Annotated in this window: 57 protein-coding genes and 2 pseudogenes (2 of these 59 cut by a window edge); 30 read left to right on the top strand and 29 right to left on the bottom strand. The window is 68.9% G+C overall.

From position 1 onward, the window contains the following. Positions 1–359 carry the 3' end of a UbiH/UbiF/VisC/COQ6 family ubiquinone biosynthesis hydroxylase gene (locus C9F13_RS10205; protein WP_108446161.1) on the top strand. It extends 931 nt beyond the left edge of the window, so 359 of the gene's 1,290 nt are visible here — the last part of the coding sequence; its start codon lies beyond the left edge, outside the window; it ends in the stop codon at positions 357–359. Here C9F13_RS10205 and C9F13_RS10200 read toward each other — a convergent pair. The 3 genes from C9F13_RS10200 to gpmI form a co-directional block, all read right to left on the bottom strand. After that, positions 337–1,638 (bottom strand): S41 family peptidase, encoded by a 1,302-nt coding sequence (locus tag C9F13_RS10200; RefSeq protein ID WP_108446160.1) that lies wholly within the window; start codon positions 1,636–1,638, stop codon positions 337–339. The two genes, C9F13_RS10205 and C9F13_RS10200, sit on opposite strands and share 23 nt — an antisense overlap. A gap of 85 nt (positions 1,639–1,723) precedes the next feature. Then, on the bottom strand, positions 1,724–2,848 hold the full coding sequence (locus tag C9F13_RS10195; protein WP_108446430.1) for a murein hydrolase activator EnvC family protein: 1,125 nt from the start codon (positions 2,846–2,848) through the stop codon (positions 1,724–1,726). Positions 2,849–2,904: 56 nt separating this feature from the next. Then, a complete protein-coding gene (gene gpmI / locus C9F13_RS10190) occupies positions 2,905–4,473 on the bottom strand; it encodes a 2,3-bisphosphoglycerate-independent phosphoglycerate mutase (RefSeq protein ID WP_108446159.1) in 1,569 nt (522 codons plus the stop codon). A 217-nt stretch (positions 4,474–4,690) separates the two neighbouring features. On the opposite strand from gpmI, the gene C9F13_RS10185 reads away from it, so the two are divergent. The 8 genes from C9F13_RS10185 to ruvX all read left to right on the top strand — a co-directional run bounded on the left by C9F13_RS10185 (position 4,691) and on the right by ruvX (position 10,526). Then, on the top strand, positions 4,691–5,113 hold the full coding sequence (locus tag C9F13_RS10185; RefSeq protein ID WP_108446158.1) for a rhodanese-like domain-containing protein: 423 nt from the start codon (positions 4,691–4,693) through the stop codon (positions 5,111–5,113). Positions 5,114–5,171: 58 nt separating this feature from the next. Further along, positions 5,172–5,684, top strand: coding sequence for a protein-export chaperone SecB (gene secB, locus C9F13_RS10180; RefSeq protein ID WP_108446157.1), 513 nt, complete (start codon positions 5,172–5,174; stop codon positions 5,682–5,684). A 33-nt stretch (positions 5,685–5,717) separates the two neighbouring features. Then, positions 5,718–6,443, top strand: coding sequence for a 16S rRNA (uracil(1498)-N(3))-methyltransferase (locus tag C9F13_RS10175; protein ID WP_108446156.1), 726 nt, complete (start codon positions 5,718–5,720; stop codon positions 6,441–6,443). Between the two features lie 69 nt (positions 6,444–6,512). Continuing rightward, positions 6,513–7,232 (top strand): CvfB family protein, encoded by a 720-nt coding sequence (locus C9F13_RS10170; protein WP_108446155.1) that lies wholly within the window; start codon positions 6,513–6,515, stop codon positions 7,230–7,232. Positions 7,233–7,557: 325 nt separating this feature from the next. Continuing rightward, positions 7,558–8,523, top strand: a complete 966-nt coding sequence (gshB, locus tag C9F13_RS10165) for a glutathione synthase (protein ID WP_108446154.1) — start codon at positions 7,558–7,560, stop codon at positions 8,521–8,523. Positions 8,524–8,541: 18 nt separating this feature from the next. Beyond that, on the top strand, positions 8,542–9,459 hold the full coding sequence (locus tag C9F13_RS10160) for an energy transducer TonB (protein WP_108446153.1): 918 nt from the start codon (positions 8,542–8,544) through the stop codon (positions 9,457–9,459). 17 nt (positions 9,460–9,476) lie between these two features. After that, positions 9,477–10,049, top strand: a complete 573-nt coding sequence (locus tag C9F13_RS10155) for a YqgE/AlgH family protein (RefSeq protein WP_089847763.1) — start codon at positions 9,477–9,479, stop codon at positions 10,047–10,049. A 33-nt stretch (positions 10,050–10,082) separates the two neighbouring features. After that, positions 10,083–10,526 (top strand): Holliday junction resolvase RuvX, encoded by a 444-nt coding sequence (gene ruvX, locus C9F13_RS10150; RefSeq protein ID WP_108446152.1) that lies wholly within the window; start codon positions 10,083–10,085, stop codon positions 10,524–10,526. A 79-nt stretch (positions 10,527–10,605) separates the two neighbouring features. Here the strand turns inward: ruvX and pyrB are convergent, their stop codons facing one another. From pyrB to serA, 7 genes are all read right to left on the bottom strand, one after another. Continuing rightward, a complete protein-coding gene (pyrB, locus tag C9F13_RS10145; protein ID WP_108446151.1) occupies positions 10,606–11,634 on the bottom strand; it encodes an aspartate carbamoyltransferase in 1,029 nt (342 codons plus the stop codon). A gap of 124 nt (positions 11,635–11,758) precedes the next feature. Beyond that, on the bottom strand, positions 11,759–12,586 hold the full coding sequence (locus C9F13_RS10140) for an IclR family transcriptional regulator (RefSeq protein WP_108446150.1): 828 nt from the start codon (positions 12,584–12,586) through the stop codon (positions 11,759–11,761). A gap of 101 nt (positions 12,587–12,687) precedes the next feature. Next, positions 12,688–13,476, bottom strand: coding sequence for an enoyl-CoA hydratase (locus C9F13_RS10135; protein WP_108446149.1), 789 nt, complete (start codon positions 13,474–13,476; stop codon positions 12,688–12,690). A gap of 122 nt (positions 13,477–13,598) precedes the next feature. Beyond that, positions 13,599–14,945: a uracil-xanthine permease family protein gene (locus C9F13_RS10130; RefSeq protein ID WP_108446148.1), complete on the bottom strand. Its 1,347-nt coding sequence runs from the start codon at positions 14,943–14,945 to the stop codon at positions 13,599–13,601. Between the two features lie 42 nt (positions 14,946–14,987). Then, complete coding sequence (locus C9F13_RS10125) at positions 14,988–16,343, bottom strand: 8-oxoguanine deaminase (RefSeq protein WP_108446147.1); 1,356 nt, start codon at positions 16,341–16,343, stop codon at positions 14,988–14,990. 182 nt (positions 16,344–16,525) lie between these two features. Further along, a complete protein-coding gene (locus tag C9F13_RS10120; RefSeq protein WP_108446146.1) occupies positions 16,526–17,452 on the bottom strand; it encodes a DMT family transporter in 927 nt (308 codons plus the stop codon). Between the two features lie 125 nt (positions 17,453–17,577). Beyond that, positions 17,578–18,828 (bottom strand): phosphoglycerate dehydrogenase, encoded by a 1,251-nt coding sequence (gene serA, locus C9F13_RS10115; RefSeq protein ID WP_108446145.1) that lies wholly within the window; start codon positions 18,826–18,828, stop codon positions 17,578–17,580. Positions 18,829–19,100: 272 nt separating this feature from the next. Here serA and C9F13_RS10110 point away from each other — a divergent pair, with 272 nt between their 5' ends. Genes C9F13_RS10110 through djlA form a run of 4 tightly spaced genes read left to right on the top strand, consistent with a single transcriptional unit; the run spans position 19,101 to position 23,010 of the window. After that, positions 19,101–19,394 (top strand): exodeoxyribonuclease VII small subunit, encoded by a 294-nt coding sequence (locus C9F13_RS10110; RefSeq protein ID WP_108446144.1) that lies wholly within the window; start codon positions 19,101–19,103, stop codon positions 19,392–19,394. Beyond that, positions 19,381–20,268 (top strand): farnesyl diphosphate synthase, encoded by an 888-nt coding sequence (locus C9F13_RS10105; RefSeq protein ID WP_108446143.1) that lies wholly within the window; start codon positions 19,381–19,383, stop codon positions 20,266–20,268. The genes C9F13_RS10110 and C9F13_RS10105 overlap by 14 nt, the downstream gene beginning before the upstream one ends. Positions 20,269–20,283: 15 nt before the next feature. Continuing rightward, positions 20,284–22,221 carry a 1-deoxy-D-xylulose-5-phosphate synthase gene (dxs, locus tag C9F13_RS10100; protein ID WP_108446142.1) on the top strand — a complete coding sequence of 646 codons (1,938 nt, stop codon included), beginning with the start codon at positions 20,284–20,286 and terminating at the stop codon, positions 22,219–22,221. Positions 22,222–22,248: 27 nt separating this feature from the next. Continuing rightward, positions 22,249–23,010 (top strand): co-chaperone DjlA, encoded by a 762-nt coding sequence (djlA, locus tag C9F13_RS10095; RefSeq protein WP_108446141.1) that lies wholly within the window; start codon positions 22,249–22,251, stop codon positions 23,008–23,010. A 114-nt stretch (positions 23,011–23,124) separates the two neighbouring features. On the opposite strand, the gene C9F13_RS10090 is transcribed toward djlA, so the two are convergent. Continuing rightward, positions 23,125–23,406, bottom strand: a complete 282-nt coding sequence (locus C9F13_RS10090; RefSeq protein WP_108446140.1) for a hypothetical protein — start codon at positions 23,404–23,406, stop codon at positions 23,125–23,127. A 230-nt stretch (positions 23,407–23,636) separates the two neighbouring features. Here C9F13_RS10090 and C9F13_RS10085 point away from each other — a divergent pair, with 230 nt between their 5' ends. Further along, positions 23,637–24,266, top strand: a complete 630-nt coding sequence (locus C9F13_RS10085) for a glutathione S-transferase family protein (RefSeq protein ID WP_108446139.1) — start codon at positions 23,637–23,639, stop codon at positions 24,264–24,266. A 4-nt stretch (positions 24,267–24,270) separates the two neighbouring features. Here C9F13_RS10085 and trhA read toward each other — a convergent pair whose 3' ends face one another. Both trhA and ribA read right to left on the bottom strand, forming a co-directional pair. Next, positions 24,271–24,942: a PAQR family membrane homeostasis protein TrhA gene (gene trhA, locus C9F13_RS10080; protein ID WP_108446138.1), complete on the bottom strand. Its 672-nt coding sequence runs from the start codon at positions 24,940–24,942 to the stop codon at positions 24,271–24,273. Positions 24,943–24,997: 55 nt separating this feature from the next. Next, positions 24,998–25,633, bottom strand: coding sequence for a GTP cyclohydrolase II (ribA, locus tag C9F13_RS10075; protein WP_108446137.1), 636 nt, complete (start codon positions 25,631–25,633; stop codon positions 24,998–25,000). Between the two features lie 155 nt (positions 25,634–25,788). On the opposite strand from ribA, the gene hemE reads away from it, so the two are divergent. Together hemE and C9F13_RS10065 are read left to right on the top strand one after the other, a co-directional pair. Then, entirely contained in the window at positions 25,789–26,865 is a 1,077-nt protein-coding gene (gene hemE / locus C9F13_RS10070; protein WP_108446136.1) for a uroporphyrinogen decarboxylase, read from the top strand. A 7-nt stretch (positions 26,866–26,872) separates the two neighbouring features. After that, positions 26,873–27,247, top strand: a complete 375-nt coding sequence (locus C9F13_RS10065; RefSeq protein ID WP_108446135.1) for a VanZ family protein — start codon at positions 26,873–26,875, stop codon at positions 27,245–27,247. Between the two features lie 28 nt (positions 27,248–27,275). Here the strand turns inward: C9F13_RS10065 and C9F13_RS10060 are convergent, their stop codons facing one another. Beyond that, on the bottom strand, positions 27,276–27,752 hold the full coding sequence (locus C9F13_RS10060; protein WP_108446134.1) for a hypothetical protein: 477 nt from the start codon (positions 27,750–27,752) through the stop codon (positions 27,276–27,278). A 221-nt stretch (positions 27,753–27,973) separates the two neighbouring features. Between C9F13_RS10060 and C9F13_RS10055 the strand changes: the two genes are divergently transcribed. Next, the gene (locus C9F13_RS10055) at positions 27,974–28,402 is read left to right on the top strand and encodes a host attachment protein (protein WP_108446133.1); all 429 of its coding nucleotides are present in this window, start codon (positions 27,974–27,976) and stop codon (positions 28,400–28,402) included. Positions 28,403–28,479: 77 nt separating this feature from the next. Here C9F13_RS10055 and C9F13_RS10050 read toward each other — a convergent pair whose 3' ends face one another. Next, positions 28,480–29,406, bottom strand: a complete 927-nt coding sequence (locus C9F13_RS10050) for a LysR family transcriptional regulator (protein WP_108446132.1) — start codon at positions 29,404–29,406, stop codon at positions 28,480–28,482. A gap of 158 nt (positions 29,407–29,564) precedes the next feature. Between C9F13_RS10050 and C9F13_RS10045 the strand changes: the two genes are divergently transcribed. Beyond that, positions 29,565–30,341 (top strand): ferredoxin--NADP reductase, encoded by a 777-nt coding sequence (locus C9F13_RS10045; RefSeq protein WP_108446131.1) that lies wholly within the window; start codon positions 29,565–29,567, stop codon positions 30,339–30,341. 114 nt (positions 30,342–30,455) lie between these two features. Here C9F13_RS10045 and glnK read toward each other — a convergent pair whose 3' ends face one another. The 3 genes from glnK to C9F13_RS10030 all read right to left on the bottom strand — a co-directional run bounded on the left by glnK (position 30,456) and on the right by C9F13_RS10030 (position 32,574). After that, the gene (glnK, locus tag C9F13_RS10040) at positions 30,456–30,794 is read right to left on the bottom strand and encodes a P-II family nitrogen regulator (protein WP_089847718.1); all 339 of its coding nucleotides are present in this window, start codon (positions 30,792–30,794) and stop codon (positions 30,456–30,458) included. A gap of 151 nt (positions 30,795–30,945) precedes the next feature. Continuing rightward, positions 30,946–32,196: an ammonium transporter gene (locus C9F13_RS10035; protein WP_108446130.1), complete on the bottom strand. Its 1,251-nt coding sequence runs from the start codon at positions 32,194–32,196 to the stop codon at positions 30,946–30,948. Positions 32,197–32,235: 39 nt separating this feature from the next. After that, positions 32,236–32,574, bottom strand: coding sequence for a P-II family nitrogen regulator (locus tag C9F13_RS10030; RefSeq protein WP_089847715.1), 339 nt, complete (start codon positions 32,572–32,574; stop codon positions 32,236–32,238). Between the two features lie 293 nt (positions 32,575–32,867). On the opposite strand from C9F13_RS10030, the gene C9F13_RS10025 reads away from it, so the two are divergent. The 4 genes and pseudogenes from C9F13_RS10025 (at position 32,868) to C9F13_RS10010 (ending at position 35,247) form a co-directional block, all read left to right on the top strand. Continuing rightward, a complete protein-coding gene (locus tag C9F13_RS10025) occupies positions 32,868–33,248 on the top strand; it encodes an accessory factor UbiK family protein (RefSeq protein WP_108446129.1) in 381 nt (126 codons plus the stop codon). Positions 33,249–33,335: 87 nt separating this feature from the next. Further along, positions 33,336–33,986, top strand: a pseudogene (locus tag C9F13_RS10020) (magnesium chelatase domain-containing protein); the annotation flags it as partial. Positions 33,987–34,039: 53 nt separating this feature from the next. Continuing rightward, positions 34,040–34,468, top strand: a complete 429-nt coding sequence (locus tag C9F13_RS10015; RefSeq protein ID WP_108446128.1) for a very short patch repair endonuclease — start codon at positions 34,040–34,042, stop codon at positions 34,466–34,468. 11 nt (positions 34,469–34,479) lie between these two features. Further along, positions 34,480–35,247, top strand: coding sequence for a GIY-YIG nuclease family protein (locus C9F13_RS10010; RefSeq protein WP_157955187.1), 768 nt, complete (start codon positions 34,480–34,482; stop codon positions 35,245–35,247). On the opposite strand, the gene C9F13_RS10005 is transcribed toward C9F13_RS10010, so the two are convergent. Together C9F13_RS10005 and C9F13_RS17690 are read right to left on the bottom strand one after the other, a co-directional pair. Next, a complete protein-coding gene (locus tag C9F13_RS10005; protein WP_108446126.1) occupies positions 35,227–36,399 on the bottom strand; it encodes a DNA cytosine methyltransferase in 1,173 nt (390 codons plus the stop codon). The genes C9F13_RS10010 and C9F13_RS10005 overlap by 21 nt on opposite strands. Next, positions 36,392–36,706: a helix-turn-helix domain-containing protein gene (locus tag C9F13_RS17690; RefSeq protein WP_245888753.1), complete on the bottom strand. Its 315-nt coding sequence runs from the start codon at positions 36,704–36,706 to the stop codon at positions 36,392–36,394. The genes C9F13_RS10005 and C9F13_RS17690 overlap by 8 nt, the downstream gene beginning before the upstream one ends. A 693-nt stretch (positions 36,707–37,399) precedes the next feature. On the opposite strand from C9F13_RS17690, the gene C9F13_RS09995 reads away from it, so the two are divergent. Beyond that, positions 37,400–38,167 carry a hypothetical protein gene (locus C9F13_RS09995; protein ID WP_157955186.1) on the top strand — a complete coding sequence of 256 codons (768 nt, stop codon included), beginning with the start codon at positions 37,400–37,402 and terminating at the stop codon, positions 38,165–38,167. A gap of 1,698 nt (positions 38,168–39,865) precedes the next feature. Continuing rightward, positions 39,866–40,447, top strand: coding sequence for a recombinase family protein (locus C9F13_RS09985; RefSeq protein ID WP_108446124.1), 582 nt, complete (start codon positions 39,866–39,868; stop codon positions 40,445–40,447). A 257-nt stretch (positions 40,448–40,704) separates the two neighbouring features. On the opposite strand, the gene C9F13_RS09980 is transcribed toward C9F13_RS09985, so the two are convergent. Beyond that, entirely contained in the window at positions 40,705–42,258 is a 1,554-nt protein-coding gene (locus C9F13_RS09980; protein ID WP_108446123.1) for a recombinase family protein, read from the bottom strand. 58 nt (positions 42,259–42,316) lie between these two features. On the opposite strand from C9F13_RS09980, the pseudogene C9F13_RS09975 reads away from it, so the two are divergent. Beyond that, positions 42,317–43,186 (top strand): annotated as a pseudogene (locus C9F13_RS09975) (YifB family Mg chelatase-like AAA ATPase); the annotation flags it as partial. Between the two features lie 22 nt (positions 43,187–43,208). On the opposite strand, the gene C9F13_RS09970 reads toward C9F13_RS09975, so the two are convergent. Together C9F13_RS09970 and C9F13_RS09965 are read right to left on the bottom strand one after the other, a co-directional pair. Beyond that, a complete protein-coding gene (locus C9F13_RS09970; protein ID WP_108446122.1) occupies positions 43,209–43,691 on the bottom strand; it encodes a hypothetical protein in 483 nt (160 codons plus the stop codon). Beyond that, entirely contained in the window at positions 43,688–44,662 is a 975-nt protein-coding gene (locus C9F13_RS09965) for an alpha/beta hydrolase (protein ID WP_108446121.1), read from the bottom strand. Before C9F13_RS09965 ends, C9F13_RS09970 begins: the two co-directional genes overlap by 4 nt. A gap of 245 nt (positions 44,663–44,907) precedes the next feature. Between C9F13_RS09965 and C9F13_RS09960 the strand changes: the two genes are divergently transcribed. Then, entirely contained in the window at positions 44,908–47,082 is a 2,175-nt protein-coding gene (locus tag C9F13_RS09960; RefSeq protein WP_108446120.1) for a malate synthase G, read from the top strand. Between the two features lie 162 nt (positions 47,083–47,244). Next, entirely contained in the window at positions 47,245–47,658 is a 414-nt protein-coding gene (locus C9F13_RS09955) for a PaaI family thioesterase (protein WP_108446119.1), read from the top strand. Here C9F13_RS09955 and C9F13_RS09950 read toward each other — a convergent pair whose 3' ends face one another. Next, entirely contained in the window at positions 47,659–48,039 is a 381-nt protein-coding gene (locus C9F13_RS09950; RefSeq protein ID WP_108446118.1) for a DUF423 domain-containing protein, read from the bottom strand. 117 nt (positions 48,040–48,156) lie between these two features. Here C9F13_RS09950 and trmB point away from each other — a divergent pair, with 117 nt between their 5' ends. Then, complete coding sequence (gene trmB, locus C9F13_RS09945; protein ID WP_108446117.1) at positions 48,157–48,897, top strand: tRNA (guanosine(46)-N7)-methyltransferase TrmB; 741 nt, start codon at positions 48,157–48,159, stop codon at positions 48,895–48,897. A gap of 287 nt (positions 48,898–49,184) precedes the next feature. Here trmB and C9F13_RS09940 read toward each other — a convergent pair whose 3' ends face one another. Continuing rightward, entirely contained in the window at positions 49,185–50,099 is a 915-nt protein-coding gene (locus tag C9F13_RS09940; RefSeq protein WP_108446116.1) for an AEC family transporter, read from the bottom strand. 108 nt (positions 50,100–50,207) lie between these two features. Here C9F13_RS09940 and C9F13_RS09935 point away from each other — a divergent pair, with 108 nt between their 5' ends. Together C9F13_RS09935 and C9F13_RS09930 are read left to right on the top strand one after the other, a co-directional pair. Continuing rightward, complete coding sequence (locus C9F13_RS09935; RefSeq protein WP_108446429.1) at positions 50,208–50,717, top strand: hypothetical protein; 510 nt, start codon at positions 50,208–50,210, stop codon at positions 50,715–50,717. A 2-nt stretch (positions 50,718–50,719) separates the two neighbouring features. Next, positions 50,720–51,316, top strand: a complete 597-nt coding sequence (locus C9F13_RS09930; RefSeq protein WP_108446115.1) for an SCO family protein — start codon at positions 50,720–50,722, stop codon at positions 51,314–51,316. 34 nt (positions 51,317–51,350) lie between these two features. Here the strand turns inward: C9F13_RS09930 and C9F13_RS09925 are convergent, their stop codons facing one another. The 4 genes from C9F13_RS09925 to C9F13_RS09910 all read right to left on the bottom strand — a co-directional run. Beyond that, positions 51,351–52,424 (bottom strand): alpha/beta hydrolase family protein, encoded by a 1,074-nt coding sequence (locus C9F13_RS09925; RefSeq protein WP_245888752.1) that lies wholly within the window; start codon positions 52,422–52,424, stop codon positions 51,351–51,353. Further along, positions 52,417–53,103 carry a BamJ family beta-barrel-assembly machinery protein gene (bamJ, locus tag C9F13_RS09920; protein WP_108446113.1) on the bottom strand — a complete coding sequence of 229 codons (687 nt, stop codon included), beginning with the start codon at positions 53,101–53,103 and terminating at the stop codon, positions 52,417–52,419. Before bamJ ends, C9F13_RS09925 begins: the two co-directional genes overlap by 8 nt. 141 nt (positions 53,104–53,244) lie before the next feature. Beyond that, entirely contained in the window at positions 53,245–53,688 is a 444-nt protein-coding gene (locus tag C9F13_RS09915) for a universal stress protein (RefSeq protein ID WP_108446112.1), read from the bottom strand. A gap of 33 nt (positions 53,689–53,721) precedes the next feature. Then, positions 53,722–54,700: the 3' portion of a TRAP transporter large permease gene (locus tag C9F13_RS09910; RefSeq protein WP_108446111.1), read on the bottom strand. Its footprint extends 305 nt past the window's final position; only the last 979 of its 1,284 coding nucleotides appear in the window; the start codon falls outside the window, past its right edge — the gene reads right to left on this strand; it ends in the stop codon at positions 53,722–53,724.

Here is a 54,700-nt window from a genome sequence, read left to right as displayed (position 1 = left end):
CGCACAGCATCCACCCGCTGGCGGGCCAGGGGGTGAACCTGGGGCTGATGGATGCCGCGGTGCTGGCCGAGGAGGTAATCGAGGGGCGTCGGCGGGGGCTCGCGCCCGGCGACGGACACGTGCTGGCCCGCTATGCCCGGCGACGCCGCGGCGACAACGCCGCCATGCTGGCGCTGATGGACGGCTTCCGGCTGCTGTTCGGGGCGCGCCATCCGGCCCTGACCCTGGCCCGCAACCTGGGGCTTTCCGGGGTGGATCGGTTCGGGCCGCTCAAGCGGCTGCTGATGCAGCAGGCGACCGGCCATCGCGGCCGGCTGCCCGCCGCCTGTCGTCCCCTCAGCCGGCGCGACGCCGGCTGAGTACGTCGAGGGCCTTGAGCAGGTTCAGGGCCTCGCCGAGCTGGTAGTCCTCGCGCAGCCGCTGGCTCATCTCGCTGCGTTCCTGCGGATCGTCCGAGGCGCCCAGATGGCCCTGGAGATCCGCCTCGCGCACGTCCAGGCCGTTGCCCTCGGCGACCTCCAGGCGGCCGCGGATCACCTCCACGTCGGGCTCGATGCCCTGGGCCTGGATCGAGCGGCCGTCGGGGGTGAAGTAGAGCGCCGTGGTCAGCTTGAGCCCCTCGTCGTTGCCCAGCGACATGATCTGCTGCACCGAGCCCTTGCCGAAGCTCTGGGTACCCATCACCACGCCGCGGCGCTGGTCCTGCAGGGCGCCGGCGACGATCTCCGCCGCCGAGGCGCTGCCGCCATTGATCAGCACCACCAGCGGCACCTCGGGCGCCGCGGTCTCGCGGCCCGCGGAGAAGCGCATCGCGCTGTCGGCCAGGCGCCCCTCGGTGTAGACGATCAGCCCGCTGTCGAGGAAGGCGTCGGCCACGTCCACCGCCGCCTGCAGCACCCCGCCGGGGTTGTTGCGCAGGTCGAGCACCAGGCCCTGGAGGGGGCCGTCGTCCTGCAGGCTCGCCAGGGCCTCGTCGACCTGCTGGCCGGTGCGGCTCTGGAACTGGCTGACGCGCAGGTAGCCGTAGCCCTCCTCCAGGAGCTCGTGCTTGACGCTCTGGGTGCGGATGATCTCGCGGGTCAGGGTGACCTCCAGCGGCGCGTTGGCGTCCTGGTGGAGGATGGTCAGCCGCAGCTGGGTGCCCGGCTCGCCGCGCATCAGGTTGACCGCCTCCTGCAGCGAGAGCCGGTCGGTGGGGGTGTCGTCGATGCGCAGGATCCGGTCCCGGGAGCGCAGGCCGGCCCGGGAGGCCGGGGTGTCGTCGATGGGCGTGATCACCGTCAGCTGGCCCTCCTCCATGCCCACCTCGATGCCCACGCCGCCGAACTCGCCCTGGGTGGACTCGCGCAGGCTGGCGAACTCCTCGCTGTCCAGGTAGGCGGAGTGGGGGTCGAGCTCGCTGAGCATGCCGCGCATGGCGTTGCGCAGCAGGTCCTCGTCCTCGACCTCCTCCACGTAGGCGCGCTTGATGCGCTCGAACACCTCGGCGAAGGCCTGGATCTCGGCCACCGGGAGGTCATCGTCCGCGGCGCTCTGGGCGGCGGCGGGCAGCGGGGCGATGGCCAGCAGGGCGATCGGCAGCAGCACCGCCACCAGGCGGCGCGTCACGGAAGGCAGGGCGGCGGGACGTAGGAGCATGCAGACTCTCGCGGTTGCGGGGCGGGCGGCCCAGCATAGCCCGCGCCCCGGCGTCGATGGAATAGTCGCGGCGCACGGCGGCGATTCAGGGTCGGCTGGCGATCCAGCCCCGGGGGTCGATGGGCTGGCCGTCGCGGCGCACCTCGAAGTAGAGCCCCGGCTGGCCCTGGCCGCCGCTGGCGCCCACGGCGCCCAGGGTATCGCCGCGGTCGACCGCGCTGCCCACCCCGGCGGAGAAGTGCTGCAGGTGGGCGTGCAGGGTCATCACCCGGTCGCCGTGATCGACGATCAGCAGGTTGCCGAAGCCGCGCATCCAGTCGGCGAAGACCACCCGGCCGGGGTGCACGGCGCGCACGGGGGTGCCCTCGGCGGCGCGGATCACCAGGCCGTTGAGGTGCACCCCCTCGCCGTGGCGGAAGGAAGAGGCGATGCTGCCCTGCACCGGCCAGGGCAGCGCGCCCCGGGTCTCCTCGATGGCGGTGGAGGGCGGCGGGCGCTCGAGCCGTGCCAGGCGCTCCTGCACCTCGCGCAGGGTGCGCTCGGCATGGGCGCGGTCCTGGGCGAGGGTCGCCAGCCGGGCCTGCTCGCTGGCGAAGCGCTCGTCCAGCTTCGCCACCAGCGCGGCGCGCTCGGCGCTCTGCTCGGCCAGCGCGGCGCTGCGCTCGTCGAGGCGTGCCGTCACGGCCGCCAGCCGCTCGCCGCGCTCGGCCAGGGCCTGGCGCGTCTCGGCGAGCTCGCGCTCCAGGCGCTCGAGGGCATCGAGGCGCTCGTGGCGGGCCCGGGCCAGGCGGTTGAGGTAGTGCTGCAGGCGGTCGAGCCGGGCCGGGTCGTCCTGGTTGAGCAGCAGCTTGAGCTGGGGGGTGAGGCCGAGCCGGTAGAAGGCCTCGAGCTGGACCTCGAGGGCGTCGCGCTGCCCGCGCCGCTCGTCGGCCAGGCGCTCGCGCCGCGCCTCGAGGTCGGCGATCTCGTCGTTCAGGGCGCGCCGCTCGGCCTGCAGGGCGTCGAGGCGGCGATGGGTCTCGGCGAGCGCCGTCTCCACCTCGCGCAGCGCCTCGCTCGCCTCGTCGCGGGCCTCCCGGGTGGTGGAGAGCCGGCCGGAGGCGGCCAGGATCTCCTCGCCCAGGGCGTCGAGGCGCGCCTGGGCCTCGCGCTCGGAGGGGGCGGCGGCAAGCGGGCCGGCCAGGGCGAGGCCCAGCACCAGGCTCGCCATCAGGCCGGCCGACGCGGCACGCCGCCCCGTCACGCCCTGGCGCTCCGGGCCCCGGCTCACTCGGCCTCGATGAGTACGCGTCCGGTCATCTCCTCGGGCACCGGCTGGTCCATCATGGTCAGCAGGGTCGGGGCGATGTCGCACAGCCGGCCGTCGTCGAGCAGGCGCACCGGGCGCGGCCCGACGTAGATCAGCGGCACGTCGAAGGTGGTGTGGGCGGTCTGGGGGGCGCCGGTCTCGGGGTGGATCATCTGCTCGGCGTTGCCGTGGTCGGCGGTCACCAGGCAGGCGCCGCCGGCGCGCTGGATCGCCTCCACCACCCGGCCGACGCAGGCGTCCACGGCCTCGATGGCCTTCACCGCGGCGTCGAACTGGCCGGTGTGGCCGACCATGTCGCCGTTGGCGTAGTTGCAGACGATCAGGTCGTACTGGCCGCCCTCGATCGCCTCCACCAGGCGGTCGGTGACCTCCACGGCGCTCATCTCGGGCTTCTCGTCGTAGGTCTTCACCTCCTGGGGGGAGGGCACCAGCACCCGGGTCTCGCCCCGGTACTCCTGCTCGCGCCCGCCGGAGAAGAAGAAGGTGACGTGGGCGTACTTCTCGGTCTCGGCGATGCGCAGCTGGGTGAGACCGCGCGTCTCCATCACCTCGCCCAGGGTGTTGACGAGCTCCGCCGGCGGGAAGGCGGCCGGGGCCGGGATGTCGGCGGCGTACTGGGTCAGCATCACCAGGCCCTCGGCGGCCAGCCGGGGCCGCGCCTGGCGCGCGAAGCCCGTGAAGCCGTCCTCGACGAAGGCGCGGGTCAGTTCCCGGGCGCGGTCGGCACGGAAGTTCATGAAGATGGCCGCATCGCCGTCGGCCAGGGCCACCGCGGCGCCGGCGGGGCGGATGCTGGTGGCGGCGACGAACTCGTCGGTCTCGCCGCGGGCGTAGGCCTGCTCGAGGCCCTGCTCGGCGGACTCCGCGGTGAACTCGCCCGCCCCCTCGGTGATCAGGCGATAGGCCTTCTCGACGCGGTCCCAGCGGTTGTCGCGGTCCATGGCGAAGTAGCGGCCGATGATCGAGGCCACGAAGCCCTGCTCGGCGCCCACCAGCTCGGCGAGACGGGCGTTGGCGCGCTCGATCGAGGCCATCGCGCTCTTCGGCGCCGTGTCGCGGCCGTCGAGGAAGGCGTGGAGGTAGATCCGCCGGGCGCCGCGGCGGGCGGCCAGCTCGGCCATGGCCAGGATGTGGTCCTCGTGGCTGTGCACGCCGCCCGGCGAGAGCAGGCCCAGCAGGTGCACGGCCCGGCCGGCGGCCACGGCGGCGTCGATCGGCGCGGTCAGGGCGTCGATGGCGTCGAGCTCGCCCTCCTCGACGGCCTTGGTGATGCGGGTGAAGTCCTGGTAGACGACGCGCCCGGCCCCCAGGTTCATGTGACCGACCTCGGAGTTGCCCATCTGGCCATCCGGCAGGCCCACGTAGCGGCCGTCGGTGTGGATCAGGCTGTGGGGCTGCTCCTGCCACAGGCGATCCATCACCGGGGTGCGGGCGGCGAGGACGGCGTTGTCGGTGGGCGACTCGTTGTGGCCGTAGCCGTCGAGGATGATCAGGGCTACCGGACGCGGGGTACGGGGGTCGGTCATGGGGGAGGGCCTCGTGGTCGGGGTCGCGCCCGGCCGGCCTCTGGGGCGGCCAGGGTCGCGACTTGCATCTGCTTGCGGCATCATATCGCACGGCACCGTCGGACGTCATTTTGGCCGGCGCCCGGGCCGCGGCGCGCCGCGGCTTTGTGTATACTGGGCGCCGCCGCGACTGGCCGGCCCCGTTCACCGTGTACCCGATAAAGAGTTAGCCGAACCCATGATCGATCAGCTGTTCGAATTCGTGCAGAATCATCCCCTGCTGGTGGGGGCCTTCCTGGTGGTGTTGATCGCCTGGCTCGCCTACGAGGTCCGCAGCAGCAGCGCCGGAGGCGTGACCTCCAGCGAGGCCACCCAGCTGGTCAACCGCGAGGACGCCGTGGTGGTCGACCTGCGCGAGGCCAACGACTTCAAGTCGGGCCACATCGCCGGGGCGCGCAACATCCCGCAGAGCAAGCTCGACGAGCGCCTGCGCGAGCTCGAGAAGTTCAAGGGCAAGCCGATCATCGTGGCCTGCAAGCACGGCCAGAGCGCCGGCGTCGCCCAGGCCAAGCTCGCCAAGGCGGGCTTCGAGCGCGTCCTGAAGCTCAAGGGCGGCATGGCCCAGTGGCAGGCGGACGGCCTGCCGGTCGTCAGGAAGTAGGCGACGCCGCTCCCGGACCCGTTTCCCCGATATTTTCACCGGACAAAGGACCTTTCCCATGGCGGAAGAGAACAACCAGAACGCCGGCGCCAACGGCCAGCAGGACAAGCCGCAGCTGCAGTTCGCCCTGCAGCGCATCTACGTCAAGGACCTCTCCTTCGAGGCGCCCAACTCGCCGGCGATCTTCCAGCAGCCGTTCAAGCCCAAGGTCGGCCTGGACCTGAACACCACCCACCAGCAGGTCGGGGAAGACCTCTATGAGGTGGTGATCAAGGTCACCGCCCAGGTCACCCACAGCGAGGAGGGCACCACCTCCTTCCTGGCCGAGATCGAGCAGGCCGGCCTGTTTCGCATCGGCGGCCTCGAGGGTCAGCAGCTCGACCACACCCTGGGTGCCTTCTGCCCCAACGTGCTGTTCCCCTATGCCCGCGAGTGCATCGACAGCCTGGTCAACCGCGGCGGCTTCCCGCCGCTGATGCTGGCGCCGGTCAACTTCGAGGCGATCTACGCCCAGAAGAAGAAGCGCGAGGCCGAGCAGGCCCAGGCCGCCGGCGAGCAGGCGACCCAGTAAGCCGATGCCGACCCTCATGAGCGAGAGCCGCCCGTGAAGGCGCCGCGCATCCACGTCGCCGCCGACTTCCACGTCGGCGGCGACGTCGTTCTGCCCGAGGGGCCGGCGCGCCACGTGGCGCGGGTGCTGCGCCTGGGCGAGGGGGCCGAGCTGCGCCTCTTCGACGGCGCTGGCCTGGAGGCCCGGGCGGTGCTCGTCGAGGCCTCCCGCAAGCGGGTGGTGGCGCGCCTCGAGGCCGTCGAGCAGGGGCGCGGCGAGTCGCCGCTGGCGGTGCATCTCGGCCAGGCGATCTCCAAGGGGGATCGCATGGACTACGCCATCCAGAAGGCGGTCGAGCTCGGCGTGGCGGCCATCACCCCGCTCTACACCGAGCACGGCGACGTGCGGCTCAAGGGCGAGCGGGCGGCCAAGAAGCTCGCCCACTGGCAGGCCGTGGCGGCCAGCGCCTGTGAGCAGTGCGGCCGCGCGACCCTGCCGCCCGTCCACCCCCCGGTGGGCCTGGCCGAGTGGCTCGCCGCCCGCGACGAGGCGCTGCGCCTGGTGCTGCACCCCGGCACCGCCGGCGCCCTGGAAGCGGCCGAGGCGCCCGCCAGTGCCGCCGTGCTGATCGGCCCGGAGGGCGGGCTCGCCGAGGCCGAGGTCGAGGCCGCCCGGGCCCAAGGCTTCGCCCCGCTCTCCCTCGGCCCGCGCGTGCTGCGCACCGAGACCGCGCCGGTGGTGGCGCTGTCGCTGCTGCAGGCCCGCTTCGGCGACCTCTGAGCCCCGCGCTCGGCTATCCTCCTTTCCAGCCCCACGCCCTTCAGCCCCACTCTCTACCGGACGCCCGCCATGCCCGATTCCCGAGACCGCCGCTCGCCGCGCCCCTCCGCCCCGCACGCCGCCGCGCCGCGGCGCCATCGCGCGCCCCGGGCCGCGGTCGGCGAGGTGGTCTACCTCGAGGTGGTCACCGTCAACGAGACCGGCGCCTTCCTCGACTGGGGGCACCCCCGCGACCTGCTGCTGCCCTTCGGCGAGCAGCGCTTTCGCCCGAGCGTCGGCCGGCGGGTGCTGGTGATGATCTACGAGGACCAGCAGGGCCGGCCGGTCGCCTCCCAGCGCCTCGACCGCTTCCTGGCCGACGAGGCCGAGGGCCTGGCGGCGGGCGACGAGGTGGCGCTGGTGATCGCCGACCAGACCGACCTGGGCTACAAGGTGGTGGTCGATCAGCGCTTCTGGGGCCTGCTCTACCGCGACGACGTGAACCGGCCGCTACGCCGCGGCCAGCGGCTCACCGGCTACGTGAAGCGGGTGCGCGACGACGGGCGCCTGGACCTCTCGCTGCTGCCGCCGGGGCCGGCGCGCCTCGACGTGGTCGGCGAGCGGGTGCTCAAGGCGCTGCGCGAGAGCGGCGGCTACCTGCCGCTGGGCGACAAGAGCGACGCGGGAGAGATCAAGGCGCGCCTGGGGGTGAGCAAGAACGCCTTCAAGCAGGCCATCGGGCGGCTCTACAAGCAGCGGCGCATCCTCCTGGAGCCCGGCGGCATCCGGTTGGCGCCGAGCGGGGACTGAACCCACCGCGCCTGGCATGCGGCTTCCCGGAAGCGGAGTGTCGAGGGGCGCTGTGACCCCGCCCCTGGGCGCTACCTATGCCCTGCTTCGCTCTCGCGTCCCGCTCCGCTCGCCTGTCCGGTGCAGGCCATCCATGACCGGCCCGTTCGGAGCCGGGCTCCTCACCCCTGCATAGGCCCCTCTCTTTGCTCTACCTCCGGCGCCTCTGGCCGTGTGCCGTCGCCGGATTAGCCCCAAGCCGCCAACACCCGACCGTCTGCTTGGTGGACGCGATACCGCTGCGGCATACTGAGCGCATTCACTCTCCGACCGGAAACACGACGCCATGAGCGAACGCGCGCTGAAGATCGGCGTGGTGATGGACCCCATCGCCGACCTCACCTACAAGAAGGACACCAGCCTGGCCATGCTGTGGGCGGCCCAGGATCGTGGCTGGTCGCTTTACTACCTCGAGCAGGAGGATCTGTTCCTGCGCGAGGGGCGCGCCTTCGGTCGGCTGCGCGATCTCCGGGTGCACCGCGATCCCGCGCACTGGTACGACCTGGGCGAGCCCGAGGTGGGGCCCCTGGCCGAGCTCGACGTCATCCTGATGCGCAAGGACCCGCCGGTCGACGGCCACTTCCTCAACGCCGTCTACCTGCTGGGCTTCGCCGAGCGCGAGGGCGTGCTGGTGGTCAATCCCACCCAGGCGCTCCTGGAGTGCAACGAGAAGCTCTTCGCCCAGCAGTTCCCCCAGTGCTGCACCCCGACCGTGGTCTCCTGCGACGAGGCCGTGCTGCGCGCCTTCCACGCCGAGCACGGCGACGTGATCTTCAAGCCGCTGGACGGCATGGGCGGCACCGGGATCTTCCACGTGCGCCCCGAGGGGCGCAATCTCGGCGCCATCATCGAGATGCTGAGCGAGCGCGGCCAGCGCCAGATCATGGCCCAGCGCTACATCCCCGAGATCAAGGACGGCGACACCCGCATCCTGCTGGTGGACGGCGAGCCGGTGCCCTACGGCCTCGCCCGGGTGCCCATGGCCGGCGAGACCCGCGGCAACCTCGCCGCCGGCGGCACCGGGGTCAGCCGCGAGCTCACCGCCCGCGACCGCTGGCTGATCGAGCAGGTGCAGCCGGTGATCCGCGAGAAGGGGCTGATGTTCGTCGGCCTCGACGTGATCGGCGACTACATCACCGAGATCAACGTCACGAGCCCCACCTGCGTGCGCGAGATCGACGACCAGCGCGGCACCGACATCGCCGGTCTGCTGATGGATGCCATCGCGCGGCGCCTCGACGCGCGGGGCTGATCCGGGAGGTCGGCGGCCATGTCCAGCACCCTCAGCGATCCGATCCAGTACGCCCCGGTGACCCGGCCGCACCGGCACTGGCTGGCCTGGTCGCTGGCGCTGCTGCTGCACCTGGTGGTGATCGGGGTGGTGGCGAGCCGCCAGTTCGCGCCGGCCCCGCCCGTGGAGCGCACCAGCATCGACGTGGTGCTGGTGAGCCGCCCGGCCCAGGCGCCGGTGGAGGCCGAGGCGATCGCCGAGGCCGACCAGCGCGCCGCGGGGTCCCCCCAGGCCCAGGCGCCGGCCGAGGCGCGCGCCGCGCCCATGGAGGCGCTGCCCGAGCGGCAGAGCGCCGAGCCCGAGGTGGACCCGGCCACGCCGGCCGCGCCCCAGCCGGCCGAGGCCCCCGCACCCGAGCGCGACCGCGAGGCCCCGGCCGCCGAGGCCGCCCGCGAGGCGCCGTCGACCCCCGAGCCGCGCGAGAGCGCCCCCCAGTCCGCCGAGGCCTCGGCGCCGCCCACCGCGGCGGCGCCCTCGGCCTCGGGGCGCGACCTGCTCGCCCAGGCCACCGCCAGCATCCGCGACCAGGGCCTCTCGCCCGAGTACGCCGGCGAGCGGCCGGGCGAGGGACGCCCCGCCGCCCAGCAGGCCGCAGAGGCGCGCTACATCGACGACTGGACCCGCCGGGTCGAGGACTACGGGAATCGCGTGCACCCGGCGCCGCGTGAACTCGCCGGCCAGCTGCGCATCCGGGTGGTGATCGGCCGCGACGGTCAGGTTCGCCAGGCAGAGGTGATACAATCCTCGGGACATGCCGAACTCGACCAGGCGGCCCTGGACACGGTGCACGGTGCCGCCCCCTACCGGCCCTTCGACCGGGGCATGGGCAACCTGGACAGCCTGTCCATCACTCGGGTCTGGCGGTTCGGCCAAGGCAATCATTACGGCGTGCACTAGGTCCGCCGGGGAGTCCCATGCAATCCGTGCAACACTTCGGCTTGAAACACCACTTCCTGCTGGCGATGCCGCACCTGGAAGACCCCAATTTCGCCGGCAGCCTGAGCTATCTCTGCGACCATGACGAGAACGGCACCATGGGCGTGATCGTCAATCGTCCCCTGGAGCTGACCCTCGACGCCCTCTTCGAGCAGCTGGAGCTGGGCGGCGACGAGAGTCCCCATCGCCAGGCGCCGGTCTACTACGGCGGCCCGACCCACAAGGATCGCGGCTTCATCCTGCACCGCGGCGACAGCGACGCCTGGGACTCCAGCATCCAGGTCGCCGAGGACATCGCCCTGACCACCTCCATGGACATCCTCCAGGCGCTGGCCGACGGCCGCGGGCCCGAGCAGTTCCTGGTCTGCCTGGGCTGCGCCGGCTGGGAGGCGGGCCAGCTCGAGAACGAGCTAAAGGAGAACGCCTGGCTGACCGTCGAGGGCCAGGCCGAGATCCTCTTCTCGGTGCCGCCGGAGCAGCGCCTGGGCGCCGCCGCGGGCATCCTCGGCATCGACCTGAACCTGATGACCCGCGAGGCGGGGCACTCCTGATGCCGGAGTGTGGTTGATGGAGGAGACGAGCTGATGGCCGACGCCGGCGCGCGCCTGATCCTGGCCTTCGACTTCGGCACCCGGCGCATCGGCGTGGCGGTGGGCAACGAGCTGCTCGGCAGCGCCCGGGAGCTCCCTCCGCTGCCAGCCCGGGACGGCATCCCCGACTGGGCCGAGGTGGCCCGGCTGGTGGACGAGTGGCGTCCCGACCTCTTCGTGGTGGGGCTGCCGCTCAACATAGACGACAGCGAGTCGGTCATGAGTACCCGGGCACGCAAGTTCGGCAAGCGCCTCTACGGTCGCTTCGGCGTGCCCTGCGAGATGGTCGACGAGCGCGGCTCGACCCGCGAGGCCAAGGCGATCGCCCGGGAGGGCGGCCACCGCGGCAACTACCGCCAGGAGAGCGTCGACGGCATCGCCGCGGTGCTGATCCTGGAGGGCTGGTTCGCCCGCGCCGAGGGGCTGCCGCCGCGCTGAGCGCCTGTGGCTGCCGAGACCACGACGCCCGGGCCATGGCCCGGGCGTCGCTCGTTTGCGGCGGGGTAAAGACGCGCCGCTAGAAGCGGGTGTCGTCCACGCCCACGGTCGGCGGCACGAACCAGGGCACGTCGCGCAGGTCGCGCTCGATGTGCTCCTCGACCTTCAGCAGGGTGGCGAAGATCGCCATGCGCACCGGGATGCCGTTGTCGGTCTGGCGGAAGATCGCCAGGCGCGGGTCGCCGTTGAGGTCGACGTCCAGATCGTTGGCCTCGGGGCGGCTGTCCCGGGGCAGCGGGTGCATGACGATGGTGGAGGCGTTGCAGCGGCTGTCGAGGAAGGCGCGGTCGACGGTGAAGTCCCGGGAGAGGTTGAAGCCCTCGATCATCTCGGCGGTGAAGCGCTCCTTCTGGATGCGCGTGGTGTAGACCACGTCGACGTCGGAGAAGTCGCCGGCCAGGCTCTCGCGCACCTCCACGGCGAGCCCCTGGCGGCTGACGCGCTCGATCAGGTGGTGGGGCATCTCGAGCCCGGGGGGTGCCACCAGGGTGATGCGCATCGGCGCATAGCGCGCCAGCAGCCGGATCAGCGAGTGCACGGTGCGCCCGTACTTCAGGTCGCCGGTCATCAGCACGTGGGCGTCCTTGAGCGCCTTGCCCTGGCGCGCGAACTCCTTGTCGATGGTGTAGAAGTCCAGCAGCGCCTGGCTCGGGTGCTCGCCTGGGCCGTCGCCGGCGTTGATCACCGGCACGTGGGTGGCAGCGGCGAACTCCGCCACCGAGCCCTGCTCCGGGTGGCGCATCACGATGGCGTCGCAGTAGCCGCTCATCACCCGGCTGGTGTCGTAGAGCGACTCGCCCTTGGCCATGGAGGAGAAGGTGAAGCCTGTGGTGTCGCAGACGCTGCCGCCGAGCCGCGAGAAGGCGGTGTGGAAGCTGACGCGGGTGCGGGTGCTGGCCTCGAAGAAGAGGTTGCCGAGTACCGCGCCCTCCAGGATCCGGGTGACCTTGCGCCGCTGGGCGACGGGCTCCAGGCGCGCGGCGACGCGCATCAGGTGATCGATCTCGTCGCGGGAGAGGGAGTCGATGGAGAGCAGGTGGGACATCACGGCGGCCTCGGCAGGGGGAACGGGCGCTAGTGTAACGCCGTGCGGGCACGGCTTCAGCCCTCTTCCGGGCCCCCGAACGCGCACGCCCGGCCGAGGCCGGGCGTGATGACGAGGGGCGGGGCGGTTACCAGGGCTCCGGCACCCGGCCGCCCAGGCGCGCGGTGATCTCGGCGGCGGTCTCGCGGACCAGCTGGCCGAGCTCGAGCAGCCGCTCCTCGGGAATCCGCGCCACCGGCCCGGAGACCGAGATGGCGGCCAGCGGAATGCCGTGCTCGTCGTGGATGCAGGCGGCCACGCAGTGCAGGCCGATGGCGTGCTCCTCGCGGTCACAGGCGAAGCCCTGACGGCGGATCTCGGCCATCCCTTCGCGCAGCGACTCGGGCGTGTGCAGGGTGTTCTCGGTGACCCGCGCCAGGCCCCGCTCGTCGAGGATGCGCTCGAGCTCGTCCTCGGGCAGCCAGGCCATCAGGGCCTTGCCCACGCCGGAGGCGTGCAGCGGCGCCCGGGAGCCGAGCCGGGTGATCATGCGCATCATCTGCGGCGATTCGCTCTGGGCGAGGAACACCGCCGTGCCGTCGTCACGCACGCCGAGGTTGGCCGTCTCGCCGGTCAGCGCCGTGAGGCGGCGCAGGAAGGGGCGGCTGGTGCCGAGGAAGTCGCGCGCCTCGAGGAAGCTGTTGCCGATGCGGAAGGTCTTGACGTCGATCTTCCAGACGCCGAGCTCGCTGTCCTGGGTGACGAACCCCTGGCTCTGCAGCGCCTGCAGCAGCCGGTGCGTGGTGGAGGGGGCGAAATCCGCCGCCTCGGCCAGCTCCGACAGGGCGAGGCCGCCGGGGCTCGCCGCCAGGCGCTCGAGCAGGTTGAGCCCGCGTACCAGCGACTGGCTGTGGCCGCTGGTGCTCTTGCCTGAACCGGCGGGACGTCCCGCCGTCCTGCGCTTGCCTTCGCTCACCCGATCTCTCCTGTCACTTGCATTAACGGCCTAGGATACCGAGTCGGCGGGGCGATGTCGCGCTTCGGAAATGGTTTCCAACAGGGAGCGAGGCCGTGCGCTCAGCGGTGCTGCCAGCGGGGCGGGCGCTTCTCGAGGAAGGCGTCGATCCCCTCGCCGACGTCCTCGGCCATCATGTTCCCCGCCATCACCTGACCGGCGAAGTCGTAGGCCTCGGCGAGCGGCATCTCCTGCTGGCGCGGGAACATGCCCTTGCCGGTGCGCACTGCCACCATGCTCTTGGCGCAGAGGCTCGCGGTCAGTTCCCCCAGCGCCTCGTCGAGGGCCTCGTCCTCGGCGACCCGGTTGACCAGCCCCCAGTCGAGGGCCCGGTCGGCGTCGATGAACTCGCCGGTGAAGAGCATCTCCAGGGCCCGCTTGCGGCCGATGTCGCGGGAGAGCGCCACCGCGGGGGTGGAGCAGAACAGGCCGACCCCGATGCCGGAGACGGCGAAGCGGGCGCTGCGCGCCGCCACCGCCAGGTCGCAGCTGGCCACCAGCTGGCAGCCGGCGGCGGTGGCCACGCCCTGCACCCGGGCGATGACCGGCACCGGCAGGGCGACGATCGCCTGCATCAGCGCGCCGCAGCGGGCGAAGAGGTCGCGGTAGTAGGCCTCCTCGGCGTGCTCGCGCATCTCGCGCAGGTCGTGGCCGGCACAGAAGGCGCGGCCCCGGGCGGCGATGACCACGCAGCGCACCTCGCCGTCGTCGGCCAGCGCGTCGAGGGCCGCGGTCAGGGCCTCGAGCATCTCCTCGGAGAGGGCATTGAAGCGCTGGGGCCGGTTCAGGGTGAGGGTGGTCACGCCGTCGGCATCGTGGCGCAGCACCGGGGCATCGTCCGCGTCTCGCATCGTCGCACTCCTCGGGAGAAAAGCCCCAGCCTAACGCCCGGCGGGCCGCCCGGGGGAGGCCTACGACCAAAGGCGGCCCCTGTCGACGACCGCCCCGGACGGGGCGGTCGCGGGCCAGCGCTTCAGACGTCGTCGCGGAAGGAACGCTCCTGCCTGGGCAGCACCAGGTTGAGGACGATGGCCGCCATCGCACCCGGGATCAGGCCGGACTCGATGATCGCCTGGACGTTCTCGGAGAGGCCGGCGTAGAGCCCCTCCTGGGCCGGCAGGCCGATGGCCGCGGACAGCGAGACGCCGATGATCACCATGTTGCGCTTGTTGAAGTCGATGTGGGACAGCATCTTGATGCCGGCGCTGGCGATCATGCCGAACATGATCAGTACCGCCCCGCCCAGCACGGCGTTGGGGATGCTCGAGATCAGCCCACCCAGCTTCGGCAGCAGGCCGGCCAGCACCAGGAAGCCGCCGCCGATGGCCACCACGAAGCGGCTGACCACCCCGGTCAGGGCCACCATGCCGACGTTCTGGCTGAAGCTGATCTGCGGGAAGGCGTTGAAGAGGGCGGCGAAGACGCTGGCCAGGCCATCGGCCATCACCCCGCCGGACAGTTCCTTGGGGGTCGGCTCGCGGTCCATGCCGCCGGCGGTGGTGCCGACGATGTCGCCGATCGACTCGGCGCAGGTCACGATCGCCAGCAGCACCACCGGAATGATCGCGGCGAGGTGGAACTCCAGGCCGATGGTGAGCGGCGTGGGCAGCGAGAGCCAGCCGGCGGAGGCGATCTGGCCGAAGTCCACCAGGCCGAAGGCCATGGCGGTCACGTAGCCCACGATCAGGCCCGCCAGCGGCGCGGTCTCGGACCAGATGCCACGGCCGAACTGGTGCAGGCCGAGGGTGACCACCAGCACCAGGGCGGCCAGCAGCACATTGTGCAGGGCGCCGAAGTCCTCGGCGCCGAAGCCGCCGCCGGCGTAGGCGAAGCCCACCGGCATCAACAGGGTGCCGAGCATGATCACGAAGGTGCCGGTGACCACCGGCGGGAACAGGAAGCGCACCCAGGGCAGGAAGAGCCCCACCAGGGCCATGGCGATGCCCCCGCACAGCGCCGCGCCCAGTGCGGCCGGCAGGCCCATGCCCACGGCGATGGGGATCAGCACCGGCACGAAGCCGAAGCTGGTGCCCATGACGATGGGCAGGCGCGCCCCGATCGGCCCGAGCCCCAGCGACTGCACCAGGGTGGCGACCCCGGCCACGAACATCGCGGCCTGGATCATGAAGGCCGTCTGATCCGCCGGCAGGTCGGCGGCACCGGCGATGATGATGGGCACGGTGACGTTGCCCACGAACATCGCCAGCACGTGCTGCAACCCCAGCGGGATGGCCCGGCCGAGGGGCGGCATGGCATCGACGTCGCGGGTACTGCGGACCCGGCGGGTCCCGGTCTCGGTGGCACTATCGGGTGTCGCCATGAGGCGTCTCCTGTTGTCGTTGTTGGATACCCGGTGGATGGCCTAGCCGGTGCGGCGTAGCGCGCGGGCGGCCGCGTCGTGGCGGCCCATCAGGGCGTCGAGATCGACGCCCAGCGGCCGGCCGTCGGTGACCCGCCACTGCCCGGCGACCATGACCCGGTCGGCCCGGTGGGCGCCGCACAGCAGCAGGGCGGCGACGGGGTTCTCTGCGCCGGAGAAGCGCGGCTCGTCGAGGCGAAACAGCGCCAGGTCGGCCTGCTGACCGGGGGCGAGGCCGCCGATGTCATGGCGACCGAGGCAGCCCGCGGAGCCGTGGGTGGCCCAGCGGATCACGTCGTCATGGGTCACGCGGCTCGGGGCATAGCGCAGCCGACCGAGCAGCAGCGCCTGGCGCATCTCCTCGGCGAGGTTGGAGTGGTCGTTGGAGGCGGAGCCGTCCACCGCGAGGCCCACCGGACAGCCGGCCGCCTCCAGCTCCAGGGTGCGGCACAGGCCCGAGCCCAGCACCATATTCGACGACGGGCAGTGGGCGATGCCGGTGCCTGCCTCGCCGAGGCGTGCCACCTCGTCATCGTTGAAGTGGATGCCGTGGGCCAGCCAGGCCCGATCGGAGAGCCAGCCGGTGGCCTCCAGGTAGTCCAGCGGGCGCATGCCGAACAGCCGCTCGCAGTAGGCGGTCTCGTCGGCGGTCTCGGCCAGGTGGGTGTGCAGGCGCACGTCCTTCTCCTTGGCCAGGCGGGCGCTCTCCTGCATCAGCTCGCGGCTCACCGAAAACGGCGAACAGGGCGCCAGGGCGATGGTGGTCATGGCACCGTCGCCGCGCTGGTGGTAGGCGTCGATCAGCCGCTCGCTCTCCTCGAGGATGGTGCGCTCGTCCTGTACCACCGACTGGGGCGGCAGGCCGCCGTCGTCGCGGCCCACGCTCATCGAGCCGCGGGTCAGGGCGGCGCGCACGCCGAGTCGCCGGGCGGTCTCCACCTGGACGTCGATGGCGTGCTCCAGCGCCCCGGAGAAGACGTAGTGATGGTCGGCCACCGTGGTGCAGCCCGACATCAGCAGCTCCACCATGGCCAGCTCGCTGGCGACTTCCAGCTGCTCCTCGGTGAGGTTCGCCCAGACGTCGTAGAGGGTGGTCAGCCAGGGGAAGAGTGCCTTGTTCAACGCCGGCGAGTAGGCGCGGGTCAGGGTCTGGTAGAAGTGGTGATGGGTGTTGACCAGGCCCGGCAGCAGCACGTGATCCGAGGCGTCGAAGGTCGCATCGATCGGCGTCTCGGGCGTGCCACCTGCCGGGACCGCCTCGACGATGCGGTCGTCGAGGATCACCACCCCGCCGGCGGCGGCGGGATCGCTGCAGGCGCGGGGGTGTCGGATCCAGAGGGTCGGTGAGTTCGGGGCCATGTTGTCCTCCTGGGGAACCGCCGGTGGCGATCCCTGTGTGGACAAAGGGTTACCCAAGTCTCGCCGTGAACAGGAGCCTTGGTTCAGGTGCCTTTGCGAAAATGTGTACGATGCCGTGCCGTATTCGGCTCAGTTGCTGTGTACAAGATGCGAAGGGCTCGTGCGAGTGTCAAGGCGGGCGCTCAACGCTCTTCGCCGGCGCCTGCGGCGCTTGAGGCGCGTGCCGTCGTCGCGGCCTTGCGGCGCGTCAGGCGGTCGCCGAACAGGTAGGCGCCCAGCGCCACCAGAATCAGCAGCGCACCGGCGAGCATCGAGGCCGAGGGCTGCTCCTGGTTGAGGGTCATGCCGAGCCCCAGCGCCAGCACCGGCGTGATCAGGGTGACCAGGGCCACGGTGGCGGCGTGCAGCCGCGAGAGGATCAGGTAGTAGCAGAGAAAGCCCACCAGCGAGCCGAACACGGCCAGGTAGAGCACCGCCCCGCGACCGCGTTCGCTGAGCGGGATCGACAGCGGCTCGCCGCTCGCCAGCCACAGCGCCAGGAAGCAGGGCAGGCTCATGGCCAGGGCGCCGACGGTCTGCTCCAGGGGCCCGAGGCCGGCCGCCACGCGCTGCACGGCGATGCCGCTGCCGCTGAACAGCGTCACCGCCGCCAGCATCATCGCCAGTGCCCCCAGCTGGCCGCCGCCGAGGGTCAGGCTGTCGGCGAACACCACGCCGAGCCCCGCCAGGCCGAGGCCACAGCCGAACCAGTGCCAGCCGCGCAGCCGCGTGGCCCCGGGCAGGGCCTGGAGGATCAGCCCCGAGACCAGCGGGGCCATGCCGAACATCACCGAGAGCATGCCCGAGGGCAGGTGCTGGGAGGCGTGGTAGCTCAGCGCCATGGCGCCGAACACGCCGGGCACCGCCGCGGCGTAGCTCAGCCAGGCCCGGCGATCCAGGCGCGGGCGGTGGCGGCGCACCAGCAGGATCAGCGCGCCGGCGATCAGCGCGATCAGCATGCGCAGCATCACGCTGCCGATCGGTGCGCCGGCCTCGGCGCTCCACTTGATGGCCAGCGGCGTGGTGGCCCACACCAGCACCACGATCAGATAGGCCGGTCCGGTCGGCATGGCAGCATCCTTGAGCGTCGGGGGCGAACGGCAGGAGAAATGTCGTCAGCTAATCATTATCACCAAAAACGCCGCCGCGTCGATGACGCGGCGGCGCTGGCGTGGCCCAAGCCTCGTGGCGGGGATCAGCCCTGGAAGCTGGACTCGGAGTAGAGCACCCGCACCCGCTTGGTGTGGCGCACCTGGCTCAGGGCATCCAGGGCCTGGTCGCCGTAGTCCTGGTCGACGTCGATGACCACGTAGCCGATGCGCTCGTTGGTCTGCAGGTACTGGCCGAGGATGTTGACGCCGTTCTCGGAGAGCACGCGGTTGATCTCGGAGAGCACGCCGGGCACGTTGTCGTGGATGTGCAGCAGGCGGTGCTTGCCCGGATGGGCCGGCAGGGCGACCTCGGGGAAGTTGACCGAGCTCACGGTGGTGCCGTTGTCGGAGTAGGTCACCAGCTTTTCGGAGACCTCGATGCCGATGTTCTCCTGGGCCTCCAGAGTGGAGCCGCCGATGTGCGGGGTGAGGATGACGTTGGCCAGGCCGCGCAGCGGGCTGACGAACTCCTCGTCGTTGCCCTTGGGCTCCACCGGGAAGACGTCGACGGCGGCGCCGGCGAGGCGACCGGCCTCGAGGGCCGCGGCCAGCGCCTCGATCACCACCACGCTGCCGCGGGAGGCGTTGATCAGGATGCTGCCCGGCTTCATCAGCGCGATCTCGGCCTCGCCAATCATCCAGCGGGTGGCGGGTAGGTCCGGCACGTGCAGGCTGACCACGTCGGCGCGGGCCAGCAGCTCCTCGAGGCTGCCCACTTGGCGGGCGTTGCCCATGGCCAGCTTGGTCACCACGTCGTAGTAGATGACGTCGAAGCCCAGCGACTCGGAGAGCACCGAGAGCTGCGAGCCGATGCTGCCGTAGCCGATGATGCCCAGGGTCTTGCCGCGCGCCTCGTGGGAGTTCTTAGCCGACTTCAGCCAGCCGCCCTGATGGGCGCGGTGGCTCTTCTCGGGGATGCCGCGCAGCAGCATGATGGCCTCGGCCAGCACCAGCTCGGCCACCGAGCGGGTGTTGGAGTAGGGGGCGTTGAAGACCGGGATGCCGCGCACCAGGGCGGCGTCGAGATCGACCTGGTTGGTGCCGATGCAGAAGCAGCCCACCGCCACCAGCTTCTCGGCGGCGTCGAAGACGCGCTCGTTGAGCTGGGTCCGCGAACGGATGCCGATGAAGTGGACGTCGCGGATCTTCTCGATCAGCGTCGCTTCGTCCAGCGAGGTCGGCAGGTGTTCGATGTTGGTGTAACCGGCATTGAGAAGATTGTCCACCGCACTCTGGTGGACGCCCTCGAGCAGCAGGATCTTGATCTTGCTCTTGTCCAGGGACGTTTTGGCCATGGTCGATTCAACCCCTTCGTCGGCGCGCGCCGCATGCATGTGTCATGAAGATGCTGATGAGCCTGGGGCCGGCCGGTTGCGCTTCGCCCGGGGCAAGGCAGGCTCGAAACAGGGCCGATATGTTACCACAGCCGGCATGAGTCGGGATGAAAATGCTGTGGGCCGAGGATGAGCCACATGCATGTTGACCGCCCGCGAGCCGGGGCAGACGACCCCCCCGGGAGAGCGTGTATACTGTCGGCCCACCTATCATCCACCGGCGAGTAGAGGCGATGGCGGAACACCATAGTCAAGGCAGGGACGGGGCCGGCGACGAGACGGCGCCGGCCGACTTCGCTGCCACCGTCGAGCGGCTCGAGCAGCTCGTCGAGCGGCTGGAGTCCGGCGAGCTGTCGCTGGAGGGGTCGCTGGCCGCCTTCGAGCAGGGCGTACGCCTGACCCGGGACGCCCAGCGCCGGCTCGACGAGGCCGAGCTGCGGGTGCGCACCCTCACCGAGGGCGAGGCGGGCGGCGTCGACCTCGCGCCCTTCGCCGCCCCGCCCGCGGAGGACGATGGTGAGCACTGAGCAACTGGCGGCCCGACTGGCCGCGGACCGTGCCCGGGTCGATGCCCGTCTCGAGTCGCTCTTCACCGAGCGGGCGGCCCCCTCGCCACGCCTGGAGGCGGCGATGCGCCACGCCCTGCTGGTGGGCGGAAAGCGCCTTCGCCCGGTGCTGGTCTACACCGCCGGCCGCGCCCTGGGCGCCACGGAGCGTGACCTGGACGCCCCGGCCATGGCGCTGGAGCTGATCCACGCCTACTCGCTGGTGCACGATGACCTGCCGGCGATGGACGACGACGACCTGCGTCGCGGCCAGCCCACGGTGCATCGCGCCTATGACGAGGCCACGGCGATCCTGGCCGGCGACGCCCTCCAGGCGCTGGCCTTCGAGGTGCTGGCGGAAAGCGAGCACCCGCGGGTCGGCGCCCTGGTCGCCGGCCTCGCCCGGGCCGCCGGGCGCGACGGCATGGTGGCCGGCCAGGCGCTGGACCTGGCCGCCGTGGGCGGGCATCCGGAAGTGGCCGCGCTGGCGGCCATGCACGGCCACAAGACCGGGGCGCTGATCCGCGTGGCGGTGCGCCTCGGCGGGCTGGTCGCGGTCGACGAGCACGACGCGCGGTTGGCCGCCCTGGATGCCTACGCCGACGCCATCGGCCTGGCCTTCCAGATCCATGATGACGTGCTGGACGTGACCGGCGACACCGCCACCCTCGGCAAGACCTCCGGCGCCGATGCCGCCCGGGCCAAGCCGACCTATCCGAGCCTGCTGGGGCTCGAGGGGGCCCGCCGCCGCGCCCTCGACCTGGTCGAGACGGGCGTGGCGGCCCTGGCGCCGCTGGGCGAGGGCGCCGCGCCCCTGGCCGACCTGGCCCGCTACATGATCGAGCGTGACCACTGACACCACAGGGCCCACATGAAGCTGTTCGATGACATTCCCGTCGAGCGTCCGGCGACGCCGCTGCTCGACACCCTGGAGGCGCCGGCCGCCCTGCGCGCCATGAACGCCGGCCAGCTGGCCCAGGTGGCCGACGAGCTGCGCGCCTACCTGCTCTACAGCGTGGGCGTCTCCGGCGGCCACTTCGGCGCGGGCCTCGGCGTGGTGGAGCTCACCGTGGCCCTGCACCAGGCCCTGGAGACGCCCCACGACCGCCTGGTGTGGGACGTGGGCCACCAGGCCTATCCCCACAAGATCCTCACCGGCCGCCGCGAGGCGATGACCGGCATTCGCCAGTACGGCGGCCTGGCCGCCTTCCCGCGGCGCGCCGAGTCGGAGTTCGACACCTTCGGCGTCGGCCACTCCAGCACCTCGATCTCGGCGGCGCTCGGCATGGCGCTGGCCGCCCGCACCCGCGGCGAGTCGCGCCGGGTCTGCGCGGTGATCGGCGACGGTGCGCTGACTGCCGGCATGGCCTTCGAGGCCCTGGCCCACGCCGGCCACGTCGACGCCAACCTGCTGGTGGTACTCAACGACAACGAGATGTCGATCTCCGAGAACGTCGGCGGCATGGCCAGCTACCTGGCGCGGATCCTCACCAGCAAGCCCTATACCAGCATGCGCGAGGGCGGCAAGCGGGTGCTCTCCCACCTGCCCGGCGCCCTGGAGCTGGCGCGGCGCACCGAAGAGCACATGAAGGGCATGATCAGCCCCGCCACGCTCTTCGAGGAGCTGGGCTTCAACTACATCGGGCCCATCGACGGCCACGACCTGCCGCTGCTGGTGGAGACCCTGCGCAACATGCGCGACCTGGAGGGGCCGCAGTTCCTCCACGTGAAGACCCGCAAGGGCAAGGGCTTCCTGCCCGCCGAGGCCGACCCCATCGGCTACCACGCCATCACCAAGCTGGAGAAGAGCGATCCGGAGACCCAGGGCGCGACCCCGCCACCGCTCAAGCCGGCCCCCGGCCCGGAGAAACGCGACGCGCCCGGGCGCGCGAAGCCGCGCAAGTACTGCAGCGTGTTCGGCGACTGGCTCTGCGACATGGCGGCGGCGGACGAGCGGCTGATCGGCATCACCCCGGCGATGCGCGAGGGCTCCGACCTGGTGCGCTTCTCCAAGGAGTACCCCGAGCGCTACTTCGACGTGGCGATCGCCGAGCAGCACGCCGTGACGCTGGCCGCGGGCATGGCCTGCGAGGCGATGAAGCCGGTGGTGGCGATCTACTCCACCTTCCTGCAGCGCGGCTACGACCAGCTGATCCACGACGTGGCGGTGCAGGAGCTCGACGTCACCTTCGCCATCGACCGCGCCGGCCTGGTGGGGGAGGATGGGCCCACCCACCACGGCAGCCTGGACCTCTCCTTCCTGCGCTGCATCCCCGGGCTCGTGGTGCTGGCGCCGGCCGACGAGGCCGAGTGCCGGGCCATGCTCAGCGCCGCCTACCGGCATCCCGGCCCGGCGGCGGTGCGCTATCCCCGCGGCACCGGCCCGGGGGTCGCGATCCCCGACCACCTCGAGCCCCTGAAGATCGGCCGGGCCGAGTGGCGGCGTCGCGGCGCGGCGCGGGTGGCGCTGCTCGCCTTCGGCAGCCTCAACGGCCCGGCGGCCGAGGTCGCCGAGCGGCTCGACGCCACGCACCTCAACATGCGCTCGATCAAGCCGCTGGATCGCGACGCCGTGCTGGCGGCCGCCGACGGCTGCGACCTGCTGGTGACCCTGGAGGAGAACGTGGTCGCCGGGGGCGCCGGCAGCGCCGTCAACGAGCTGCTGATGGCCGAGGGCGTCCGGGTCGAGGTGCTCAACCTGGGCCTGCCCGACGCCTTCGTCGAGCACGGCAAGCCCGCCGAACTGCTCGCCGAGTGCGGCCTCGACGCCGATGGCATCGAGGCATCGATCCGCGCCCGGCGCGGCTGATTCCTTCCCCTTACCTGCGAGGCGACGATGCTCTTTCTGACTCTGCTCGGTGCGCTACTGGGCTTCTGGATCGGCGGCCCCCTGGGGCTGCTGGTCGGCGCCGGCCTCGGCTACTGGCTGGTGCGGCGGCTGCGCAAGAGCGTGCTGGGCCGGCTGGCCGGCGCCCAGGCGCAGTTCCTCGATTCGACCTTCGCGGTGATGGGCTGCATGTGCAAGGCCGACGGCCGCGTCACCGAGGACGAGCTGGAGGCCTCCCGGCGGCTGTGGGATCGCCTGCGGCTCAACGAGGCGCAGCGCGCCCAGGCGCGGGCCGCCTTCACCCGCGGCAAGGCGCCCGACTTCGACCTGGAGGCGGAGCTCGCCAAGGTGCGCCAGGTGGTCGGCCGCCAGCACGCCCTGCTGCAGGTGTTCCTGCAGGTGCAGCTCGCGGCGATCACCGCCGACGGCGAGCTGCACCCCGCCGAGCACGAGATGCTGCTGCGCGTGGCCCGGGGGCTGGGCTGCTCCGAGGCCGAGATCGCCCAGATCGAGGCGATGCTGCGCGGCGGCCCCGAGGCGGCGCGCGACCAGGGCCCCTCGCTGGAGGACGCCTATCGGGTGCTGGGGGTCGAGGCCGAGGCCAGCGATGCCGAGGTCAAGAAGGCCTACCGCCGGCTGATGAGCGAGAACCACCCCGACAAGCTGGCGGCCAAGGGGCTGCCCGAGAGCATGCGCGAGATGGCCAAGGAGCGCACCAGCGAGATCGGCAGCGCCTACGAGCGCATCCGCAAGGCGCGCGCGGCGGCCTGATCCTACGCCGCGGCGACCGCCCATCGCGGGCCGGTTGATCCCGGCGCCGCCCACGAAAAAGCCCCCGAGATCGGGGGCTTTTTGCGTGCCGGGCGGGGCGTGCCGGCCAGTGCCTCAGCTGGTGGCCTCGCGGGCCAGGCGGTAGGCGTCGCCGCTGTCGGCGAAGTCGGTCATGGCGGCCTGCTGGGAGCGCAGCCGCAGGCGGGCCTGGGCCATGGCGTCGCTGCCGCCGTCGAGGCGCTCGAGGTCGACCGGCGCGTCCGCGGAGGCGGAGCGCTCGACGCTCGAGATCGGCTCCTGGTTCAGCTGCAGGGCCTTGTCGGTGGCGGGGTCGGCCTGGGCGGCCAGCGGCAGGGCGGCAAGCATCAGGGTGGCGGTGATCAGGGTGGTCTTCATGGCAAGTGCCTCGTCGTGTTGATGTATGGCGAGCATATTAATAGCCAGCTAAACATTAGGGTAGTTATTGGTTTCGATGAGGGAGATTGAGCGCGGCTATCGGCGACGTGCATCGGCGGCGTGCATCGGGAGCCTGCAGCGTTGACGCACTCCGCCGGACGGCCCCTGCTCGCCACATCCCCGGGGTTGCGCTAGCGTGGGGGGACCGAGACATCGCAAGGAGCTGCCCGATGATCACCCTCTACGGTTTCCCCAAGTCCCGCTCGCTGCGGGTCGCCTGGGCCCTGGAAGAGCTGGGCCTCGAGTACGCCTATCGCCACGTCGACCTGGGCCGCGGCGAGGGCCAGTCGGAGGCCTTCCTGGCCCGCCATCCCGACGGCAAGGTGCCGGTGCTGGAGGATGGCGAGCTGACGCTCTTCGAGTCGGCGGCGATCTGTCGCTACCTGGCGGAGCGCTACGGAGAGTCGGGCGACCTGCTGCCGGCGGACGTCGAGGGGCGGGCCCGGGTCGACCAGTGGCTCTTCTTCATCATCGGCGAGCTGGAGCAGCCGCTCTGGACCCAGGCCAAGCACAAGTTCGCGCTGCCGGGCGAGCAGCGGGTCCCGGCGGTGCTGCCGACCGCCGCCTGGGAGTTCCAGCGGGCCCTGGCGGCCCTGGGGCGGCGTTTCGACGGCGAGGGCTGGCTGGTGGGGGATCACTTCACCCTGGCGGACCTGCTGCTGGCCCACACCCTGACTTGGGCCGTGCAGTTCAAGATGCGCCTGCCGCCGGCGCTTTCGGCCTATCGCGAGCGCGTCACGGCGCGGCCGGCGCTGGCGCGGGCCGCGGCCCGGGAGCGCGACGCCGCCGCGTCGGGCTGACGGCTCAGGTCGCGACGGGCAGCACGGCGGTGACCACCGCGAAGTAGTGGCAGGTGCTGCCGCCCATCACGAAGAGGTGCCAGATCGCGTGGTTGAAGGGGATGGCGCTGACGGCGTAGAAGACCACGCCCAGGGTGTAGGTGAGCCCGCCCGCGACCAGCAGGGTGAGGCCGGTGGCGGAGAGGCTGGCGGCCAGGGCGTCGCCGGCCAGCACGATCAGCCAGCCCATCACCAGGTAGATGGCCACCCGCAGCGCCTCGAAGCGGTGGGGCCAGGCGAGCTTGCAGGCGATCCCCGCCAGGGCCAGCGACCAGACCGTGGCGAGCAGCGTCCAGCCCGTGGGGCCGCGCAGGTTGACCAGCAGGAAGGGCGTGTAGGTGCCGGCGATCAGCAGGTAGATCGCGCAGTGGTCCAGGTGCTGGAAGAGGCGCTTCAGGCGCGGGTGGCGCACGCCGTGGTAGAGGGTGGAGGCGGTGTAGAGCAGCACCAGAGTGGTGCCGTAGAGGCTGATGCCGACGATCTTCCAGGGGTCGACCCGGGCGCCGAGGCTCGCCAGCACCAGCAGCACCACGAGTCCGGCGAGACTCAGGGCGGCACCGATGCCGTGGCTGATGCTGTGCAGCCGCTCTTCGAGGTCGCTGTAGGGCTCGGCATCATGCGCGGGGGGATGCGTCATCGGGGCGCCTCCTGTCAGGCCACCACCCCGATGCCGCTCGGCGCGTCGCGAAGGCTCAGGGCTTGCGTTCGATGTCCACGTCGTCGGCCTGGGTGAAGTCGCCCAGCGCCATCATGTGGCCCAGCTTGCCCGCCTTGGTGGTCAGGTAGTGTTCGTTATGCGGGTTTAGACCGGTGGTCAGCGGCACGCGTTCCCCGACCGTCACGCCGGCCTGGGTCAGGGCGTCGACCTTGCGCGGGTTGTTGGTCATCAGCCGCAGGGCCGTGATCTGCAGGTGGTCGAGCATCGGCACGCAGAGGTCGTAGCGGCGCAGGTCGGCGGCGAAGCCCAGCTGCTCGTTGGCCTCCACGGTGTCGGCCCCCTGGTCCTGGAGGTGGTAGGCGCGGATCTTGTTGAGCAGGCCGATGCCGCGCCCCTCCTGGCGCAGGTAGAGCAGCACCCCGCGGCCCTCCTCGGCGATGCGCTTGAGCGCCTCCTGGAGCTGGAAGCCGCAGTCGCAGCGCATCGAGAAGAGCGCATCGCCGGTCAGGCACTCCGAGTGGACCCGGCCCAGCACCGGTTCGCCGTCGGCCACGTCGCCCAGCGTCAGGGCGATATGATCCTTGCCGGTGGCCTCGTCCTCGAAGCCGTGCATGGTGAAGGTGGCCCAGGGGGTGGGCAGCCGGGAGGCGGCGATGAATCGAATCGTCACGATGTACCTCGGAGGAAGACCACGGCGTTGCCGACGAGTGAACGATCATTCTATCAGGAAGGCCGGGCGGGCTCACCGTGTGCATCACGGGGCTGATCCCCGGCGCCTTCGATGGGGTACAATGGCGCCCACATTTTCCGTGGACGAGCGCCCGCATGGAACTCAAGAACGACCGCTTTCTGCGCGCCCTGGCGCGTCAACCCGTCGACCGCACCCCGGTCTGGATGATGCGTCAGGCCGGCCGCTACCTGCCGGAGTATCGTGAGGTGCGGGCTCAGGCCGGCAGCTTCATGGACCTCTGCCGCAACCAGGAACTGGCCTGCGAGGTCACCCTGCAGCCCCTGGAGCGCTATCCGCTGGACGCGGCCATCCTCTTCTCGGACATCCTCACCATCCCCGATGCCATGGGGCTGGGGCTCTACTTCGAGACCGGTGAGGGGCCGAAATTCCGCAAGCCGGTACGCACCGCGGCAGAGGTGGATGCGCTGGCGGTGCCGGACGCCGAGCGCGATCTGGACTACGTGATGCGGGCCGTCTCGACCATCCGCCGCGAGCTCAACGGCCGGGTGCCGCTGATCGGCTTCTCCGGCAGCCCCTGGACGCTGGCCACCTACATGGTGGAGGGCGCCTCCAGCAAGGACTTCCGCCACGTCAAGACGATGCTCTACGACGCGCCGGACGCCATGCACCGGCTGCTCGACAAGCTGGCCCACGCGGTCACCGACTACCTCAACGCCCAGATCCGCGCCGGGGCCCAGGCGGTGCAGATCTTCGACACCTGGGGCGGGGCGCTGTCGACGCCGGCCTACCTGGAGTTCTCGCTGCGCTACATGGAGCAGATCGTGGCCGGCCTGATCCGCGAGCACGAGGGGCGCCGGGTACCGGTGATCCTGTTCACCAAGAACGGCGGCCAGTGGCTCGAGGACATCGCGGCGGCGGGCTCCGACGCCGTGGGCCTGGACTGGAGCACCGAGCTCTCCTCCGCCCGGGCGCGGGTCGGCCATCGCGTCGCCCTGCAGGGCAACCTCGACCCCAACGTGCTGTTCGCCCGTCCCCCGGCGATCCGCGCCGAGGTGGCGCGCATCCTCGACAGCTACGGCCAGGGCCCCGGGCATATCTTCAACCTGGGCCACGGCATCAGCCAGTTCACCAATCCGGACCACGTCACGGCCTTCATGGACGCGCTGCACGACCTGAGCCCGGCCTACCACCGCCAGATCGCCCAGGAGTGAGGCCGCGGTGATCCCACCACGCGAGGCGCCATGGCGCCGCCTGTGGGCGGCGCTGGCCGTGCTGGCAGCGCTGGTGATCGCCTGGGGCAGCCTGACCCCGGGCAGCGAGCTGCCCGGCACGCTGCCCTGGGACAAGGCCAGCCACTTCCTCGGCTACGGCGGCCTCGCGGGCCTGATCGGGCTCGCCGGGGTGCGCCTGCCGCTGGCGTTGTTGATCAGCGTGCTGTACGGCGCGGCCATCGAGTTCGCCCAGATTCCCGTGCCGGGCCGCCTCGGCGGCGACGGGCACGACATCCTCGCCAACACCCTGGGGGCGGCCTGCGCGGTGGCCGCGCTCAAGGCCCTGCGCTACCTGCAAGGGCGCCGCCCGGTCCGGGGATGAGCCCGCGGCGTCCTCCCCGGTCCCGCCCCTAGAGCCGCGGCTCGTTGGCCGCCGCCGGCTCCGGCTCGCTCGGCCTGGCAAGGTCCAGGGTGGGCTCGTCGGCGGCGCGTCGCACCACCCGCGGGCGCCCCACCGCGTCCTCCTCGTCGGCGGCCCGCCGCGCCTCGCTGGTCCACTCGGCCTCGTCATATACCGCCGGGCGGCGCGCGTAGGAGCGGGTGACCACGGCGGCCGGGGCGAAGCCGGGACGCGACGCCTGCAGGTGGTGGGGCAGCAGGGCGAGCTCGGCCACCAGGCGCAGGGCCATGGCGGCCAGCAGCCAGAGCCCGCCGCCCAGCGCCAGGGGCAGCCAGTCGCGGGACGTCGCGTCGCTCGCCGTGAGCCACGGCGTCTGGGGGGCCAGCCACAGGGCGGCCGCGGCCAGCAGGCCGAACTGCAGCAGCAGGTGGCAGGTCAGCACGGTGGCGCGAGCCAGCGGCCGGCGGGGAAACAGGAACTGTCGCATGGGGGATCCTCCCGGAGAATGCACATCGCGGCGATGAGGCGCGCCGACCTCCGTGTCGGGCGAGCCGCGATGCTACCCCAGTTCCCGTCCTCCTGCAGTCCCGGCGTGTCATCGCCGATGCCTGTTGACCAACCCCGGGGCGCTTGCCAAGGTGAATCAGAGGCGAGGGCGGGTGTCCGTCGGACGGGTCCTCGTCCACTCACCGGCATCGAGGAGCGACTATGACGACCTATATCGTGGTGGCGGATGCGGCGCGGGCTCGCCTGTTTACCCGCGATGGAATCACGATCAGCGAGCTGGACAGCCTGGTGCACGCCGAGGGGCGCCTGCACGAGGGCGACCTGGTCACCGATCGGGGCGGCGATGTCCACGAGTCGACCTCGACCACGGCCCGCAGCGCCGGCGGCGAGAGCGTGGCGACCCAGCATCACGAGGAGATGTTCGCCCGCGAGGTGGCCGAGCGGCTCTACCGCGCCCGCGTCGACAACAGCATGGAGAAGCTGATCCTGGTGGCCCCGCCGCGCTTCCTCGGCCAGCTGCGCGACAAGCTCGACGGCCCCACGACCAAGCTGGTGATCCACTCCCTGGCCAAGGACCTCACCAAGGCCACCCCCGCCGATATCCAGGAGGCGGTCCGCGACCTGCGCTAGGCGTCCCGCGCGGCGAACGGCCCGGCCCCGGTGGCCGGGCCGTTTGCGTCTGGGCGCCCGGCGCCAGCCCCGTCGCCTCAGGGGACCTGGGGCAGGTCGATCTGGTCGCTGCGGCGAATGCCCTCGGTCATCTGCCGGCACAGCTTGAGGAACTCGCGCATGCCGGTGGCCAGGTACTTGTGGCGGTGCCAGATGAAGGTGAACTGGCGGCTCAGGTCGAGTTCCGGGGTGGCGATGGGCACCAGGCTGCCGCGGCGGAAGGCGTCGCGCAGCGCGAGCTTGGAGACGCAGCCGATGCCGAGCCCCGACTCCACCGCCCGCTTGATGCCCTCGGTGTGCTCCAGCTCGAGCAGGATGTTGAAGCGCCCGCGGCGGTGCCGGGCGGCCTGCTCCAGGGTCAGGCGGGTGCCGGAGCCCTGCTCGCGCATGATCCAGGCCTCGCGCAGCAGCCGGTCGAGCTCCACCGGGCCGCCGTGGGCCAGCGGGTGGCGCGGCGAGCAGAACACCGCCAGCTCGTCCTCCACCCAGGGCTGGGTGATCACGTCCTCTTCCTCGCACTGCCCCTCGATCAGCCCCAGGTCGAGCTCGTGCTGGCGCACGCTCTCGATGATGGTGCGGGTGTTTCGCACCGAGAGGCGCACCCGGCTGCCCGGGTGGCGCTGCATGAAGTCGCTGATCAACAGGGTCGCCAGGTAGTTGCCGATGGTCAGGGTGGCGCCCACGTCGAGGATGCCGATGCCCTGCTGGCCGCGCAGCAGCTCCTCCACCTCCTCGGCGCGGTCGAGCAGGGCCACCGCCTTGGGCAGCAGCTGGAAGCCCAGCGCATTGAGCTTGAGGCGCTTGCCGAGGCGGTCAAGCAGCCGGCAGTCGAACTGGCGCTCCAGCTCGGCCAGGGCGGTGCTGGTCGCTGACTGCGAGAGCGCCAGGGCGCGGGCCGCCCGGGAGACGCTCTCGTGCTGGGCGACGGCGACGAAGACCTCGAGCTGACGCAGGGTGTAGCGCATGACGCTCCTTGGCGGGGTGGCGGCCTGGTGCAGGTATCCAGAGTATAGATAAGCGTTATCCATACAATCCATTTAACAGATAAACTCCCGGCTCTTAGAATTGCTGCATCGATCTATCGGGTCAATCTATTCGTTTTGGGAATATCAAAGGAGCCGGCATGAGCAAGTTTGCGCTTGAGGACGTTCTCAGCGTTCATCACTGGAACGACACCCTGTTCAGTTTCCGCACCACCCGCGAGCGCAGCCTGCGCTTCAAGAACGGCCAGTTCGTGATGATCGGCCTCGAGGTGAACGGCAAGCCGCTGATGCGGGCCTACTCCATCGCCAGCCCCAACTACGAGGACCACCTGGAGTTCTTCAGCATCAAGGTGCAGGACGGCCCCCTGACCTCGCGGCTGCAGCACCTCAAGGTGGGCGACCAGATCATGGTCAGCCGCAAGCCCACCGGCACCCTGGTCACCGACGACCTGCTGCCGGGGCGCAATCTCTACCTGCTCTCCACCGGCACTGGCCTCGCGCCCTTCATGAGCCTGATCCAGGACCCGGAGGTCTACGAGCGCTTCGAGAAGGTGGTGCTGGTGCACGGCGTGCGCAACGTCAACGAGCTGGCCTACGCCGACTTCATCCAGAAGGACCTGCCGGCCCACGAGTACCTGGGCGAGGAGATCAGCGAGAAGCTGGTCTACTACCCCACGGTGACCCGTGAGGAGTTCCACACCATGGGGCGGCTGACCGACCACATCCGCAGCGGCAAGCTCACCGACGACACGGGCCTGCCGGCCATCGACCCGAAGCAGGATCGCGCCATGATCTGCGGCAGCCCGGCGATGCTCGACGACACCAGCGCCCTGCTCGACGAGCTCGGCTTCACCATCTCGCCGCGCATGGGCGAGCCCGGCGACTACGTGATCGAGCGCGCCTTCGTCGAGAAGTGAGCCGCGCCGCCCCCTGACGGGCGGCGGATCGCGAAGCGGCAAAAAGAAGACCCCGCGGGATGCGCTCCCGCGGGGTCTTGCGTGGTGTGCCGACGCCTGGGCGCGGCGCCTGGCTCAGACCGCGTCCTTGCCGGTCTCGCCGGTGCGGATGCGCAGCACCTGCTCCAGGGCGGTGACGAAGATCTTGCCGTCGCCGATCTTGCCGGTGTTGGCCACCTGGGTGATGGCATCGATCACCTTCTCGGCCATGTCGTCGTCCACGGCCACCTCGAGCTTCACCTTGGGCAGGAAGTCGACGACGTATTCGGCGCCGCGGTAGAGCTCGGTGTGGCCCTTCTGGCGGCCGAAGCCCTTGACCTCGGTCACGGTGATGCCCTGGACGCCGATCTCGGAGAGCGACTCCCGTACGTCGTCGAGCTTGAACGGCTTGATGATGGCGGTCACCAGTTTCATGGTCTTGATCCTCGTCGTGTCCGTGGGTCGGTGGCGAGCGCCGCCACCCGTGCCGTGTGCATTGTGCCAGAGCATACACCCGGCGCGAGAGGAATGAAAAAGCCCCCCGAAGGGGGCCAGGACGTGCGCATGGGCTCACACGGGAGGCGTCTCACGACTTGGAGGCGCCGAACTCGGGGTAGGCCTCCAGGCCGCACTCGGTCAGGTCGACCCCTTCGTACTCTTCTTCCTCGGTGACCCGGATGCCCATCACGGCCTTGAGGATCAGCCAGACGATCAGGCTGGCCACGAACACCCAGGCGAAGATGCCGAGGATGCCGATCAGCTGGGCGCCGAAGCCGGCCTCGGCGTTGGTCAGCGGCACCGCCAGCACGCCCCAGATGCCCACCACGCCGTGCACGGAGATGGCGCCCACCGGGTCGTCCAGCTTCAGCTTGTCCAGGGTCACGATGGCGACCACCACCAGCAGGCCACCCACGGCGCCGATGATGGCGGCGCCCAGGGCGCTGGGCGAGAGCGGGTCGGCGGTGATGGCCACCAGGCCCGCCAGGGCGCCGTTCAGCGACATGGTCAGGTCGGCCTTGCGGAACCACAGCTTGGCCAGGATCAGCGCGGCGATCACGCCGCCGGCGGCGGCCGCGTTGGTGTTCACGAACACCTGGGCCACGTTGTTGGCGGAGGCGACGTCGGACATCTTCAGCTCGGAGCCGCCGTTGAAGCCGAACCAGCCCATCCACAGGATGAAGGTGCCCAGGGTGGCCAGCGGCAGGTTGGCGCCGGGGATGGCGTAGATGCTGCCGTCCTTGCCGTACTTGCCCTTGCGCGGGCCGAGCACGATGACTCCGGCGAGCGCCGCCGCTGCACCGGCGAGGTGCACGATGCCCGAGCCGGCATAGTCGGAGTAGCCGACCTCGGCCAGCCAGCCGCCGCCCCAGGTCCAGTAGCCGGAGACCGGGTAGATGAAGCCGGTCATGACCACGGCGAAGGCCAGGAAGGCCCACAGCTTCATGCGCTCGGCCACGGCGCCGGAGACGATGGACATGGCGGTGGCCACGAACACCACCTGGAAGAAGAAGTCCGAGCGCATGGAGTAGTAGGGGGCGTCATCGCCGCCGGCGAGCACCGCCTCGACCCCGTTCTCGCTGCCGATCAGGGCGCCCAGGCTCGGCAAGATGCCGCCGGCATCGCTGGAGTACATCACGTAGTAGCCGACCAGCAGGTACATGGTGCAGGCGATCGCGAACAGGGCGATGTTCTTGGTGAGGATCTCGGCGGTGTTCTTGGAGCGCACCAGACCCGCCTCGAGCATCGAGAAGCCGGCGGCCATCCACATCACCAGCACGCCGCAGATCAGGAAGTAGAAGGTATCGAGCGCGTAGCTCAGTTCGGGAAGTTCACTCATGGGTGTCTCTCCACGTCGGGAAGGGAAGGGAGGGGGCGATCAGACCGCATCGGCACCGCGTTCGCCGGTGCGGATGCGGATCACGTCCTCCAGCGGCGTGACGAAGACCTTGCCGTCGCCGATCTTGCCGCTGTTGGCCGCGCTGCAGATGGCGTCCAGCACGGTCTCGAGGCGCCCGTCGTCCACGGCGACCTCGACCTTGACCTTGGGCAGGAAGTCGACGACGTACTCGGCACCGCGATAGAGCTCGGTATGGCCCTTCTGGCGGCCGAAGCCCTTGACCTCGGTGACGGTGATGCCCTGCACGCCGTTGTCGGCGAGCGCCTCGCGGACGTCGTCGAGCTTGAAGGGCTTGATGATGGCGGTGATCAGCTTCATGACGGATCTCCCCTGCGTGATAAGTGGGCGGCGTGGTGCCCCCCGAGAAGTGGCTGCCCTGCTGCTGCGCAAACCGTGCCACTCTTCACAATTGCTTCGTGAAATCAGCGTATTGAGGGAAGATATCGACCCGCGCTCGAAGCCGGGGCGCGGAACGCGCGGTGAGTGCGCACTCTTCTGGTGCCTCGTCGTGGCGCACGTGCACCACAAGCAGGCAGCGGCCGATGATGCGCCCCGCCGGTGGCTTGCGTATCCTTTGGCGAGGCATCCACTCACGATTCAGGAGAGACACCATGGTGAGCCACGATCGCATCAGCCGCCTGGCCCAGCAGATCGGCGACCGGCTTCAGGGCGCGTCCCAGGCCCCGGAAGAGGTGCAGAAGGGCATCCAGCAGGTGGTCAAGGGCGCCTTCGATCGCCTGGAGCTGGTGTCGCGGGAGGACTTCGACATCCTGATGGACGTGATGCAGCGCACCCGGTCGCGGGTCGAGGCGCTGGAGCAGCAGGTGGCGGCGCTGGAGGAGGCGCTCGACGCCTCGAAGGCGGGCGACATGGCCGAGGCGCCGAGCGTCGCCGCCACGCCCGAATCCGCTCTCGAGACAGGCGGCCCCGAGACGGGCAGTGACGATCCACGCCCCGAGGAAGACGCCGGCGCCGGCGAGTCCCACCGCTGATCCTCGCCCGGCGTCGGGCGCCCCTCGCCGGGCGCCCCCCGCCGGCCTGGTCTAGCCTGAGGGCACACAGGCGGCGAGGGATCGCGCATGACGCTGGCAATCATCCACACCCGGGCCGGCCTCGGCCTCGAGGCCCCCGAGGTGCTGGTCGAGGTGCATCTGGCCAACGGGCTGCCCGGCATCACCCTGGTGGGGCTGCCGGAGGCCGCGGTGAAGGAGAGCCGCGAGCGGGTGCGCAGCGCCCTGGTCAACGCCGGCTTCGACTTCCCCCTGCGGCGCATCACCCTCAATCTCGCCCCCGCCGACCTGCCCAAGGAGGGCGGCCGCTTCGACCTGCCCATCGCCCTGGGGCTGCTGGTGGCCTCGGGCCAGGTGCCCCCCGAGGCCCTCGAGGGGGTCGAGTGCGCCGGCGAGCTGGCCCTGGACGGCCGGCTGCGACCGCTCGGCGGCGTGCTGCCGATGGCCATGGCCACGCGCCGGGCGCGCCGCCGGCTGATCGTGCCCCGGGCCAACGCCGACGAGGCGGCCCTGGCCGGCGATCTCGAGGTGCTGCCCGCCGACCACCTGCTCGAGGTGGTGGCCCACCTGCTCGGCCAGACGCCGCTGCAGCCGCATCGCGCGCCCGGCCCCGCTCCGGCTTCGACGCCGGCCCCCGATCTCGCCGACGTGCGAGGCCAGCACCAGGCGAGGCGCGCCCTGGAGGTGGCGGCGGCCGGCGGCCACAACCTCTTCATATCATGTCTTTCGAGACCAATGAATAAAGCGCTCTAGAATCAAGGGGTTAACCATTGATGGCCGATTCGGTCGATAGAGAGACTCGAAGCAGGATCATGGGGAAGGTACGCCACAAGGATACCAAGCCAGAGATGGTTGTAAGGCGTCTTGTCCATGGCGCTGGCTATCGTTACCGGTTGCACGACAAGCGGCTACCGGGGAAGCCTGATTTAGTATTCAAGGGAAGGAAGAAGGTGATTTTCGTACATGGCTGCTTCTGGCATCGTCACGAGGGCTGTGCCTTGGCCAGGCTCCCCAAGAGCCGAGAGGAATTCTGGATACCCAAGCTAGAAGCTAACAAGCAAAGGGATAGGCGGAACGAGGACAGGCTTAGAGAAATGGGATGGGAGGTGCTTGTAGTGTGGGAGTGTGAGCTATCCGAAATTGATGTTATATTAGAAAAAATCAATGAGTTTCTTCAAAAAAGTAGGGATACATCAGAATGAAACATGATGGGATGCAAACTATTCCCCACTACAGTCATTTCGAAATTGATATTGTTTCAGCACTGGCTTCCCAGCTTTCCGGGGCCCTGGACTCACTTGAAATAGGACAACTTAGTAGAGGTGCTATTGATGATCTTCCTGAGCTTCGTGGTGTGTATCAGCTCTTCCTGAATGGTGCTTCTGTTTATGTAGGGAAGGCCGACAATCTCCCAAGAAGGCTGAGAATGCATCACCACAAGATATCGGGAAGAAACAATATAACTGTAGATGAAATGGGGTTTAAGTGCCTCTCAATTCACGAAAACTGGGCGGCTCTTGCTCCAGAAAAATCATTGATTGACCACTATAAAAGTCGTCTTCAGAGCGAGTGGAACGGAATAGGCTTTGGGAATAATGATCCTGGGAGGAATCGAGACCTTACTGATGTAGATCCAGAGGGTTTTGATATGCGTTATCCGATACGCCTGGATTGGCAGTGCGATTGGATTGAAGATGGAGAATGGGACGTTACAGAGCTTTTAGTGGCGCTGAAAGACTCATCAAAGCTGCCTTATCTCCTTCGATACTACCATGAAGGACACTATAAAAGGGGGCATTCAGATTATCGAGGAAAGACAGTAACTGTGCCGAAGAAAGGGATGACCTCTAAAGAGCTTCTTGTCCTTATTACTAAAGCTCTCCCTGGCTGGCAAGCCACCGCCTTTCCAAGCCACTTGATCCTCTACCCAGAAGATCATGCCTATAAACACGGTACCGTTCTACATCGACAGCCCATTTAGTGCCTCAGAGACTGACCGCGCGACAACCTCGGCGAGCCTAACGGGCACAGCGTTGCCGAGCTGCCTCATCGTCTCGCCCCAAGCCCCATGGAAGATGTAGTCATCGGGGAAGGTTTGGAGCCTTGCAGCCTCTCGAACTGTGAAGTAGCGGACTGAGCCATCGTCGCGTACTAGCATGTTCTCGCCTCCAGGCACTCCATGAGCCCCGGCTTTGAGGGTCTTCGAAGGTTCGTCGTAGGGGCTCCCTGTGTGCCCCTTGTAGACCCGTGCTCCAGGCGTGAAGACGTGATTGGGGAGAGTGAGCAGCGACGGCTCCTCAGGATCAGGAAGATCGCTGATGGCATCCCTAACTGTCATCCACGGCTCTTGGCGTAGACCTTGTAGGTCATCGCTAGCAAGACGGCTTATGCGCTTCTTCATCTTCTCTGGCGGTGCGGGCCTGTGCTTCTTGGCAATGCGATGCCGTTCCCAATACTCTCCAGTAACCCACTTGGATCGTAGTAACTCGTCACCTGAGTGAGTTGGCTCAGGGAATGACCACTCGATGCCGAGGTCTGAACGGAAGCCAACAAGGAATACACGTTCACGCTTCTGAGGAACGCCATAGTCAGCAGCATTCAAGAGACGGAAAAGAACGTTGTAGGTGGGCTTCCGTTTCCCCGAGCTGTGGATACCCTCCAGGCGGGCAAGGTGGCTCTCCCAAGTCTCGCTCTTGCGCTTTACGACCTCGGGATAGCTGAGCTGGAGGTATGTGTATTCGAAGTAGCTGGCGAAACTCTGACGTAATAGGCCCTTCACGTTCTCGAAGATGAATGCGCGGGGCATCGTCTTGTTCACGGCCTGAACGGCGGTGGGGAACATGTCTCGTTCGTCTAGGTTCCCTCTGTGCTTCCCGCCCAAGGAGAAGGGTTGGCAAGGAGGGCCGCCTGAGATTACCTCCACATCCCCAGCATAGGGAGTCAGATCGAACTTCCTGGCATCACCCTCGAACAGCACAAAATCCTCCCCATGGGAGTCATAGTGCGTCCGGTTCTCACGGATGGTCTGACAAGCATCATCGTCCCACTCCACGACGGCAGAGTGTTGGAAGCCAGCTCGGGCCATCCCCATGGCCAGCCCGCCAGCGCCCGCGAAAAGTTCGATGCTACTCATGCCTTTCACCCTTGGTGCTACTCACGTTCTTCTGTCCTCCATGCGGCGCCTGAGAAGGGCGACTTTGAATCTTGGCGCCTCTGGGCCGCTTGGGTTTGATGTCCAGGTCAGCCAGTGCTCGACGAAAGTCGACCTGATGCTCCGCCATTTCCCCCATGAGCTTCGCTATGACAGCGAGATGAGAGGGTACTGAGGGCTTCCTGGCGTAGTTGGTAACCGCATTGGGCGTCATACCAACCAGCTCACTGAACTCCTTCACCGTGAGTCCAGCCTTGCCGAGTTGCCGCTGGAACTCTTGATAGGTCATGAGGGTATCATAGCGACGCTATTCTGAAGAAGCAATTATTTTTATGTGGTTAGCACATTTATTAGTGTGTTTTCTGGGTGTGGGTATCTCTGTGTATAACCTTCTTCATGTATCAGTGAGTGAGGCTTCGGAAGGGTGTGGATAGAGTGTGCGGAAAAGGTCATCAGCCCTGATTCGAGCACCATGGGTCCAGGGAATGAGGTGTGACCGACGATCAGAGCCGTAATTGAGGCTCCTGCTGCCTACCCCCTAGAACCTCTCACAGCGCCACGCAACGCCGTATCCATTACGGCCCTCTTAGGGAGAAGGCGCCGCCTTTGGTGATTACCCCTCACTTTCGGAGGGGATGGAGCCCACCTTAGGGGAACCGGCCCTCTCCGGGCGGGTGATTGCCACCCACTTACGGGGAAGGCCATCGCCGATCTAGTAGAACGCGGTTACGGCCCACTACTGGGGAAGGCCGCCACCTGCTGCTCCTCTCAGTTACAGGCAGACGGCACTGCCGCTCACCACAGCGTTCAAGCGAGGACGCCTTCACCACACACACCATCTATCCAACCGCTCATCACTGGAGCTACTCACCGGCCAACCGTAGGACAGGGCTTTTCGTGTGCCCGGTTGGAAGTCCTGCGGCCATGGGCTGGTGTGTGGCCCGGCTGGTCGAGTGGCTCCACTCATGAGGAAGACACGAACATGGATAAAGCATCTGCTCCAACGATCAGCACAATTACCAGCTCCGAGGTGACGACTGTTGTCAGGCATGGTCGCTCAGGCCGGGAAGAAATGAATGCCCGAGGACTGGCGCTAAAGGAGCAAACCGAAAGACAGCTTCGGTACGTGGATAGCTTGTCCCGTGATCGGTGGCCGTTCGGCCCCGCTTTCGGGTCGGGCGAAGCACCGGCTATGGTCGACCCCATCGACCAGACTTACCCGGTTGACGAGATGCCGAACCTCAAGTGGCGGCTTGGCAGGGGGCGGTCTGCAAAGATTCGAGCCGGTTACGTCGATTCTCAAGAGGGCGAACGCCTCGACAAGAGCAACATCAGCGACATCCCCAAGCGAAGCAATCGAGAAAAGCGTATCGAGAACACTTTGCAGGATGCCATGAAAGAGCGAGCCATAGGCGACATTGGATGTCCTGCGTCAGATGTCATTACGGGGATTGCGAACCTGGACCACCACAGCCAGAAAGAGCGCAACCTGCCACTCAACAAGATCAGCCTGTATGTCATCCTTCAGGAGCTGGAGATCATCTCGACGAGGAACGTCAAGGGACTTCTCGATGTGGGCCATCGTCAAGCTCAGAAGTATGTGAAGGCTTGCGGGATTGCGCTACCGTTCTTGGAGCGGGCCCTGCCAACACCAACGACAGCGGAGGCGTCAGATCAAGGATGGTCGTCCGATGATGCAGACGTGACTCGCCAGGACAGGCTAGACGCCTGGATCATGGGGGCTGCCTGAGGAAATCGACAGTCCGAAGAGCTGCTCTAAACGATGCAGTATTGGGGAACACCGAAGATGCTCCAGAAGATGGACCTTGCGACTTCTAAACGACGCAGTATTAGGGAGAACCAGAAATCCACTCTCGGCCCAGCACCGGGCGCTTCTTCGGGCGATGTAGTCAATCCATGTCCCCACCGAACCCAGTATCCACCGATCCACTTCAAGATCCACTTCAAGACGGGCCAGTAAGCCCGATGCCTTGATCCTGACACAACACCCCTGCCCAGGTGCTTTCAGTCTTCACGCTCTTGAGGATGGGTGATCTTGGATGATGATCACCACTCACCGAAGGACCACCGATGATGCCGACAGAGAGCATCCGCGTTTGTGTCAGTGACCATACCCGTGTCCGCCATCAACGACGGCCACACCTTCAGACCACCCCGTCAGCCTCTCCCGCTGACCAGCTACTAGACCATCCACTCGAACCTCTTATCGGGATTCTTCCTCGCGTTCCTCATCGGCTGGCCTATCGTTGGGCCGGTTCGAGGGAGTGTTCGATGACCGATGAGGGGAGACTTAACGAGGGGGAGGGGCCAATGAGGAAGCATCGACCATGATCACACCCACCGACCAGACCAACGGTCCACCAGTCGAGCGGTGAACACTGAGGAAAGCTGGGCGATGTTCACATAGCTGTCGCGCTGGTTGACTCGGTATTCGGTGGCCCACTGCTTCCGGCCACGGGAATCGAGGAACGACGTTTCCACAGATTGTGGAGACGTGACTGCTCCGTGAGTGACTCGATGGTGTGCTTCACGCTGTCGTGACGCTTCTTGACCACCTCCGCGATCTCGCGGCTGCTCATGGTCGGCTCGGTAGTGGTCTCTCGCGAAATCTGAAGAACCACCAAGGCGTTGGCTCTGCCGATTTGCTCACATGGCGTGGTTGTACATCCTCAAACTGAGGACGTGCCACGGTAGCGGGGACGGTAGACACGCTGGAATGTGATCTACCTGTGCGCGTCTGACTCCGTGTGTCCATCGCTGAGCTGGAGGAACGGGACTCCGGTGGAACTACTACCGGCACGTCTTCAACTCCGTGTGTCCATCCCTGAGGCAAAGGAACGGGACTCCAACCGACGATCTTCCGGCCACCCCCGGTTATTTTGTGGCGCACATCTGAGCCAGTATTTGATTGTATAAAGGGGAAGAGCTTCCCCGGTGCCCGCCCCGAGCGGGCGAATGATGGCGGCTGGAAGTCGATCTTCGAAGCACCCACCGGGAGGATGAATGACGAAGGCACCTACCCCGCTCATGGCTGAGCGCCAGGGACCGAGCGGAGCGAGGCTACGCCTATAGCACCGGGTCGTGCTTGGAATCTGCCCAGCGATCCAGGGTCGAGCCATACTGATTCCATGCCAGTAGTCTGACCATCGGCACCCTCAGTAAGACATTGCGCGCGACTCGCCTGATGACCATCCCCATTATGGCCAGTGCCATGCCCCAGCATGTTGGCTTGATTCGCATTGCTCCGGTTGCCCTACTGCCATGACTCCGGTCTTTTATGCTGGGATCATCAATTGTCCGTTTCGTGACACCAACCATAGTCCCGCTGAACTGGTATCAACAAAATAGGGTTGACGAATAATGATCCCTTTCGTAACGTGATACCACGTTACTTGATACTAGATGCCCGGACAGCCAGGGGGACAGCATGGGACGCACCTTCGCCTATTGCCGAGTCAGCACAGTCGAACAGACCACCGACAATCAGGTCGCTGCCATCAAGGCAGCCGGATACAACGTTGAGCCGCATCGAGTGATCAGCGAGACCATCAGCGGCTCAGTGCAAGTGATGGAGCGTCCGGCCTTCCGAAGCATGGTCGAGCACAAGCTAGAGCCTGGGGATACCCTGGTTGTCTTGAAGCTGGACCGCCTGGGCCGTGACAACATCGACGTACAGCAGACCATCACCAATCTCTCGGATGCTGGCGTAAAGGTGGTTTCACTGGACCTGCCAGCGCATGACCTGACGAGTAGCGAGGGGAAGCTGCTACTTCAGATGTTCGCCGCCTTCGCCGAGTTCGAGCGGAATAGGATCAGGGAGCGGACACAGGAAGGACTTGAGCGAGCCAAGAGCCAGGGCAAGAAGCTCGGGCGCCCAGTCGCCACCGATACCACCGAGAAGGTGCAACAGCTCAAGACGCAGGGCCTGAGCCAGTCACAGGCGGCAGCACAGTCTGGCCTGGGCATTGCCACTATAAAGCGTCATTGGAACAAGAGCGCCAGCGCTTAATAGCCATAACCTGTTAATGTTTACTATCTAATGTCCTGAATTTATAAGCTCCATCTGTGCGGTGGGGCTTATTTTTGCGCATCACCACAGATCAGGCCAAAGGATGGGCATGAAGACAGGCGAGGCGCGGCTGTGTGCGTCTCTCAGGAGATCAAAGTTATCAACTGGAAACCTTAGCTGATGAGGGTTGCCGAGGCTGAGAGAAGCGCACACAGCGAGGTTGGGCAATTCTTCAGATTCTATGAATTGGGGCTCGGCTAGCTCTCGAAGGCGGGCACTTTGTACAGCAAGCGAGTCTCGCCGCCATGCTTCCAGTTGAACACGAGGTCTCCTGATAGGAAGTCCACGACCACCTTGGAAAAGCACTCCCGCATGTGCGAGTTGACCAGCGTCTTGTCGTCGGGATGATCCCTGATGGCTTTCCCGAGGCTAACTGCGCGACGGGTCGCCATGGCCCCACTAAAAGTTGTCTGACGCTGACAAAGCTCGGAAAGTGTTTCTGTGAGCTCGTCACGATGGTTCTGAAGATCGGATAGACGCTCGCCGATGGCTGGGTATTGCTTCGGGTCTAAGCCGTTCTCGATGGATTCGAGGATGTTGGTTAATGCGCCCTCTACGCCCTCAAGGTTGTTCCGTGTCTGAGTGATTTCTTCATCCAGGGAGTCGTCACCAGTCGGGCAGTCAGCGATGAGGTGGCCAAGCTGGTCGTGTATCGCTGGCTCGATCAGGTCGTACCTCACAGCGTTGTAACGACACCCCGCGCCTTGTCGGGCTCTCTGACAGGCGAGGTAGACCCACCCCTTCGCCGCGTTCTTGGTTACCCTTGCCATTGTGCTGCCGCAGAGAGGGCAGGTTGCCAGTCCACCGAGTACGTTCTGTAGTCCCTTCTTTGAGTGCCGCCCGCGCCTGGGCGCCTTGCTGGCCTTGAGCGACTGGAAGCGCTCGAAGGTCTCTCGATCAATGACGGCAGGGTAGTAACCTTCGACAGGCTCACATGCCTCCCGGTCGGCCTTCCTCTCTGGGCGACTGGTGAACGGGGTTAGCGTTCCATACGTGGCGGGGTTGTTCAGGATTTTGTCGACGTAGCTGGTATGCCAATGCCTCCCACGACCGAAGACGGGGACTTCTTCGCTGTTCAGACGCTCGGCGATAGATTTCTTTCCGACTCCATCCAGCGCCAGCTTGAAGATACGTCGGACGATCTCGCCACGGTCGGGGATGATCTCGAACGACACTCCGTCGCAAGCAGGTTGAAGCCACTGAGGGGCGCGAGAGGTCAGGCGCACAGCTTCGCCATCGGTGATCCTCTTTCGCTTGTTCTGCCAGGCTGAGCGCAACCGCCGAGCCTTGGTGGCTGATTCTTCGTTCGCCCTCATGAAGGTGAGCACGGCCATGATGAAGGCCACTGGGTCTCGGTCGAGAATCTCTTGGTCATAAGCCTTGCCATCGAACAAGGTGACCACCGTGATGCCCATGTCGCAGATGTCGCCCAGAAGGCTGGAGGCTTTCCGCGCGGACTGCCGAGAGATTCGGTCGAGCGACTCCACCAGCAAATACGAGCCGGGCTCAATCGCCCCTTCTTCAACGGCCCTGAGGAAAAGTCGCAGTGCTCCAGCCTCTTGATTTCGACCTTGGTAAGCCGAGATGCCGAGGTCCTCGAAGCTGTGCTCATCGAGGTCCAGGTCATGTTGGTCGGCGTACTCTTGGGCCAGGCTTGACTGACGCTTGAAGCTGTCACCCTTCATCTGGTCCGGAGTGGAGAAGCGAAGGTAGCTATATGCCTTGGGTCGGTGGCGACGTTCTTCGGTCATGCTCTGGCTCGGGAGGTCTGTGATTTCGCTGCCAGCCTAGCGCATGGGTCTCAAAATACACAACCTGTTGTTCGCCGGGCCGCCCGGCACCGGCAAGACCATGCTGGCCAGCCGGCTGCCGGGCATCCTGCCGCCGCTCACCGAGCAGGAGGCGCTGGAAGTGGCGGCGATCCGCTCGGTCAGCGGCCTGCCCCATGCCGCCGAGTGGGGCGTGCGCCCCTTTCGCGCCCCGCACCATACCGCCAGCGCCGTGGCCCTGGTCGGCGGCGGCTCGAAGCCGCGTCCCGGCGAGATCTCCCTGGCCCACCGGGGCGTGCTGTTCCTCGATGAGCTGCCGGAGTTCTCCCGCCACGTGCTGGAGGTGATGCGCGAGCCCATGGAGTCGGGGCAGATCCATATCGCCCGGGCCAACCACGAGCGACGCTTCCCCGCCGGCTTCCAGCTGGTCGCGGCGATGAATCCCTGCCCTTGCGGGCACCTTGGCGATCCGCGGCGCGCCTGCCACTGCACCGCGGCACAGATCCAGCGCTACCAGTCGCGGCTCTCCGGCCCGCTGCTCGATCGCATCGATCTCCAGGTGGAGGTGCCGGCGCTGGCGCCGGAGCAGCTGACTTCCCGGGAACCAGGTGAGGCCTCGGCGGCGGTGCGCGAGCGGGTGGTGGCGGCGCGGGCGAGGCAGGCGGCCCGCGGCGGGCTCAACGCCCGGCTGTCCGGGCGCGACCTGGAGGCGACCTGCGGCCTCGGGGCCGAGGATCGGGCCTGGCTCGCCGGCGTGCTGGAGCGGCTCAGGCTTTCGGCACGGGCCTATCATCGGGTGCTGCGGGTGGCCCTGACCCTGGCCGACCTGGCCGGGGAGGCGCGCCCCGGGCGCGACCAGCTGATCGAGGCGATCGGCTATCGGCAGCTCGACCGGCTGCTCAAGGGATGAGGCACGAGGGGGCGGTTGGCGATCAGAGCGCCGTGGCGTCGAGTGCGCCCTCGATCTCGCCGCGCCAGGCGGGCGCGGCGCGCCCGGTATGGTGCAGCACCAGGCTCAGGCGGTAGGGCAGCAGCTCGCGGTCCGAGAGGCGCAGCCGGGGGCCGGCGGCGCGCAGGTGGGTCTCCAGGCGCCACTGGTTGTCGTGGCCGCCCTCCGCCATGGCCGTTCGCCACGCCAGCACCTGGGGGCCGTCGTCGACCGCCAGCAGGGCGCGGGTCAGGCTCTCGAGCAGGCGCCCCTCGGCGAGCCCCAGGCGCGGATCGACCTCGGGGCGCGCCAGCAGCAGCACCTCATCGACCGCCGGGCGCGGCAGGGGCGGGGTCGCCGTGACCGCCTCGGCGGCCCGCTCGCTCAGGCCGAACAGGGCCTGGCGCACGCTGGTCGGCCCCTCCGGGGCCCCGGCGCAGCCGGCGAGCAGCAAGGAGACCATCCACAGCAACGACAGGCGCCTCATGGCAAGCGTGTCCCCGTCGGCGGTTCCTCGGCCGCGGCCAGCGTGGTGACGAAGCGGTCGAGCACCGTGAAGAGCTCGCGGCGAATCGGCTCGGCCTCGTTGACCAGGTGGTGGCGGGCCTCGGGGTGGCGATGGATCTCGGCCCGGGGAAACTTGCGCGCCAGCACCGAGAGATTCCACTCCCAGTCCACGGTCAGGTCCTGCTCGCCCTGCAGGATCAGCGTCGGCACCTGGCTCGGCGGCAGCGCCAGCAGCCGCGGCATCCAGCGGCGCATGGCGCCCACCCAGTCCATCGCCAGGCGGTCGGCCTGCAGGGGGTCGCCCTCGCGCAGGAAGTCGGCGAACTCGGCGTCCGTGGAGTTGGCGCGGAACTTGCGCGGGATCGACTCCACGAAGGGCCCCACCAGGCGGTGCAGCCAGCTCGACTGGTTCCAGCCCCAGGGGCGCACCAGCGGGGCCAGCAGCGCCAGCCCCGACCAGTGGCCGTCGTCGCCCCGGGTCAGGGCGTCGGTGGCGAGAATCGCCGCCCCGGTGCTCTGCCCGACGCCGAGCCAGGGGCGCGGCGCGAGCCCCTCGTCCGCGAGGTGCTGCTGCAGGTGGTGCAGGCAGCGGCCGTAGTCCTCGAAGTCATCGATGGAGGCGCGCCGGCCGCTGGAGAGGCCGTGGCCCGGGAGGTCCCAGAGCACCACCCGCCAGCCCCGGGCGAGCAGGCACTCCAGCAGGTGGCGGTAGAGGCCGAGATGATCGAAGTAGCCGTGCACGACGAAGGCGGTACCGATCGGGGCCTCGGGGCTCCAGACCTGGGTCCAGAGGCGAAAGTCGCCGGCCTGCAGGTAGCCCACGTAGAGCCCCACCCGCTCGGCGAGCAGGGGCGCCAGGCCGTAGTGGCCCAGGTAGCGCTCGAGCGTCTGACCGGAGAGGTCGGCGGGGGCGAGGGGCCCCAGGGCCTGCAGGGGGGTGAAGTCGCTCATCGGTTTCTCCGCAATGCTCGTTCATGCTAGCGCCAAGCCAGGGTCGGGACCAGCGGCGCCGTCGACGAGCGCCGTCGGGCGGTGGCCTGAGCTCATCATTTGGTCTAGCTTTCGGCCCGTCGGGGCGGCAATGGCTTTACATGTGGAAGCAATTTCCACAAAATCGATGCTACGCAGTCATCTTTCCCTGTCCGGCCGGTCGGTGCCAGGGGGCACCGAGCAGCCAAGCACGAGGAGTACGACCCATGACCCAACGCATTGCTCGCCACCGCCTCCAGGTGGCCGCCGAGCTGGACCGCTTCATCAACGAACAGGCCCTGCCGGGCACCGGCGTCGATCCCGACGCCTTCTGGAGCGGGGTCGACGCCCTCTTCCATGACCTGGCCCCGCAGAACCGCGAGCTGCTCGCCGAGCGCGACCGCCTGCAGGAGAAGCTCGACACCTGGCACCGCGAGAACCCCGGCCCGGTCCGCGACATGGCCGCCTACCGCGCCTTCCTCGAGGAGATCGGCTACCTCGTCAAGGCCCCGGCCAAGGTCAGCGTGACCACCGCCAACGTCGACGACGAGATCACCACCCAGGCCGGCCCGCAGCTGGTGGTGCCGGTCAACAACGCCCGCTACGCCCTGAACGCCGCCAACGCCCGCTGGGGCAGCCTCTACGACGCCCTCTACGGCACCGACGCCATCTCCGAGGAGGACGGCGCCGAGAAGGGTGCGAGCTTCAACCCGAAGCGCGCCGAGAAGGTCATCGCCTACGCCCGCGGCGTGCTCGACCGCGCCGCGCCGCTGGCCAGCGGCTCCCACGCCGACGCCGAGGGCTATGCCCTGCGCGACGGCAAGCTCGTCGTCTCCCTGAAGGGCGGCGGCGAGAGCGGCCTCGCGGATGTCGGCCAGCTGGTGGGCTTCGACGGCGAGGCCGCCTCGCCCTCCGCGCTGCTGCTGGCCCATCACGGCCTGCACCTGGAGATCCAGATCGACCCGAACGATGCCATCGGCAAGACCGACCCGGCCGGCGTCAAGGACGTGATCGTCGAGGCCGCGCTCAGCACCATCATGGACTGCGAGGACTCCGTGGCCGCGGTGGACGCCGAGGACAAGGTCGGCGTCTACGCGAGCTGGCTGGGGCTGATGAAGGGCGACCTCGAGGAGCAGGTCGAGAAGGGCGGCAAGACCATCACCCGTCGCCTCAAGGGCGACCGCACCTGGCAGGGCGTCAACGGAGGCAGCGTGACCCTGCCCGGCCGCTCGCTGATGTTCGTGCGCAACGTCGGCCACCTGATGACCACCCCGGCGGTGCTCGACACCGAGGGCAACGAGCTGCCCGAGGGCATCCTCGACGGCATCGTCACCTCGCTGATCGCCCTGCACGACCTCAAGAAGGACGAGGGCGAGCCGCGCAACTCGCGCACCGGCTCCATGTACATCGTCAAGCCGAAGATGCACGGGCCGAAGGAAGTCGCCTTCGCCAACACCCTGTTCGGCCGCATCGAGGACATCCTCGGCATGGCCCGCGACACCCTGAAGATGGGCATCATGGACGAGGAGCGCCGCACCTCGGCCAACCTCAAGGCGTGCATTGCCGAGGCGCCGTCGCGGGTGGTGTTCATCAACACCGGCTTCCTCGACCGCACCGGCGACGAGATGCACACCGCCATGGAAGCCGGCCCGATGATCCGCAAGGGCGACATGAAGGGCTCGGCCTGGATCCAGGCCTACGAGCAGAACAACGTCCAGGTCGGCCTGGCCTGCGGCCTGCGCGGCCGCGCCCAGATCGGCAAGGGCATGTGGGCCATGCCGGATCTGATGGCGGCGATGCTCGAGCAGAAGATCGGCCATCCCAAGGCCGGGGCCAACACCGCCTGGGTGCCGTCCCCGACCGCCGCGACCCTGCACGCCCTGCACTACCACCAGGTGGACGTGGCGGCCCTGCAGCGCGACATGGAAGGCCAGGGCGAGCCGGACCTGCTCGATGACCTGCTCACCATCCCGGTCGCCGAGACGCCCGAGTGGAGCGACGAGGAGATCCAGCAGGAGCTCGACAACAACTGCCAGGGCATCCTCGGCTACGTGGTGCGCTGGGTCGAGCACGGCGTGGGCTGCTCCAAGGTGCCGGACATCCACGACGTGGGCCTGATGGAGGATCGCGCCACCCTGCGGATCTCCAGCCAGCACATCGCCAACTGGCTGCGCCACGGCGTGGTCGATTCGGCTCGCGTCCAGGAGACCCTGGAGCGCATGGCCAAGGTGGTCGACCAGCAGAACGCCGGCGATCCGAGCTACACGGCGATGAGCGACGACTTCGCCGCCTCCACCGCCTTCCAGGCTGCCAGCGACCTGATCTTCAAGGGCTGCGAGCAGCCTGCCGGCTACACCGAGCCGCTCCTGCACCACTGGCGCGCGGTGCACAAGGCCAAGTAAGGCCGCCTGCCCCCGCCTCGACGACGCCCCCGCGGTCCTGCCGCGGGGGCGTTTTCGTGCGCGAGCGGCGTTGAGGCGCTCGACGTTCGGGGACTGTCGGTCGCGGGCGGGCTTCGCTATCGTGGAGGCCCATCCCCACCCCCTATCGTCGGGAGACGCGCCATGACCGTGATGACCGCCGCCGCCATCGAGGACTTCCTCGACGAGGTCTTTCCCCAGCGCACCGGGACGATCGAGGGGGTCGGCGAGATGCGCGCCACCATGAGCCTGGCCATCGAGGACGAGCACCTGCGCCCCGGCGCCAGCGTCTCCGGGCCCACCCTGATGGGCCTGGCCGACGTCTGCCTCTACGTGGCGATCCTCGCCCAGGTCGGCCCCGAGCCCATGGCTGTGACCAGCGACCTGCACTGCCGCTTCCTGCGCCGGCCCCGGGGCGATCGCGACATCATCGCCAACGCCCGGCTGCTCAAGCTGGGGCGTCGCCTGGCGGTGGGCGAGGTGCAGCTCTTCTCGGCGGGCGACGAGCGGCCGGTGGCGCTGGTCACCGCCACCTACGCGCTGCCGGACGGCGACTGATCAACCGGGGCGGGCACGCGCCACCGCCGCCGCCAGGGCCAGCCAGCCGGCGATCAGCAGCCCCCCGCCGAGCGGGGTGATCATGCCCAGGCGGCCGATGCCGGTCAGCGCCAGGGCGTAGAGCGAGCCCGAGAAGAGCCCCATGCCGGCCGCCCACAGGCCCAGCGCCAGGTGCTGGCCGGCCAGCGGCGTCGCGGCCCGCCAGGCCAGCACGGCGAGCAGCGCCAGGGTGTGCCAGGCCTGGTAGCGCACGCCGGTCTCGAAGGCGGCCGCCAGGCGCGGTGGAAGCGTTCCTTCAAGGGCGTGGGCGCCGAAGGCGCCGGCCACGACCACCAGGGCGCCCGAGAGGGCCGCCCCGAACCACCAGCCTCTGTCCTGCATGGGGGATCTCCTCGTGCTCTCCGGGGTGGCGTTTGGCCGCCCACCGTACCCCGGCGGCGCGTTAGCCGCTACAATGTCGGCCCCGAATCACCGTTGCCAACGAGTTCTCCCCAGCCCATGAGCGACCCGCGACACGACGACAAGACGACCGGCCCCGAGGGGCCCGAGGCCCCGCTGCATCGCCGCGGCATCAAGAGCTACGTGCTGCGCGCCGGGCGCATGACCCAGGCCCAGACCCGCGGGCTCGAGGAGGTCTGGCCGCGCCTGGGGCTGACGCTGGCCGACGGCCGCCAGGACCTCGCGGCGCTGTTCGGGCGCCGGGCGCCGGTGGTGCTGGAGATCGGCTTCGGCATGGGCGCCTCGCTGGTCGAGCAGGCCGAGCGCCACCCGGAGACCGACTTCATCGGCATAGAGGTGCACGCGCCGGGTGTCGGCAAGCTGCTCGACGAGGCCGACAAGCGCGGCCTGACCAACCTGCGGGTCTATCGCGAGGACGCCCTGGCCGTCCTCGAGCAGTGCCTGCCCGAGGCGAGCCTCGACACCCTGCAGCTGTTCTTCCCCGACCCCTGGCCGAAGAAGAAGCATCACAAGCGGCGCATCGTGCAGCCGGCCTTCGTCGAGCTGGTGCGCAGCCGCCTCAAGCCCGGCGGCACCCTGCACATGGCCACCGACTGGGAGGCCTACGCCGAGTGGATGGCCGAGGTGATGCAGGCGGCCCCGGGCTTCGCCAACACCGCCGATCCCGAGACGGCGCCCTACGTGCCGCGCCCCGAGTTCCGCCCGCTGACCAAGTTCGAGGCGCGCGGCGAGAAGCTCGGCCACGGCGTCTGGGACCTGATCTTCCGACGCGTCGACTGAGCCCTCACGCGCCCGCAGACGCCCCCGGCGATCCTTCGATCCCGGGGGCGTCCTGCGTTGGGCACGCGCAAAAAAACGCCGCCCGAGGGGGCGGCGACAAGAACCGTGACTAACAATGAGAGGGAGAAATCCTGACAGGCCACTGGCAGGGGACCTGTCCGGTCGTGGCGCCTCATCAACGCCACGCACTCAGAGTAATCATTCTCGTTTGCGTCGTCAATGCAAACAAGAAGTGTTTTCGTTAAAGGCCGGCGAACGGCGTATAGGCCTGCCTAGATCGTCCCGCCTCAGCCGACCAGTTTCAGCCACAGCGGCAGGGTCAGCATGGCCAGCAGCGTCTGGCCGGTGATCAGGGCCGCCATCAGCTCGGCGTCGCCGCCCAGCTGGCGCGCCAGGATGTAGGCCGAGGTGGCGGTGGGCAGGGCGGCGAAGAGCAGCGCCACGTCCCGGCTTACCGGGTCCAGGCCGAGCAGCAGGGCCAGGGCCAGCACCGCCGCGGGCATCAGCACGAGCTTGATCAGGTTGGCGACCCAGACGCCGCGATCTCGGCGCAGCAGCGCGGCGGGGCGCAGTGCCACGCCCACGGCCACCAGGCCCAGCGGCAGGGCGGCGCGGCCGAGCAGCTCCACGGTGGCCGTGCTCCAGCCGGGCAGGCCGACGCCTGTGAGGTTCAAGCCGATGCCGGTCAGGCAGGCGAGGATCAGCGGGTTGCGCGCCAGGGCGCCCAGGCTGCGCCCCAGGCTCGCCGTGCCGAGGGTGCCGGCGGCGATGAAGCTGACCACGCAGAGCACGTTGACCATCGGCACCAGCAGCGCCACGGCGACCGCCGCCACCGTGGTGCCGGCCGTGCCGTGCAGGGCCGCGGCGCCGGCCACGCCGACGTAGGTGTTGAAGCGCACCGCGCCCTGCAGGGTCGAGGTGAAGGCGGCGGGGGCGAGGCCGAGCCGCCGGCGCAGTCCCCACAACAGCAGGCCGAACAGCCCCAGGGCGCCGAGCAGCGCCAGGGCGAGCCGTGTCACGGGCACCTGACCGACGTCCGCCTCGGCGAGGGTCGAGACCAGCATGGCGGGAAACAGCAGGAAGTAGATCAGCCGCTCCAGCTGCGGCCAGAACTCGCCCCCCGGCTGGCGCCAGCGGCCGAGCCCGGCCCCCAGCAGGATCAGCAGGAACAGCGGCCCCAGTGCACTGCCTACGCCTTCCATGACACCTCCTCGTGGTCGTTCCCTGCGACATCCTCGCGCACTTCGCCGTCGGCAAATGCTGGTAAGCTTACCCGCATCCTGCCATCGATGGAGGCCCCGCGCTTCGCCATGCCCCCGCGTATCCCGTACTCGAGCGGCGCGGCGCGCCTGCCGCTGCTGCCGCTGCTGATCACCGTCACCCTGCTGACCCTCGCCGTGGCCCTCTGGTACCTGACCAGCTACAGCCTGCGCGACGAGGCCGAGGTGCGCTGGATGTCCCCGGCCACGGCCGCCTGCGACCCCTCGGCGGCGCCCTGCACCGCGCGGCTGGGCGGCGGCGCCGAACTGAGCCTGGCGGTGGTCACCGAGGGGCCGATCCGGCCCCTCGAGCGCCTGCCGCTGGAGGTGCGGGTCTCCGGCACGCCGGCCGAGGCGGTGCGGGTCGACTTCGTCGGCCGCGAGATGGACATGGGGCTGCATCGCTTTCCCCTCGCGGCCGAGGGCGAGGGAGTCTTTCGTGGCGTGGGGCAGGTCTCGATCTGCACCGAGGCGGTCATGCCCTGGCGGGCGAAGGTGATCGTGGACACCCCCCTTGGGCGTCTGGGAAGCTGGTTCGACTTCGAGGTGCAGAGGCGATGACGATGACGCGACGTGGCATCCGCTGGGGACTCTTCACGGCGCTGGCGATGCTGGTGGCGGTGGGCGTGGCCCTCTATCAGCAACAACCGTCGCCGGGCGAGGGCGAGCCCGAGGGGGGGCCGATCGAGCTGGCGTCGACCGAGGGCGACTTCTCGCTGCGCCAGCTCGAGGAGGATCAGCTGGCGGTGGTCTTCTTCGGCTACACCTGGTGCCCCGACGTCTGCCCCATGGGGCTCGCGGTGGTCCGCCAGGCGATGGCACGGCTGGAACCCGCGCAGCGTCGTCGGGTAGTGCCGCTGATGATCTCGCTGGATCCCGAGCGCGACACCCTGGCGCGGCTGGAGGAGTACCTGGCGTTCTTCGGCGAGGCCTTCATCGGCGCCACCGCCCCCCCGGAGGAGCTTGCGCCGCTCGCCGAGCGCTACGGGGTGGTCTGGCGCCGGGTGGAGACCCCGGATTCCGCCATGGCCTACACCATCGACCACAGTGCCTCGCTGTTCCTGGTCGACCGCGACGGCGAGATCCGGCGTCGCGTGCTGCACTCGCCCACCTCGGGCCCGCTCCAGGCGGCCCTGGAGCAGGCCCTGGCGGAGGGCTGACGACTCCACACTGGGACGACCCGGGCGCGCCGGTTCAGGGCGTCTCGGGTGCCGCCTGCAGGCGCTCGATCATGGCCATCAGCGCGCTGGTCTGGGTGCCCTCCCGCGTGTCGTGCAGCGGATCGAGCTGCCAGGCGCTCTCGGCGAAGCCCCACCAGTCCCAGCATCCCTGGGGGTTGGGCAGGCTGGTCTCCGCCTGGGGGTAGAGCACCACCCGTTCGTTGGCCGCGGCCCACTCGTTCAGGCCGCCGTGGCGCACGAAGGTCTCGCCGATCTGCTCTGCCCCCATGGCGCAGCCATGCAGCGCCACGGTGAGGTCGCAGCCCCCCGCCTCGCACTGCTCCGGCACGTAGAGGTAGCCGCGGTCGGCAAGCCCCCGGGCCTCGAAGTCCGCCTGGTCGAAGGCGATCAGCCGGCCGGCTCGATCCGGGGCTTCGGGCGGGGCGAGCTCGCCGTGCAGCCAGGCGAGCGCCTCGCCGGCGATGTCCCGGTCGCAGGCCAGCAGGTGCGTGGCCCCTCCCTGGCGGCAGTCCGCCAGCGCCTCCACGGGCGCCTGGGTGTCCGCCGCCACCGGCCAGCCGTGGCCGGCCTGCTCGCTCTCCACCAGATTCAGCTGCTCGTCGGGCGCGGCCAGCCAGCCGCGGAACTGCTCGGCGAGGGCCTGGCCCAGCGCCGGGGCCACGGTCTCATCCTCGCCGCCCTGCCAGATGAAGACCCGCAGGTCGGCGAGCGCCTCGGCCTCGCCGACCAGGTCGCGCTCGCGATAGTCGCGGTAGCGCTCCGCCAGGACGTTCAGGTCGGGCGGCCCCTTGTGGGTCCCCATGCACTGGCCCAGGGCCAGGCTCAGGGAACCCCGGGCGCAGGCCCAGGGGCCGGCGGCGAGGACGCCAAGCCCCTGGAAGCGCGCCGGCCAGGCCACCGCCAGCTGGGTGGCCATGTAGCCCCCCGAGGAGACGCCGATCACGCTGGTGGCGTCCGCGGCGAGGGCGAGGCGGGGCAGGGCGTCCGGCGTCTCCTCGGCGATGGCCGGGGCCGCCAGGCCGAGCCCCAGGCTCAGGCAGAGCCCGGTGGCCGGCAGGCCGAGGCGCATCGCGGCCGGATCACTCACCGGTGACGTCTAGAAGCTCGACCTTGAAGATCAGGGTCTCGTGGGGGCCGATGGGGCCCTGGCCCTGGGCGCCGTAGGCGAGCTCGGAGGGAATCACCACTTCCCAGGTGTCGCCCACGCTCATCAGCTGCAGGGCCTCCTGCCAGCCCTCGATGACCTGGCCGACCTGGAAGCTGACCGGCTCGCCGCGCTGGTAGGAGCTGTCGAAGACGGTGCCGTCGATCAGCGTGCCCTCGTAGTGGACCTGGACGGTGTCGCCGGCCTCGGGCGTGGCGCCGTCGCCGCTCTCCAGTTCGCGGTACTGCAGGCCGGAATCGGTGACCGTCACGCCCTCCTGCTCGGCGTTCTCGGCCAGGTAGGCCTCGCCCTCGGCGCGGTTGGCGGCGGCCTTTTGCTCGGCCTCGGCTTCGCGCGCGGCCATGGCCTGCTGCTGGAAGGCGGTCAGGGCCTCGGCCATCTGCTGGTCGCTCATCTCCAGCTCCTCGCCGCCGAAGACGTCGCGAATGGCCTGGGTGAAGGCGTCGATGTCGAGGTCCTCGACGTCCTGCTGGATGCTCTGGCCCAGGGTCACGCCGAGGCTGTAGCTCAGCTTCTCGTCCTCGGTTTCCGGAGCGGCCAGGGCCAGCGGGGCGGCAGTCAGCAGGGCCGCCAGGGAGGCGGTGGTCAGCAGTGTCTTCATGAAGCAACCTTGTGGTCCGGCGCCGTGGCGCCGTGAATGAATGGGTTACGCAAGGAATCCTTGGGACTCTAACAGCGCCGAACCGGTTCCGCATCCGTGAAGATGCCGGCCAACCGGTCCGCTGGCGCCGCGTGGCCGGAATCAGATGATCAGGGTGGGGCAGTGGGCGGAGCCCGCCACTCGCTGGGCGACGCTGCCCAGCAGCAGGCCCGCTTCGGCGTTGGTGCCCTGGGAGCCGATCACGATCAGGTCGCACTCGCGCTTGCGGGCGAAGCGCACGATGGTGCGCGACGGCCGGCCCCCCTTCACGAAGGAGCGTACCTTCTCGGCCGGTACCCCGAGCTCCACGGCCTGGGCCTTGGCATGCACGGCGATCTCGGTGGCGTACTCCTTGAGCACGTCGTCGGGGAGGTCCAGCTTCTCGGGCCGCACCATGGAGAGCGAGGCCTCGAGCAGGCTGTGGTGCTTGAAGACACACAGGATGTAGAGCTCGGCGCCAGTGAGCAGCTGAAGGCCCGCAGCTTTCTCCAGGGCTCTCAGGGCCCTCTTGGAGCCGTCTACCGGGACCAGTATGCGATTGAACATGATCGTCGTACTCCTCAGGCCAGGACGCGCGCCTTACCGGAAGGCCAGGTCGCGAAGGAAGAGGGCGATCTGCGGAAACATGATCAGCAGCGCCGCCGCCAGCACCAGGATCATGATAAAGGGCGGCGTGCCCTTGATCACGTCGAGGTAGGGCCGCTTGAAGATGGCGATCGCGGTGAAGATGTCGCAGCCGAAGGGCGGGGTCGCCGAGCCGATGGCCACCTGCAGGGTGATCAGGATGCCGACCAGCACAGGATCCAGGCCCGTGGCCTCGACGGCCGGGGCGAAGATCGGCGTCAGCACCAGGATCACCACGATGGGATCGACGAACATGCACGCCACGAAGAAGGCGATGCAGATGGCGATCAGCACGCCGGTGGGACCGGCCTCGTTGATGCCGGCGGCCTGCAGCAGCTCCTGGGGGATCTGGGCGAAGGAGATGATCCAGGAGAAGCCGTTGCCCACCGCCACCAGGATGAAGACCACCGCGGTGATCAGGCCGGTGGACTTGGCGATCCGGTAGATGTCCGGGATCTTCAGGGAGCGAAAGATCAGGAACTCCAGGAAGATGGCGTAGAGTACGCAGGCCGCCGCCGCCTCGGTGGGACTGAAGATGCCGCCGTAGATGCCGCCGACGATGATCACCGGGAAGCCAAGCGGCCACAGCGCCTGGCGCACCGCGGTGAAGCGTTCGCCCCAGCCGGACTTCGGCTCGGTGGGGACATTGCGCAGGGTGGCGTAGATCACGCAGTAGATGGAGAACATCAGCAGGATCAGCAACCCCGGGCCGATGCCGGCGATGAACAGCTCGCCGATGGAGGTGCCCGAGATAACGCCGTAGATGATCATGCCGATGCTCGGCGGGATCAGAAAGGCGATGTCGCTGGAGTTGATGATCAGCGCCAGGGTGAAGGAGTCCGAGTAGCCCGCCTTGAGCATCTTGGGGCGCAGCGGCGAGCCGACGGCCACCACGGTGGCCTGGGTGGAGCCCGATACCGCGCCGAACAGGGTG

Origin of the sequence: Halomonas denitrificans (assembly GCF_003056305.1) — a bacterium.
In the GTDB taxonomy this organism is placed as follows: Bacteria; Pseudomonadota; Gammaproteobacteria; order Pseudomonadales; family Halomonadaceae; genus Halomonas; species Halomonas denitrificans.
This window is presented reverse-complemented; position numbering and strand designations above follow the sequence as displayed.

Coding starts and splice junctions, on each gene's coding strand:
- C9F13_RS10200 (WP_108446160.1), bottom strand. CDS start 1,638: ATGCTCCTACGTCCCGCCGCCCTGCCTTCCGTGACGCGCCGCCTGGTG.
- C9F13_RS10195 (WP_108446430.1), bottom strand. CDS start 2,848: ATGGCGAGCCTGGTGCTGGGCCTCGCCCTGGCCGGCCCGCTTGCCGCC.
- gpmI (WP_108446159.1), bottom strand. CDS start 4,473: ATGACCGACCCCCGTACCCCGCGTCCGGTAGCCCTGATCATCCTCGAC.
- C9F13_RS10185 (WP_108446158.1), top strand. CDS start 4,691: ATGATCGATCAGCTGTTCGAATTCGTGCAGAATCATCCCCTGCTGGTG.
- secB (WP_108446157.1), top strand. CDS start 5,172: ATGGCGGAAGAGAACAACCAGAACGCCGGCGCCAACGGCCAGCAGGAC.
- C9F13_RS10170 (WP_108446155.1), top strand. CDS start 6,513: ATGCCCGATTCCCGAGACCGCCGCTCGCCGCGCCCCTCCGCCCCGCAC.
- gshB (WP_108446154.1), top strand. CDS start 7,558: ATGAGCGAACGCGCGCTGAAGATCGGCGTGGTGATGGACCCCATCGCC.
- C9F13_RS10160 (WP_108446153.1), top strand. CDS start 8,542: ATGTCCAGCACCCTCAGCGATCCGATCCAGTACGCCCCGGTGACCCGG.
- C9F13_RS10155 (WP_089847763.1), top strand. CDS start 9,477: ATGCAATCCGTGCAACACTTCGGCTTGAAACACCACTTCCTGCTGGCG.
- ruvX (WP_108446152.1), top strand. CDS start 10,083: ATGGCCGACGCCGGCGCGCGCCTGATCCTGGCCTTCGACTTCGGCACC.
- C9F13_RS10135 (WP_108446149.1), bottom strand. CDS start 13,476: ATGCGAGACGCGGACGATGCCCCGGTGCTGCGCCACGATGCCGACGGC.
- C9F13_RS10130 (WP_108446148.1), bottom strand. CDS start 14,945: ATGGCGACACCCGATAGTGCCACCGAGACCGGGACCCGCCGGGTCCGC.
- C9F13_RS10125 (WP_108446147.1), bottom strand. CDS start 16,343: ATGGCCCCGAACTCACCGACCCTCTGGATCCGACACCCCCGCGCCTGC.
- C9F13_RS10120 (WP_108446146.1), bottom strand. CDS start 17,452: ATGCCGACCGGACCGGCCTATCTGATCGTGGTGCTGGTGTGGGCCACC.
- serA (WP_108446145.1), bottom strand. CDS start 18,828: ATGGCCAAAACGTCCCTGGACAAGAGCAAGATCAAGATCCTGCTGCTC.
- C9F13_RS10110 (WP_108446144.1), top strand. CDS start 19,101: ATGGCGGAACACCATAGTCAAGGCAGGGACGGGGCCGGCGACGAGACG.
- C9F13_RS10105 (WP_108446143.1), top strand. CDS start 19,381: ATGGTGAGCACTGAGCAACTGGCGGCCCGACTGGCCGCGGACCGTGCC.
- dxs (WP_108446142.1), top strand. CDS start 20,284: ATGAAGCTGTTCGATGACATTCCCGTCGAGCGTCCGGCGACGCCGCTG.
- djlA (WP_108446141.1), top strand. CDS start 22,249: ATGCTCTTTCTGACTCTGCTCGGTGCGCTACTGGGCTTCTGGATCGGC.
- C9F13_RS10090 (WP_108446140.1), bottom strand. CDS start 23,406: ATGAAGACCACCCTGATCACCGCCACCCTGATGCTTGCCGCCCTGCCG.
- C9F13_RS10085 (WP_108446139.1), top strand. CDS start 23,637: ATGATCACCCTCTACGGTTTCCCCAAGTCCCGCTCGCTGCGGGTCGCC.
- trhA (WP_108446138.1), bottom strand. CDS start 24,942: ATGACGCATCCCCCCGCGCATGATGCCGAGCCCTACAGCGACCTCGAA.
- hemE (WP_108446136.1), top strand. CDS start 25,789: ATGGAACTCAAGAACGACCGCTTTCTGCGCGCCCTGGCGCGTCAACCC.
- C9F13_RS10060 (WP_108446134.1), bottom strand. CDS start 27,752: ATGCGACAGTTCCTGTTTCCCCGCCGGCCGCTGGCTCGCGCCACCGTG.
- C9F13_RS10055 (WP_108446133.1), top strand. CDS start 27,974: ATGACGACCTATATCGTGGTGGCGGATGCGGCGCGGGCTCGCCTGTTT.
- C9F13_RS10050 (WP_108446132.1), bottom strand. CDS start 29,406: ATGCGCTACACCCTGCGTCAGCTCGAGGTCTTCGTCGCCGTCGCCCAG.
- C9F13_RS10045 (WP_108446131.1), top strand. CDS start 29,565: ATGAGCAAGTTTGCGCTTGAGGACGTTCTCAGCGTTCATCACTGGAAC.
- glnK (WP_089847718.1), bottom strand. CDS start 30,794: ATGAAACTGGTGACCGCCATCATCAAGCCGTTCAAGCTCGACGACGTA.
- C9F13_RS10035 (WP_108446130.1), bottom strand. CDS start 32,196: ATGAGTGAACTTCCCGAACTGAGCTACGCGCTCGATACCTTCTACTTC.
- C9F13_RS10030 (WP_089847715.1), bottom strand. CDS start 32,574: ATGAAGCTGATCACCGCCATCATCAAGCCCTTCAAGCTCGACGACGTC.
- C9F13_RS10025 (WP_108446129.1), top strand. CDS start 32,868: ATGGTGAGCCACGATCGCATCAGCCGCCTGGCCCAGCAGATCGGCGAC.
- C9F13_RS10015 (WP_108446128.1), top strand. CDS start 34,040: ATGGCCGATTCGGTCGATAGAGAGACTCGAAGCAGGATCATGGGGAAG.
- C9F13_RS10010 (WP_157955187.1), top strand. CDS start 34,480: ATGCAAACTATTCCCCACTACAGTCATTTCGAAATTGATATTGTTTCA.
- C9F13_RS10005 (WP_108446126.1), bottom strand. CDS start 36,399: ATGAGTAGCATCGAACTTTTCGCGGGCGCTGGCGGGCTGGCCATGGGG.
- C9F13_RS17690 (WP_245888753.1), bottom strand. CDS start 36,706: ATGACCTATCAAGAGTTCCAGCGGCAACTCGGCAAGGCTGGACTCACG.
- C9F13_RS09995 (WP_157955186.1), top strand. CDS start 37,400: ATGGATAAAGCATCTGCTCCAACGATCAGCACAATTACCAGCTCCGAG.
- C9F13_RS09985 (WP_108446124.1), top strand. CDS start 39,866: ATGGGACGCACCTTCGCCTATTGCCGAGTCAGCACAGTCGAACAGACC.
- C9F13_RS09980 (WP_108446123.1), bottom strand. CDS start 42,258: ATGACCGAAGAACGTCGCCACCGACCCAAGGCATATAGCTACCTTCGC.
- C9F13_RS09970 (WP_108446122.1), bottom strand. CDS start 43,691: ATGAGGCGCCTGTCGTTGCTGTGGATGGTCTCCTTGCTGCTCGCCGGC.
- C9F13_RS09965 (WP_108446121.1), bottom strand. CDS start 44,662: ATGAGCGACTTCACCCCCCTGCAGGCCCTGGGGCCCCTCGCCCCCGCC.
- C9F13_RS09960 (WP_108446120.1), top strand. CDS start 44,908: ATGACCCAACGCATTGCTCGCCACCGCCTCCAGGTGGCCGCCGAGCTG.
- C9F13_RS09955 (WP_108446119.1), top strand. CDS start 47,245: ATGACCGTGATGACCGCCGCCGCCATCGAGGACTTCCTCGACGAGGTC.
- C9F13_RS09950 (WP_108446118.1), bottom strand. CDS start 48,039: ATGCAGGACAGAGGCTGGTGGTTCGGGGCGGCCCTCTCGGGCGCCCTG.
- trmB (WP_108446117.1), top strand. CDS start 48,157: ATGAGCGACCCGCGACACGACGACAAGACGACCGGCCCCGAGGGGCCC.
- C9F13_RS09940 (WP_108446116.1), bottom strand. CDS start 50,099: ATGGAAGGCGTAGGCAGTGCACTGGGGCCGCTGTTCCTGCTGATCCTG.
- C9F13_RS09935 (WP_108446429.1), top strand. CDS start 50,208: ATGCCCCCGCGTATCCCGTACTCGAGCGGCGCGGCGCGCCTGCCGCTG.
- C9F13_RS09930 (WP_108446115.1), top strand. CDS start 50,720: ATGACGCGACGTGGCATCCGCTGGGGACTCTTCACGGCGCTGGCGATG.
- bamJ (WP_108446113.1), bottom strand. CDS start 53,103: ATGAAGACACTGCTGACCACCGCCTCCCTGGCGGCCCTGCTGACTGCC.
- C9F13_RS09915 (WP_108446112.1), bottom strand. CDS start 53,688: ATGTTCAATCGCATACTGGTCCCGGTAGACGGCTCCAAGAGGGCCCTG.